64 protein-coding genes (1 of these 64 running past the window's edge) are annotated in these 57,017 nt (G+C 40.3%); 47 read left to right on the top strand and 17 right to left on the bottom strand.

Annotated features, from left to right (window positions below):
• Window positions 1-359, top strand: partial view of a chemotaxis protein gene (locus ACTJKA_RS12575; RefSeq protein WP_008348035.1) — the 3' end only. Its footprint begins 550 nt before the window's first position; 359 of the gene's 909 nt are visible here — the last part of the coding sequence; its start codon lies off the left edge, out of view; its stop codon occupies window positions 357-359.
• A gap of 237 nt (window positions 360-596) precedes the next feature.
• Here the strand turns inward: ACTJKA_RS12575 and ACTJKA_RS12570 are convergent, their stop codons facing one another.
• Entirely contained in the window at window positions 597-1,058 is a 462-nt protein-coding gene (locus ACTJKA_RS12570) for a YkyB family protein (RefSeq protein WP_007498684.1), read from the bottom strand.
• Between the two features lie 219 nt (window positions 1,059-1,277).
• On the bottom strand, window positions 1,278-2,174 hold the full coding sequence (locus ACTJKA_RS12565) for a helix-turn-helix domain-containing protein (protein WP_035392220.1): 897 nt from the start codon (window positions 2,172-2,174) through the stop codon (window positions 1,278-1,280).
• A 113-nt stretch (window positions 2,175-2,287) separates the two neighbouring features.
• Between ACTJKA_RS12565 and ACTJKA_RS12560 the strand changes: the two genes are divergently transcribed.
• Window positions 2,288-3,220, top strand: coding sequence for a DMT family transporter (locus ACTJKA_RS12560; protein WP_008348018.1), 933 nt, complete (start codon window positions 2,288-2,290; stop codon window positions 3,218-3,220).
• A 169-nt stretch (window positions 3,221-3,389) separates the two neighbouring features.
• Here the strand turns inward: ACTJKA_RS12560 and ACTJKA_RS12555 are convergent, their stop codons facing one another.
• A complete protein-coding gene (locus tag ACTJKA_RS12555; protein WP_048001613.1) occupies window positions 3,390-3,605 on the bottom strand; it encodes a hypothetical protein in 216 nt (71 codons plus the stop codon).
• Window positions 3,606-3,772: 167 nt separating this feature from the next.
• Between ACTJKA_RS12555 and ACTJKA_RS12550 the strand changes: the two genes are divergently transcribed.
• On the top strand, window positions 3,773-3,949 hold the full coding sequence (locus tag ACTJKA_RS12550; protein ID WP_268373176.1) for a hypothetical protein: 177 nt from the start codon (window positions 3,773-3,775) through the stop codon (window positions 3,947-3,949).
• A 225-nt stretch (window positions 3,950-4,174) separates the two neighbouring features.
• Here the strand turns inward: ACTJKA_RS12550 and ACTJKA_RS12545 are convergent, their stop codons facing one another.
• The 3 genes from ACTJKA_RS12545 to ACTJKA_RS12535 form a co-directional block, all read right to left on the bottom strand.
• A complete protein-coding gene (locus ACTJKA_RS12545) occupies window positions 4,175-5,452 on the bottom strand; it encodes an MFS transporter (RefSeq protein WP_008348012.1) in 1,278 nt (425 codons plus the stop codon).
• A 73-nt stretch (window positions 5,453-5,525) separates the two neighbouring features.
• Complete coding sequence (locus ACTJKA_RS12540; RefSeq protein WP_035700576.1) at window positions 5,526-6,023, bottom strand: L,D-transpeptidase family protein; 498 nt, start codon at window positions 6,021-6,023, stop codon at window positions 5,526-5,528.
• A 156-nt stretch (window positions 6,024-6,179) separates the two neighbouring features.
• Window positions 6,180-7,037: a metallophosphoesterase gene (locus tag ACTJKA_RS12535; protein ID WP_440607788.1), complete on the bottom strand. Its 858-nt coding sequence runs from the start codon at window positions 7,035-7,037 to the stop codon at window positions 6,180-6,182.
• Between the two features lie 139 nt (window positions 7,038-7,176).
• Between ACTJKA_RS12535 and fadH the strand changes: the two genes are divergently transcribed.
• From fadH to ACTJKA_RS12460, 15 genes are all read left to right on the top strand, one after another.
• Entirely contained in the window at window positions 7,177-7,941 is a 765-nt protein-coding gene (fadH, locus tag ACTJKA_RS12530; protein WP_061418951.1) for a 2,4-dienoyl-CoA reductase, read from the top strand.
• A gap of 64 nt (window positions 7,942-8,005) precedes the next feature.
• Complete coding sequence (locus ACTJKA_RS12525) at window positions 8,006-9,226, top strand: EAL domain-containing protein (protein ID WP_265154676.1); 1,221 nt, start codon at window positions 8,006-8,008, stop codon at window positions 9,224-9,226.
• A 261-nt stretch (window positions 9,227-9,487) separates the two neighbouring features.
• On the top strand, window positions 9,488-10,384 hold the full coding sequence (locus ACTJKA_RS12520; RefSeq protein WP_019743902.1) for a manganese catalase family protein: 897 nt from the start codon (window positions 9,488-9,490) through the stop codon (window positions 10,382-10,384).
• A 184-nt stretch (window positions 10,385-10,568) separates the two neighbouring features.
• Window positions 10,569-10,811, top strand: coding sequence for a YkuJ family protein (locus tag ACTJKA_RS12515; protein ID WP_003212254.1), 243 nt, complete (start codon window positions 10,569-10,571; stop codon window positions 10,809-10,811).
• Between the two features lie 139 nt (window positions 10,812-10,950).
• Entirely contained in the window at window positions 10,951-11,466 is a 516-nt protein-coding gene (locus ACTJKA_RS12510; RefSeq protein WP_008348001.1) for a ribonuclease H-like YkuK family protein, read from the top strand.
• Window positions 11,467-11,615: 149 nt separating this feature from the next.
• Window positions 11,616-11,807, top strand: coding sequence for an antirepressor AbbA (gene abbA, locus ACTJKA_RS12505; protein WP_008347999.1), 192 nt, complete (start codon window positions 11,616-11,618; stop codon window positions 11,805-11,807).
• A gap of 146 nt (window positions 11,808-11,953) precedes the next feature.
• On the top strand, window positions 11,954-12,397 hold the full coding sequence (gene cbpB / locus ACTJKA_RS12500; RefSeq protein WP_007498671.1) for a cyclic-di-AMP-binding protein CbpB: 444 nt from the start codon (window positions 11,954-11,956) through the stop codon (window positions 12,395-12,397).
• A gap of 96 nt (window positions 12,398-12,493) precedes the next feature.
• On the top strand, window positions 12,494-13,375 hold the full coding sequence (locus ACTJKA_RS12495) for a LysR family transcriptional regulator (RefSeq protein ID WP_007498669.1): 882 nt from the start codon (window positions 12,494-12,496) through the stop codon (window positions 13,373-13,375).
• Between the two features lie 103 nt (window positions 13,376-13,478).
• A complete protein-coding gene (locus ACTJKA_RS12490) occupies window positions 13,479-13,886 on the top strand; it encodes a DUF4275 family protein (RefSeq protein WP_017367152.1) in 408 nt (135 codons plus the stop codon).
• A gap of 190 nt (window positions 13,887-14,076) precedes the next feature.
• Window positions 14,077-14,553, top strand: coding sequence for a flavodoxin (locus ACTJKA_RS12485; RefSeq protein WP_008347992.1), 477 nt, complete (start codon window positions 14,077-14,079; stop codon window positions 14,551-14,553).
• Window positions 14,543-15,436, top strand: coding sequence for a WD40/YVTN/BNR-like repeat-containing protein (locus ACTJKA_RS12480; protein ID WP_440607787.1), 894 nt, complete (start codon window positions 14,543-14,545; stop codon window positions 15,434-15,436). Before ACTJKA_RS12485 ends, ACTJKA_RS12480 begins: the two co-directional genes overlap by 11 nt.
• 16 nt (window positions 15,437-15,452) lie before the next feature.
• Complete coding sequence (locus ACTJKA_RS12475) at window positions 15,453-15,911, top strand: flavodoxin (RefSeq protein ID WP_008347989.1); 459 nt, start codon at window positions 15,453-15,455, stop codon at window positions 15,909-15,911.
• A gap of 109 nt (window positions 15,912-16,020) precedes the next feature.
• Window positions 16,021-16,731 (top strand): 2,3,4,5-tetrahydropyridine-2,6-dicarboxylate N-acetyltransferase, encoded by a 711-nt coding sequence (gene dapD / locus ACTJKA_RS12470; RefSeq protein WP_008347987.1) that lies wholly within the window; start codon window positions 16,021-16,023, stop codon window positions 16,729-16,731.
• A gap of 34 nt (window positions 16,732-16,765) precedes the next feature.
• Window positions 16,766-17,944, top strand: coding sequence for an N-acetyldiaminopimelate deacetylase (locus tag ACTJKA_RS12465; RefSeq protein WP_350385124.1), 1,179 nt, complete (start codon window positions 16,766-16,768; stop codon window positions 17,942-17,944).
• Window positions 17,945-17,994: 50 nt separating this feature from the next.
• Complete coding sequence (locus ACTJKA_RS12460) at window positions 17,995-18,237, top strand: YkuS family protein (RefSeq protein WP_003211408.1); 243 nt, start codon at window positions 17,995-17,997, stop codon at window positions 18,235-18,237.
• A gap of 22 nt (window positions 18,238-18,259) precedes the next feature.
• Here the strand turns inward: ACTJKA_RS12460 and ACTJKA_RS12455 are convergent, their stop codons facing one another.
• On the bottom strand, window positions 18,260-19,069 hold the full coding sequence (locus tag ACTJKA_RS12455; RefSeq protein WP_058337402.1) for a mechanosensitive ion channel family protein: 810 nt from the start codon (window positions 19,067-19,069) through the stop codon (window positions 18,260-18,262).
• 271 nt (window positions 19,070-19,340) lie between these two features.
• On the opposite strand from ACTJKA_RS12455, the gene ahpA reads away from it, so the two are divergent.
• From ahpA to ACTJKA_RS12440, 3 genes are all read left to right on the top strand, one after another.
• Entirely contained in the window at window positions 19,341-19,883 is a 543-nt protein-coding gene (gene ahpA / locus ACTJKA_RS12450) for a biofilm-specific peroxidase AhpA (protein WP_007498654.1), read from the top strand.
• 277 nt (window positions 19,884-20,160) lie between these two features.
• Window positions 20,161-20,619 (top strand): TlpA disulfide reductase family protein, encoded by a 459-nt coding sequence (locus tag ACTJKA_RS12445; RefSeq protein ID WP_008345174.1) that lies wholly within the window; start codon window positions 20,161-20,163, stop codon window positions 20,617-20,619.
• Window positions 20,620-21,101: 482 nt separating this feature from the next.
• Window positions 21,102-21,683, top strand: coding sequence for a Rok-like winged helix domain-containing protein (locus tag ACTJKA_RS12440; RefSeq protein ID WP_007498648.1), 582 nt, complete (start codon window positions 21,102-21,104; stop codon window positions 21,681-21,683).
• A gap of 62 nt (window positions 21,684-21,745) precedes the next feature.
• Here the strand turns inward: ACTJKA_RS12440 and ACTJKA_RS12435 are convergent, their stop codons facing one another.
• Window positions 21,746-22,663, bottom strand: a complete 918-nt coding sequence (locus tag ACTJKA_RS12435; RefSeq protein WP_048003190.1) for a hypothetical protein — start codon at window positions 22,661-22,663, stop codon at window positions 21,746-21,748.
• Window positions 22,664-22,746: 83 nt separating this feature from the next.
• Between ACTJKA_RS12435 and ACTJKA_RS12430 the strand changes: the two genes are divergently transcribed.
• From ACTJKA_RS12430 to moaD, 6 genes are read left to right on the top strand one after another with little or no spacing between them, the layout of a single operon-like run.
• Window positions 22,747-23,328, top strand: coding sequence for a molybdenum cofactor guanylyltransferase (locus ACTJKA_RS12430; RefSeq protein ID WP_072367702.1), 582 nt, complete (start codon window positions 22,747-22,749; stop codon window positions 23,326-23,328).
• A 29-nt stretch (window positions 23,329-23,357) separates the two neighbouring features.
• Window positions 23,358-24,374, top strand: a complete 1,017-nt coding sequence (locus ACTJKA_RS12425) for a MoeB/ThiF family adenylyltransferase (protein ID WP_039963321.1) — start codon at window positions 23,358-23,360, stop codon at window positions 24,372-24,374.
• A gap of 9 nt (window positions 24,375-24,383) precedes the next feature.
• A complete protein-coding gene (locus tag ACTJKA_RS12420) occupies window positions 24,384-25,658 on the top strand; it encodes a molybdopterin molybdotransferase MoeA (RefSeq protein ID WP_029575455.1) in 1,275 nt (424 codons plus the stop codon).
• Window positions 25,640-26,167: a molybdopterin-guanine dinucleotide biosynthesis protein B gene (gene mobB / locus ACTJKA_RS12415; protein ID WP_046527034.1), complete on the top strand. Its 528-nt coding sequence runs from the start codon at window positions 25,640-25,642 to the stop codon at window positions 26,165-26,167. Before ACTJKA_RS12420 ends, mobB begins: the two co-directional genes overlap by 19 nt.
• Entirely contained in the window at window positions 26,160-26,651 is a 492-nt protein-coding gene (locus tag ACTJKA_RS12410) for a molybdenum cofactor biosynthesis protein MoaE (RefSeq protein WP_008345161.1), read from the top strand. The genes mobB and ACTJKA_RS12410 overlap by 8 nt, the downstream gene beginning before the upstream one ends.
• Window positions 26,644-26,877 carry a molybdopterin converting factor subunit 1 gene (gene moaD / locus ACTJKA_RS12405; protein ID WP_008345159.1) on the top strand — a complete coding sequence of 78 codons (234 nt, stop codon included), beginning with the start codon at window positions 26,644-26,646 and terminating at the stop codon, window positions 26,875-26,877. Before ACTJKA_RS12410 ends, moaD begins: the two co-directional genes overlap by 8 nt.
• Before the next feature lie 47 nt (window positions 26,878-26,924).
• On the opposite strand, the gene ACTJKA_RS12400 is transcribed toward moaD, so the two are convergent.
• Window positions 26,925-27,302 (bottom strand): Rok-like winged helix domain-containing protein, encoded by a 378-nt coding sequence (locus ACTJKA_RS12400; protein ID WP_017359410.1) that lies wholly within the window; start codon window positions 27,300-27,302, stop codon window positions 26,925-26,927.
• Between the two features lie 519 nt (window positions 27,303-27,821).
• Between ACTJKA_RS12400 and ACTJKA_RS12395 the strand changes: the two genes are divergently transcribed.
• From ACTJKA_RS12395 to lepB, 8 genes are all read left to right on the top strand, one after another.
• A complete protein-coding gene (locus ACTJKA_RS12395) occupies window positions 27,822-28,442 on the top strand; it encodes a YIP1 family protein (protein WP_008345152.1) in 621 nt (206 codons plus the stop codon).
• A gap of 20 nt (window positions 28,443-28,462) precedes the next feature.
• Window positions 28,463-29,569, top strand: a complete 1,107-nt coding sequence (locus tag ACTJKA_RS12390; protein ID WP_440607786.1) for an efflux RND transporter periplasmic adaptor subunit — start codon at window positions 28,463-28,465, stop codon at window positions 29,567-29,569.
• Window positions 29,566-30,267, top strand: coding sequence for an ABC transporter ATP-binding protein (locus ACTJKA_RS12385; RefSeq protein ID WP_041507366.1), 702 nt, complete (start codon window positions 29,566-29,568; stop codon window positions 30,265-30,267). The genes ACTJKA_RS12390 and ACTJKA_RS12385 overlap by 4 nt, the downstream gene beginning before the upstream one ends.
• On the top strand, window positions 30,254-31,447 hold the full coding sequence (locus ACTJKA_RS12380; RefSeq protein WP_019743799.1) for an ABC transporter permease: 1,194 nt from the start codon (window positions 30,254-30,256) through the stop codon (window positions 31,445-31,447). Before ACTJKA_RS12385 ends, ACTJKA_RS12380 begins: the two co-directional genes overlap by 14 nt.
• A 335-nt stretch (window positions 31,448-31,782) precedes the next feature.
• Entirely contained in the window at window positions 31,783-32,538 is a 756-nt protein-coding gene (locus tag ACTJKA_RS12375) for a DeoR/GlpR family DNA-binding transcription regulator (protein ID WP_019743798.1), read from the top strand.
• Window positions 32,535-33,446: a 1-phosphofructokinase gene (pfkB, locus tag ACTJKA_RS12370; protein ID WP_440607785.1), complete on the top strand. Its 912-nt coding sequence runs from the start codon at window positions 32,535-32,537 to the stop codon at window positions 33,444-33,446. Before ACTJKA_RS12375 ends, pfkB begins: the two co-directional genes overlap by 4 nt.
• Window positions 33,447-33,459: 13 nt before the next feature.
• On the top strand, window positions 33,460-35,352 hold the full coding sequence (locus ACTJKA_RS12365) for a PTS fructose transporter subunit IIABC (RefSeq protein ID WP_008345139.1): 1,893 nt from the start codon (window positions 33,460-33,462) through the stop codon (window positions 35,350-35,352).
• A 210-nt stretch (window positions 35,353-35,562) separates the two neighbouring features.
• Window positions 35,563-36,135, top strand: coding sequence for a signal peptidase I (gene lepB, locus ACTJKA_RS12360; RefSeq protein ID WP_026050084.1), 573 nt, complete (start codon window positions 35,563-35,565; stop codon window positions 36,133-36,135).
• A gap of 63 nt (window positions 36,136-36,198) precedes the next feature.
• Here the strand turns inward: lepB and ACTJKA_RS12355 are convergent, their stop codons facing one another.
• The gene (locus ACTJKA_RS12355; RefSeq protein ID WP_008345136.1) at window positions 36,199-36,474 is read right to left on the bottom strand and encodes a hypothetical protein; all 276 of its coding nucleotides are present in this window, start codon (window positions 36,472-36,474) and stop codon (window positions 36,199-36,201) included.
• 144 nt (window positions 36,475-36,618) lie between these two features.
• Between ACTJKA_RS12355 and ACTJKA_RS12350 the strand changes: the two genes are divergently transcribed.
• Window positions 36,619-38,238 (top strand): ABC-F family ATP-binding cassette domain-containing protein, encoded by a 1,620-nt coding sequence (locus tag ACTJKA_RS12350; protein WP_007498620.1) that lies wholly within the window; start codon window positions 36,619-36,621, stop codon window positions 38,236-38,238.
• A gap of 40 nt (window positions 38,239-38,278) precedes the next feature.
• Here ACTJKA_RS12350 and ACTJKA_RS12345 read toward each other — a convergent pair whose 3' ends face one another.
• The 3 genes from ACTJKA_RS12345 to mreBH all read right to left on the bottom strand — a co-directional run bounded on the left by ACTJKA_RS12345 (window position 38,279) and on the right by mreBH (window position 40,829).
• On the bottom strand, window positions 38,279-39,511 hold the full coding sequence (locus tag ACTJKA_RS12345) for an aminopeptidase (RefSeq protein ID WP_008345134.1): 1,233 nt from the start codon (window positions 39,509-39,511) through the stop codon (window positions 38,279-38,281).
• Window positions 39,512-39,615: 104 nt separating this feature from the next.
• Complete coding sequence (locus ACTJKA_RS12340) at window positions 39,616-39,747, bottom strand: protein YkpC (protein WP_003210922.1); 132 nt, start codon at window positions 39,745-39,747, stop codon at window positions 39,616-39,618.
• A 74-nt stretch (window positions 39,748-39,821) separates the two neighbouring features.
• A complete protein-coding gene (mreBH, locus tag ACTJKA_RS12335) occupies window positions 39,822-40,829 on the bottom strand; it encodes a rod-share determining protein MreBH (protein WP_017359401.1) in 1,008 nt (335 codons plus the stop codon).
• A gap of 276 nt (window positions 40,830-41,105) precedes the next feature.
• Here mreBH and ACTJKA_RS12330 point away from each other — a divergent pair, with 276 nt between their 5' ends.
• The 5 genes from ACTJKA_RS12330 to ade all read left to right on the top strand — a co-directional run bounded on the left by ACTJKA_RS12330 (window position 41,106) and on the right by ade (window position 46,387).
• On the top strand, window positions 41,106-41,384 hold the full coding sequence (locus ACTJKA_RS12330; RefSeq protein WP_017359400.1) for an AbrB/MazE/SpoVT family DNA-binding domain-containing protein: 279 nt from the start codon (window positions 41,106-41,108) through the stop codon (window positions 41,382-41,384).
• Between the two features lie 144 nt (window positions 41,385-41,528).
• Window positions 41,529-42,818, top strand: a complete 1,290-nt coding sequence (locus ACTJKA_RS12325; protein WP_171465296.1) for an ATP-binding protein — start codon at window positions 41,529-41,531, stop codon at window positions 42,816-42,818.
• Between the two features lie 27 nt (window positions 42,819-42,845).
• Window positions 42,846-43,688 carry a gamma-glutamylcyclotransferase gene (locus ACTJKA_RS12320; protein ID WP_171465297.1) on the top strand — a complete coding sequence of 281 codons (843 nt, stop codon included), beginning with the start codon at window positions 42,846-42,848 and terminating at the stop codon, window positions 43,686-43,688.
• Window positions 43,689-43,725: 37 nt separating this feature from the next.
• Entirely contained in the window at window positions 43,726-44,394 is a 669-nt protein-coding gene (locus ACTJKA_RS12315) for a potassium channel family protein (protein ID WP_008345123.1), read from the top strand.
• Window positions 44,395-44,656: 262 nt separating this feature from the next.
• Complete coding sequence (gene ade, locus ACTJKA_RS12310) at window positions 44,657-46,387, top strand: adenine deaminase (protein ID WP_272511469.1); 1,731 nt, start codon at window positions 44,657-44,659, stop codon at window positions 46,385-46,387.
• 99 nt (window positions 46,388-46,486) lie between these two features.
• Here ade and rnjA read toward each other — a convergent pair whose 3' ends face one another.
• Together rnjA and ACTJKA_RS12300 are read right to left on the bottom strand one after the other, a co-directional pair.
• Window positions 46,487-48,154 (bottom strand): ribonuclease J1, encoded by a 1,668-nt coding sequence (rnjA, locus tag ACTJKA_RS12305; RefSeq protein WP_008345116.1) that lies wholly within the window; start codon window positions 48,152-48,154, stop codon window positions 46,487-46,489.
• Window positions 48,155-48,159: 5 nt separating this feature from the next.
• Window positions 48,160-48,369 carry a DNA-dependent RNA polymerase subunit epsilon gene (locus ACTJKA_RS12300; protein WP_008345114.1) on the bottom strand — a complete coding sequence of 70 codons (210 nt, stop codon included), beginning with the start codon at window positions 48,367-48,369 and terminating at the stop codon, window positions 48,160-48,162.
• Between the two features lie 394 nt (window positions 48,370-48,763).
• Here ACTJKA_RS12300 and ACTJKA_RS12295 point away from each other — a divergent pair, with 394 nt between their 5' ends.
• Entirely contained in the window at window positions 48,764-49,543 is a 780-nt protein-coding gene (locus ACTJKA_RS12295) for a Cof-type HAD-IIB family hydrolase (RefSeq protein ID WP_008345112.1), read from the top strand.
• Window positions 49,544-49,581: 38 nt separating this feature from the next.
• On the opposite strand, the gene def is transcribed toward ACTJKA_RS12295, so the two are convergent.
• Together def and ACTJKA_RS12285 are read right to left on the bottom strand one after the other, a co-directional pair.
• Window positions 49,582-50,139 (bottom strand): peptide deformylase, encoded by a 558-nt coding sequence (gene def, locus ACTJKA_RS12290; RefSeq protein ID WP_008345111.1) that lies wholly within the window; start codon window positions 50,137-50,139, stop codon window positions 49,582-49,584.
• Between the two features lie 112 nt (window positions 50,140-50,251).
• Window positions 50,252-50,431, bottom strand: coding sequence for a YjcZ family sporulation protein (locus tag ACTJKA_RS12285; protein WP_026050085.1), 180 nt, complete (start codon window positions 50,429-50,431; stop codon window positions 50,252-50,254).
• Window positions 50,432-50,666: 235 nt separating this feature from the next.
• On the opposite strand from ACTJKA_RS12285, the gene ACTJKA_RS12280 reads away from it, so the two are divergent.
• From ACTJKA_RS12280 to lpdA, 5 genes are all read left to right on the top strand, one after another.
• Complete coding sequence (locus ACTJKA_RS12280; protein ID WP_326848825.1) at window positions 50,667-51,335, top strand: YkyA family protein; 669 nt, start codon at window positions 50,667-50,669, stop codon at window positions 51,333-51,335.
• Between the two features lie 570 nt (window positions 51,336-51,905).
• Window positions 51,906-53,021: a pyruvate dehydrogenase (acetyl-transferring) E1 component subunit alpha gene (gene pdhA / locus ACTJKA_RS12275; RefSeq protein ID WP_007498599.1), complete on the top strand. Its 1,116-nt coding sequence runs from the start codon at window positions 51,906-51,908 to the stop codon at window positions 53,019-53,021.
• Between the two features lie 3 nt (window positions 53,022-53,024).
• A complete protein-coding gene (pdhB, locus tag ACTJKA_RS12270; protein WP_007498597.1) occupies window positions 53,025-54,002 on the top strand; it encodes a pyruvate dehydrogenase complex E1 component subunit beta in 978 nt (325 codons plus the stop codon).
• A 108-nt stretch (window positions 54,003-54,110) separates the two neighbouring features.
• Window positions 54,111-55,454: a dihydrolipoamide acetyltransferase family protein gene (locus ACTJKA_RS12265; RefSeq protein WP_440607784.1), complete on the top strand. Its 1,344-nt coding sequence runs from the start codon at window positions 54,111-54,113 to the stop codon at window positions 55,452-55,454.
• Between the two features lie 4 nt (window positions 55,455-55,458).
• Window positions 55,459-56,871, top strand: a complete 1,413-nt coding sequence (lpdA, locus tag ACTJKA_RS12260; RefSeq protein WP_003211097.1) for a dihydrolipoyl dehydrogenase — start codon at window positions 55,459-55,461, stop codon at window positions 56,869-56,871.
• The last annotated feature ends 146 nt before the right edge of the window (window positions 56,872-57,017 follow it).

Here is a 57,017-nt window from a genome sequence, read left to right as displayed (position 1 = left end):
CGCTTCTTATGCGCTTATTAACAAATGAATTAACCGAGGCAGGCTATAAAAACATTGTGACCTTTGAAGATGGAAAACAAGCATATGACCATGTCATGGATCTTGTCAGTAAAGGCATTAGTGTGACAGAAGAAATTGATATGATTATTACAGATATAGAAATGCCAAAAATGGATGGACATCGATTAACAAAGCTGCTGAAGGACAATCCTTTAACACAGTCCATTCCAATTCTCATTTTCTCTTCATTAATTACGGACGATCTGCGTCATAAAGGGGAAACCATCGGTGCAGATGATCAAATTAGTAAACCAGAAATTCATCAGTTGATTGAAAAAGTAGATCATTTTATTATCTAAAGAAAAAACCACTCGCTTTGAGTGGTTTTTCAGCGTGTAGACAAACCCTCGCATTCTTTGTCAGTCCTGCGCTCTGGTGCTCACGAATGCCAAATTCGCTTCGCGCCAGTACTTGTCCTTCCTAGGGCTGCAAAGGTTTTCTTTCACGCTGAAAAGAAGACAAAGAGCTAAAATAAACAACATTTTAGCCCCTTGTCCATAATCTGAAAAACCACTCGCTTTGAGTGGTTTTTCTGTTTAAAAATAACTTTCTCCGAGCCGTTTGAAGACGGGTTTTGTATAATGTGATTTTTGTTTTGTGGCGGCAGGTTTTTCTTTTAAACCGACATACGTTTGAAGTATTTGTTTCGCTCGATTTAATGACATATTCGCTTTTGGATTGCGATATGATTGATTTAAATTTCCTAAGTGTGGCAAAAATTCGAAGTCTTCTTTAGTTGGTGGCAGATGAAAATAATAATCTCCAATTTCAATCAGCACGTCGGACTGTTGTTGACTATATCTGGGATTGTTAGAGAAATGTAGGCCCACTTTTCTTCCTTTACCTTCTTGCAATAGTTTTTGCAGCGCACGTTTTTTCAAAAGATAAAGAAACTTGGGATTTGGTGCGGTTTTAGCATGGCGGTTAACAGTATAAATGGCTTTTGCGATGTTTTCTGCTGTAGGTTCTATGTCTTTAGTATGAGCATAATCGTCCATTTTTTCTCTCCTTTGTCTTTCGTCTTCCTGTGCTTAGTATAAATTATACGTTTTTATTAGTAAATTGCAAATAGACTTATTGTAAAAACCATTAGATTTTCATCACTCTTATTTACAATAGCCATTCATGATGATTCTGAAACGTGAAGAAGAACAATGAATGAATCCTTCTTAGCAAGAGCACCATCATTTATCCGGTATCCTTTCCAACTAGGCGTTTCAGTTGGATGTAAACGATGCCTTTGATTTTCTATATGATAAAGGTGTTGTATTTTTTACTCTTTTAAAAATACTAATAAAATAGCTAGTGCTGCTGAAGCCAACTTGGTAGGCGATTTCTGTTATGTTTAAGTCCGTCTTTTGAAGCAAAATGAGGCTTTGTTGAATTCGATATTCATTCACATAATGTATAGGAGATTTCTTTAAAATATCATTGAAATATCTACAGCATTCAGAGCGGCTTAATTGTCCTTCACGAGCGATATCTTGAAGAAGAACCTTTTCATGATAATGTTCATGAATCCAATTCAGCATATGTTTCATACGTTCATTTCTATCGTGCTTACGAGCATCATATGTCAGTTGAAAACGATTTTGTAAAAGGCATTTCCAAATCGTGATGAGCTGTATATTAAGTTCGAGTTCATAATATGCCGGAGTTTGTTCGATTAATCGTTGAATGATTTGTATACATTGATAGATTCGGTTTGGCCATCCGTCTTTTCGGTTGAATAAAATAAAAGGTGTTTGACTCGCATGCATATATGGATGAACGAACGTGGTGAATAACTCATTGGCTGTGATGAAGTGAGGTGAAACGTTTAAACAAATATAAGTACATGTCGTCCCATTTGCATCCTTTGCCATGTGTAAGCAGCCACTGTTGATGAATACACCATCTCCTTGCTGAATGTTCAATATCTTCTCGTTAATGTGAAACTCAGCCTCTCCCTCTAAAATAAAGACGAATTGAAATTCGTCGTGCCAATGAAGAGGGATATATCCGCTCATATGATCACGAATCTTTGTATGATATAGAGCAATAGGCCATGTGGTGGTTGAATGCTCCGTTAATTCTTTCAGATTGTTGTCAATAAGAAAATGATGATTGTGCATGGTTCTCCTCAATATTCTTTTATTTTTATGTTCAATTGATATATCAATATGTAAAAAATTGAACTACTATCAACTATATTATCATGATTTTTTTAGAATTGAGGAGAATAAAAATGAAGAGGAGAAAGGGAATCTTTCTTGTACTGATAGGAGCTATCTGTTGGGGAGTAGGAGGAACCGTTTCACAAAAATTGTTTCAGCAATATGGAATTGACGTCCATTGGCTGGTCACTGTCAGGCTGCTCATTTCAGGCGGGTTGCTTTTATTTGTTCATTACATGACGAAAGAACGCACGCAATTGATTGGCGTGTTGAAAATGAAGAGTACGGCCATTCAAGTGCTGATATTTGGACTAATGGGCATGTTAGCTGTTCAATATACTTATATGGTGTCCATTCATCATGGGAATGCTGCGGTAGCTACATTGCTACAGTATACAGCACCTGTCATGATTATCGTGTATCTAGTATTTCGCCGGCAATCCACTTTTACAAAAAGAGATATGTTGACGGTCGCATTGGCTTTGGTTGGCATGTTTCTCTTATTGACGAATGGTTCCGTTTCCACATTAACTGTTCCAGCTGTCGCGGTATTTTGGGGAATACTATCAGCCGTGGCATTGTCCTTTTATACGTTATATCCAATCAACCTGTTAAAACAATTCGATTCACTTGTTGTTGTTGGCTGGGCGATGCTTATAGGGGGAGCTGCCCTTAGCTTGGTCCATCCTCCATGGAAGGTGAATCTGTCTCAATTACCTTTTGAAGCGTATATCTATTTATTATTTGTCATTGTATTTGGAACGATGGTCGCTTTTTGGTTTTACATCGAAAGTTTGAAGTATTTATCTCCGAAGGACTCAAGCTTAATTGGAAGTGTCGAACCCCTTGCAGCAGTGATAACCACTGTTTTCTGGTTAAAAGAGCCATTTGGTCTTTTCCAGTGGATAGGGACAGCGTGTATTGTATACATGATATTATTCATGGCATTATACCAGCCTAAAATAAGAGGGGAAAAGAAGAAATTGGGTTCATTGGATAGATGATAAGGTAAATTGTATGTGTGAAATGTATATAAAGTGAACTATTAAACATAGATAACTACCTATTTTAAAATAAATGGGTAGTTAATGACTTATATGAGAACGGGATTGCCGGATAAAATCTACCATATGCAAGACAATCAAAGTCGAACATATGGCTTAAAAACATGGACTATTTTGTATGGCTAGAATAAGCACAGTAAAAACAGCCGTTAAAATCAGTTTCACTCGTCATTTTTTTGGCTTCATCCATGGCGCTTTCACTGTTCATGTGCAGACCAATCAATGTACGGCTTGCTGCATCACCTAAAAATGCGCAGTCTTCTGTATGTACAACATATTGTCCTTGATCATTTTTTGAATGAATAAAATAATAGCTTTTTAGCATACCCCTCACCTCCAACCTGACTATCCTACTATAAAACTTCCAATAATGTAAAGGTTTTTTATTAAAATTGTTGCAATTTTATGCACATTCCTTTTATTTTATAAAAAGGAAAATATATTATAAAATATGAAGATCAAAGTCAATGAGGACAGAAAGGACGGTTTAGATTGAAAGATATTTTAACGCCTTTATTGGTCGCTTTTGTCGTTGGAGGCATTGTGTACGTGATAGATGATCGGCCGATTCATCCTCTTCTTCTTTTTCTCATCTTATTTATTAGCATTTATACAGTCGATAGAATCGTTCATTTTGCTTCAAATCATTTCGATGAGCAGAAAAAATAATCGTCGTTTATGTTACTGCCATGAAAAAAGGACTTTCTATAGAAGAAAGTCCTCAGTGTGTAGACAAACCCTCGCATTCTTTGTCAGTCCTGTGTGCTGGTGCTCACGAATGTGAAATTCGCTCTGCGCCAGTACTCGTCCTTCCTAGACTGCAAAGGTTTTCTATCACGCTAAAAAGAAGAAAAAGGGCTAAAATAAACATTATTTTAGCCCTTTTTGCTTCATCTATTGTACTCCCTGACCTTTTAATTCACGCTGTACATCTAAGTCAGCAGCTTCTCTGCTGAACTTTGGCAGTGTAATGAAGTAAAAAAGGAAGACGAGTAAAATAATAATACCCATTCCGTAATAAATGTAAGAAACATTGGTGATGAGCTTTGGAAATAACACGGCAATTAAACCTAGCGTCATTGATTGTGCAAACATGGTGAGCGGATCAACCCACCCTGATACGCGTCCCATCAGACGAGGGTGAACAATTCTTGGGAGCCAGCCTCCAATGACAATGTTGACTGGACCAATACATGTACCAATGACAAATGATGTGACATAAAATAACCATAATGTATGGGTAGAACCAAGGACAAAAATTAAAATACCTGCAACTAGAATTGGAATCGACATGAGATATTGCATCTTTACCTTTTTTGCAAGAATAGAGCCAAGTAAGCTTCCAACTAGAAGTCCGGCACCGATTGCGATCGTAAAAAAGGATGTATGCAGTTCAAAATGGTCCGGTGAAAGACCGTATTTCATTGTAAACATCGGAAGAACGGCAAATGCGCCATTCACAAGACCAAAAACAAAAAAGCCAAAAATTAAAGAAGCCAATAATTTATTTTTTAAAATATAGAGAATGCCTTCTTTAAAATCTTTTAGAGATGTTTTAACGGTCATGCCTTTCCAGCCTGCTTGTCCATTAGGCTGTCGTGCTTCAATTGGAATATTGCATGATCGAATAAGAATACCGGAAATAATAAAACTGACCAAATCAATGGTAATGGCACCGTGAAGTCCAATCGTTTTATACATAATGGCACCAATTCCAACACCAAATACCATAAACAAACTAAACAGCATCTGATTTAAACCTGCAGCTTTTGCATATTGATCTTTATTTAAAATGGCCTGAACGAGAGAGGCTTCAGCTGGATAGAAGAACTTCGTAATGGCACTTCGTATAAACAAGATCAAGAAAATAAGCGGCAGTGAATTAAAATAAATGACGATAAATAAAACGATCGTCAGCCCAGCTCGTATCCAATCACAATTCTCTGCGACTTTTTTACGATCAAAACGGTCTGCGACCACACCGACCATAAAAAAAACAAAGATCGTAGGCAGTGAATACATTAGCTCTGCTAAAGTGGCGTAAGCGGGCTGATGACTAAAATGATCGAGCAAATAAAAGGCAAACGCCATATTGCCTACTGTTGTCCCCATTTGCGAGGCAAGTGCTGCAAAAAAGAGACGAACAAAATTTCTGTTTTTAAAAATATCCATAAATACGCTCCTTAACCTGAAGATCCCACTTTCTATCATATAAAATTTTAATCATTCGTACAATTAATTTCTCCTACTGGCTAATGGTCACAGGTGTTCCATTTGGAACAATTGAAGCAAGTTCGATGACATTCTGATTGTACATGCGAATGCACCCTCTAGACACAGCTTTACCAATTGAAGACGGGTTATTCGTTCCATGGATGCCGTAATGAACTTTTGAAAGGCTCAGCCAATAGGCGCCAAAGGGACCTCCTGGGTTTGGCTGTCTGTTGACAATATAATAAGAACCTGTCGGTGTCATGTTTAATATTCTGCCGGTTGCAATCGGGTATGAGCGCAAGAGCTGTGATCCAGAAAACAGCACGAGACGTTTCGCTGAAATTGACACAGATATGCGGTAAGGGATCGTGTTAGGATCCGGTAACCCAGGGATGATGATGACTTCATTTTGTTCTGGCTCGCGGGCTTGAAGTGACGGATTTGCAGTCTTTAAATCATCTGTCGTTGTTCGAAAATCAAGTGCTATAGAAGCAAGTGTTTCTCCACTTTTTACCGTGTATCGCAGCACGAAAGCACACTCCTTTTACTCAAATAAAAGAAGCCATGATCCCCGCCTCACATATACTATATGGACGGGATCAGGCCCAGTAAGGTTTCTCCTAACATTTGTTATGAGAAGGATCTTTGTTTATACATATGCAGGAAAAGGTGATTTGGCTTCTCTTTACACGTGAGATGTTAAGGTGAAAAAAGTGATTTCAGGTTTGGCTAAAAACCGAAGCGGCAGTCTAGTTGTCCCAAGCCCGCGGTTGACATAGATACGGTGCTGATAGCTACCGTATAAGCCTTCGACATATGTACGCCCAAAAGGTGCTGTGAGAATCGGTCCATAGAAAGGAAGCTGTATTTGACCACCATGCGTATGCCCAGAAAGCTGCAAGTTAATAGGTGTTGTTTCAAGTTCTAGTGCGGCATCAGGCTCATGCACAAGCAATAACGTAAAGAGATCAGAAGAGACTTCTCGTTTGATGAAATGGTAATCAGGCATACTCATCATGAGATCATCTAGTGTAGCAATCTGTATCCGTCCGCCTTCTTTTTCTAAGTGAAACACTTCATTTTTACATAATGTAAAACCGCAGGCTTTCATCGTTTCCTCATATAGATCAATGCCAAATGGCCCGTAGTCATGATTTCCGCATATGGCAAACTTTCCAAACGGAGCATCAAGCTTAGACAAAGAGGCTTTGGCTTTTTCATGTTCTTTAATCGATGATTCAAAATCAACAAGATCACCTGTAAACACAATGAGATCGGGAGATGCGGCGTTGATCTTTTGGACAACAGTCTCTAAATCTTTTGCCGAAAATGTATCACTTAAATGAACATCACTAAATTGCGCAATTTTAAACTGGTGAAAAGAAGCCGGTAGCTGAGCATCATGAATGGTGAGTGATACGGTGTCGATCATGCGCGGCTCAATGTACCGAGCATAGCCATAACCGGATGTGGTCGCTAAAAGTCCGAGAATACTCGCACCAGCTACTCCTTTTAAAAACTGCCTACGGGAAAGTTGCTTCATATAAGACTCCTTTAAAAATAAAATTAAGTATAGCATGATTTTTGATGAATCTCCCATATGGTGTATGGAGGGGAAATCATGATATGATAGATGGATAATGAATGAATAGTCATTCAAAACACACAAAGGGGGAGAACAAATGACGAAGCAAACAGTGATTGTCACAGGAGGATCAAGCGGAATGGGAAAGGCGATGGCGACTCATTTGGCACTCGGGGGCTGGAATGTTGTGATTACTGGAAGAACAGAAGAGACCCTTGAAACAACGGCAAATGAAATCAAACAGCAAGGTGGTTCGATCGCTTATTTTCCAATGGACGTGCGACATCCAGAAGATGCTGATCAAATGGTGAAGTTTGCGGTAGATACATTTGGTGATGTGGATGCACTTATTAATAACGCGGCAGGCAACTTTTTAGTTCCAGCAGAAAAACTGTCTCCTAACGGCTGGAAAGCGGTCATAGATATTGTGCTAAATGGCACCTTTTTTTGCAGCCATGCAGTGGGCAACTATTGGATTCGTCAAAAGAAAAGCGGAAGTATGATCAACATGGTCGCCACATATGCATGGGGGGCTGGTGTTGGTGTAGCGCATTCAGCAGCCGCAAAAGCAGGCGTACTGTCGCTTACCCGAACGCTTGCAGTCGAATGGGGAAAGCAATATCGGATTCGCGTAAATGCCATTGCGCCGGGGCCAATTGAAAGAACAGGTGGTGCAGATAAACTGTGGGAATCAGAAGAGGCTGCCCAAAGAACATTAGATAGTGTTCCGCTCGGTAGACTTGGCACACCAGAAGAAATTGCAGAACTTGCGAGTTTCTTATTATCTGAGCATGCATCTTATATTAATGGAGATTGTATCACGATGGATGGGGGGCAATGGCTCAACCAATCACCATTTTGAATGACCGTGTAAGACCTGCTTTTGATATGGTATAATCACACAAAGAGAGAAGCAGGTGATGAAAATGGTCGATCCATTGGATATTTTAACGAATATTGAAGATGTTTTCCCGCACTATCAAGCGATCTTCAGTGCGGAGGAACAAAAAGTGATAGGCTATGAGATTCTTGGAAGAATGAAGCTTGAGTCGGGAACAGTTAGTCTAGGCTCCTTCTTTACGGATTCATCTATTCCTGACGAATATAAATTGGAAGTAGATCACAAAGTATTAAGTCAAGCGCTTGATCTCTTCACAACCGCAGATGAAGATTTGCTCATCTTTATTAATCATGATGCGAATGTCCTCATGCTTGATCATGGCGAAAGTTTTTTAGAACTTTTAAAAGAATATGAAGCAAGGGGTATTCAGCTTAACCGGTTTGTCATTGAAATTACTGAACATACGTTTAGCGGCGACATTGAACAGCTTTACCATACGTTAACGTATTATCGTACATATGGGATCAAAATCGCCGTATCTAATATAGGAAAAGAAAGCAGCAATCTTGACCGGATTGCTCTGCTTTCACCTGATCTATTAAAAATAGATCTTCAGGCTTTAAGGGCTTCGTCTCCATCTCCTTCCTATGAATATGTGTTATACAGCATTTCACTTCTTGCAAGAAAAATAGGAGCGGCATTAATCTATGAAGACATTGAAGCGAATTTTCAGCTGCAATATGCATGGAGAAATGGCGGAAGATATTTTCAAGGCTTCTACCTTCACGAGCCTGTGGCACAATTAATTGACCGTAACAAACGAAAAGAGCAGCTTAAAGAAGAATTTCAACAATTCATTGCCCATGAGAAAAAGAAACTCCAAGCTGTCTATGAACATTCTGAAACCTTTTATAAGCGAATTCATCAAGCCGTCAGTACGTTAAAAAAATCATGCAGCACAAATGATGAACTTATACAAAAACTGGCACTTGAACTAACCGATTGCAGCTTTCGCATTTATATGTGTAATGAAGAAGGGTTTCAAATCACTGGAAACGTATTTAAGAAAGAGAAAGAATGGCTGTTTCAGCCAGAGTATATAGAGAAAAACTGGAGCTGGCGCCCTTATTTTCTAGCAAATATTCTTCAAATGAGAATTAGCGGAAAAGGATTTTTCAGCGATATCTACAGTGATTTAGAAACTGGAGAACGAATACGTACGTTTTCTTATCCGCTAGAGGGAGACGTGTATTTGTTTGTAGATCTTCCGTATGCTTATCTATATGAGCAGGAAGGATTAATTTAAAAGCAGCCGTCATGGCTGTTTTTTTTATTAGAAAAAAGATAGAAAAAATGGTTGACAATGAAACTGATAATCATTATCATTTAGTTATAGAGAGAAGCTACTCTCTGTTCCCCAACCCCTCTATCAGATCAAGATCCAAAAAACTTGGCGCTACCCCCGCCAAGTTTTTTTTGTGCGCCAATCATTCCCTTCATGCATAGGACATCCCAATTCATCCATACACCTTAAATGATGATAGTTAGACAGTAGGAGGGAAAAGTCATGATCAAACGTGACAAGCGGCTGCTGATTGATTTACCAATGCCAGATCACCCAGATGCAAATGGTGCAGCGGCTGTGCAAGAATTACTCGGCGGAAAATTTGGTGAAATGTCCACATTAAATAACTACATGTTTCAATCGTTTAACTTTAGAGGGAAACGAAAGCTCAAACCATTTTATGATCTTGTATCAAGTATTACAGCTGAAGAATTCGGTCATGTAGAGCTTGTGACAACTGCAGTCAATCTCATGATTACGGGAACCACCCATGGGGGCGATCCAGATACGACCCCGATGAAAGCGGCTGTTGATAAACGAAATACGCAGCATTTTATCCAAACGGCACAAACAGGCTATCCGTTTGACTCCATGGCAAAGCCGTGGACAGGTGAGAATGTGTTCTCAAGTGGTAATCTGATTCTGGATCTTCTTCATAACTTCTTCCTAGAGTGCGGAGCTCGTACGCATAAAATGCGCGTATATGAAATGACGGATCACCCTACGGCAAGAGAAATGATCGGTTATTTACTTGTCAGAGGCGGCGTACATGTTGTGGCGTATGCAAAAGCCCTTGAGGTAGCGACAGGAGTAGATGTTGGCAAGATGCTGCCGATTCCAAATCTCGACAATAAATACTTTGACTCTGCAAGAAAGTTTGAAGATCAGAATATTCATACAAAACTGTATACATTTAGTGACACGGATTATAAGGATATCAATCAAATTTGGAAAGGAAACCATCCGATTGATGGAAAGCCGCTGACAGTTATTGAGGGCACACCAAAAGGTGCACCCGTGCCAGATTATAGAGATTTGCCGGAAGAGTTTGCTCCAGGTATTTCAAAAGAAGATTTTGACGAAATTGCGAAACGCCTGATGAGATCGGCCGGTTTATAAAAAACAAGATGCATGAGATAAGAAAAAAGACTCAAAATAAAAAAACAGATTCTTTTTCTTTTTTTGAATTCAAGAGGAAAAATATCATCTGAGAACACTTTATGGTATGATGCTTTGTAGGACTTGTGTATAATCAATACGGGTTCATCTTGAGTTGTTTTTTTGAAAGGAGTCTTTTTTTAGAATGTCACAATTAATGGGTATCATTACAAGGCTGCAAAGTCTTCAAGAGACAGCAGAAGCTGCAAACGAGCCGGCACAGCGTTATTTCGAAGTGAACGGTGAGAAAATCTGTAGTGTTAAGTATTTCGAAAAGAATCAAACGTTTGAATTGACTGTTTTTCAACAAGGGGATAAGCCAAACACTTTCCCATTTGACAACATTGATATGATTTCGATTGAGATTTTTGAGCTTCTACAATCCTAAGCTGAATCGTATGAAATGTTTTTTCTAAGAATTCCTTCGTTGATTGCGGAAGCATACACTTCATAGGTGATAAGCAAATGGAAGATGATCATTCAGTGCAATATTCGGATAAGAGACCATTGAAAAGGAGTTCCTTTCTGTGAGTGATTCTTTTTTCTTTAATCTTTCTGAAGAGCATTTAGCGTTTTCTGATGTTGTCATGAGAATGAAAGACTTTATTCAAAAAGACCCGAGATCTGTTTATGTACTATCAATTGGTACGGACTCTCAGGTCAATCAGAATGTCACAACATTTATGACTGCAATTCATCTTCACCGGATCGGCAAAGGAGCTTGGGGCTGTCTCACGCAGCAAGTGTTGAATCGGCCTGTACAAAGTCTTAGAGAAAAAATTTCATTAGAGACAGCGTTTAGCCAAAAGGTATGTGCAGACATCCTTGAGGGACCTTTAACAGAACTGATGGATTTGCTTCTTCCGTTTGCTGAGGAAGGGGCAGACCTTCGTTTTGAAGTCCATCTAGATATTGGCAAAAAAGGAAGTACAAAAGAGCTGATCCAGGAAATGACCGGAATGATCACAGCCATGGGAATTGAAGCAAAAATAAAACCCGACTCATACGCAGCATTTTGCTACGCCAATCGATACACAAAATAAATTCCGTCATTTTTCTCCAAACGTTGTCGAAACGTGCGGTTGACGATTCGATTCTAGTTCCTTATTCTAGCTGTATAGAGAGGAAGCAGACATTCAAACGCCTGCTAATCAATATAAAAGCATATATGAAACAGGGGGCCTGATGTTGAATGAGCGTCATCGAAAATCGTTTTAATGAAGAAGAGAAAAAGCTATTATTAAACGTATTACTGAATCAGGAATATGCTGTCGAATTACTAAGCAGTGAGATCAATGATATAGAATGTGGAACAAAAAATGTCGACGACAATACGTATAAGAAATTGATCACATTGTATGACAGAGTAAGGTTTGAGAATTAATATCGATTGAACATTCTATTAGATACTCTACGCTGAGTATCTTTTTTATGCAGAAAAAAATCTTTCGACAAAATTCGTTTTAGTTTATGCTTAATGTTAAAGGGGAATGTATGATTGATGATTGAGAGAAAAGGGGTCGAAGAAACATGATAGAGATAGAACCGGCTCAATTACTTGAGTCAACAGTAGCTGAGCATATGATTGATGCAGATAAAGTGGCACACGTTCAAATTGGAAATAATCTTGAGCACGCCCTATTGGTCCTGACAAAAACAGGATATACAGCCATACCTGTTCTGGATGCTTCTTATCACCTTCATGGGTTAATTGGAACAAATATGATCATGGATAAAATCTTTGGCTTAGAACGAATTGAATTTGAAAAGCTCGACCAATTGAAGGTAGAAGAGGTCATGCTATCAGATATTCCAAGACTGAAAACGACGGATCCTGTTTTAAAAGGCGTTCACGCTGTGACGAATAATGGATTTGTTTGTGTGGAAAATGAAGAGCAAGTATTCGAAGGGATTTTCACTCGGCGTGTTGTATTAAAGCGCTTAAATGAAGTCATTCATTCCGCAAAAAAATGAGCTGCAGCCCAGCTTATTTTTTTTGCCTTCATAAGCTATTATTTATATAATGACTATATAAAATAAGAAAAACTTATCGAGAGAAGGAGGGCGCCCATGCAGCTTCAAGAGTTACATATGCTTGTTGTACTTAGTGAGGAATTGAATATGAGAAAGGCTTCAGAGCGGCTCTTTGTCTCTCAGCCTGCCTTATCTCAAAGGCTGCAAACGATTGAAAAAGAGTGGGGAACCAAAATCTTTTTTCGTTCACAAAAAGGCTTGACAGTCACTTCAGCTGGCGAACAGATTATTCAATTCGCCAAAGAGGTCACGACTGAGCAGGATCGAGTGCGAGAGAGAATTGACGAGCTTGAAGGAGACATTCACGGTACACTCAAGCTTGCAGTTGCGTCCATTATTGGTCAGCACTGGCTGCCAAAGGTGTTGAAGCGGTATGTCGAGAAATACCCAAATGCCAAAGTATCTCTTGTGACAGGCTGGAGCAGTGAGATGCTTAAAAGTCTGTATGAAGACCATGTCCACATCGGCATCATTCGCGGGAATCCTGATTGGAAGGGCACAAAGGAATACTTAATGACCGATCATTTATATTTAGTCGATTCTGTCATCAAGGACGTGGATGAGTTAATTGAGACAGAACGCCCGTTTATTCAATTTAAAAGTGATAGCACCTATTATCAAGAAATTCAGCACTGGTGGCATCAAAAGTTTAAAGTGTCGCCAAAACAGACGATTCTTGTGGACCAGATTGAGACATGTAAACAAATGGCCTATCACGGTATCGGCTACGCCATTTTGCCTTCGGTCACCCTATATGATCATGAGAAAAGCGTACACAAAACCCCGCTCGTAGACGCAAATGGAGAGCAAATCGGACGTGACACGTGGCTGTTAGGATATGAAGCCTCTTTTCAGTTAAAACAAGTTCAAGCATTTGTTGGTGTGGTGAAAGAAATGCTTGAAAGTGAGGCAGTGTAAGTACTTCTGGAAGAGGAGGTGCTTTTTTAGGATAAGTAGTTTGATTAGGTTTCTAATAGATTTACCTGTTTCATACTGAAAAAACAGAAAGCTGGAAGAAATGATGAGAAATCAACGAAAAAAGAAGACGGATATACCGAAGTGGGGAACTTATTTACGCGAGAGATGGCGTGGACGTTTTGCAAGTCATCTTTCTTTAGAAGAACAAAAAGAGATTGGGATGGATGGCTTCCTATGGCACTTATGTAGCTGGGGAAAAGTTGAATGCCTTGAAAAAGAGGCAGCGATCAACGCCTTTCATCAGCAATCAAAGCATACATGTACTCTTTTTTATCAATTTACTCAAGAAGCGTATCTGTTTGAAAACGCCGCTGACCTGTCAGTGAAGGAATTGCCATATACAGACGGACACATGGACTATAGCGATCTGTATGTCATGGATTGGGAAGAAAATTGGACATTTGTGATGACGCACGAAACCGATTGCGGTCCATATTTTATTCAGAAATAAAAAAACGAGTGACATAGGGTCACGATCAATTAGAGCCGCCTTCCAATTGGAATGAGCGGTTTTTTGATGTACGTCATGTGTATTTTGAACAGCACCTTTTCATAAAACATTTGACAATGAAAATCATTATCATTTAAAGTGTACATATAATAATTGAAAATGATTATCATTTAGATGAGGTGACCAATAGATGAAAGCACTAATTGCATTTGCGAGTATGTCTGGCAATACGGAAGACATGGCAGCGATCTTAAAACAAACGCTTGAAGGAAAAGGGATTGAGACAGAGATGATGGAATTTGACGACACAAGCGCAGAAGATCTTTCTTCATACGATTATGTCATGATCGGCTCTTACACATGGGGTGACGGTGATCTCCCTTATGAAGCTGAAGATTTTTATGAAGAGGTCTCAGCTCTTGAACTTAGTCACATCAAAGCGGCGGTATTTGGATCAGGCGATTACAGTTATCCGAAGTTTTGCGAGGCTGTTCATACCTTTCATGACATGCTGAAATCGACAGGTGCATCCGTATTTCCTGAAACATTGAAAATGGAACTTGCGCCAGATACAGATGAAGATGTGGCGTGCTGTGAGGAGTTTGCAACGAGCTTTTTAACGTGGGCATCATTGTCTGAGAAAAGAGTTGAAAATCATGTTTCATAAAGGTGCGACAGCTGTTGCTGCGTCTAAAAGTGGCGGCTACTTTGTTGCTGTCAAACGAGAAGGTATTTTTCATTACAGTGTGGAGGGCGGATGGCAGCAGCTTTTTAAGCTCAAGCATAAAATCCATGCTATCAGTTATATTGGTCCGTATTTGTTCGGTGTTGGTGAAAATGGAACTGTCATACGATCAGGAGATGAGGGCCATACGTGGGCGCTATCATCTTTTCCGACAAATGCAGTTGTTTGGTCTATTACAGGACGCAAAGATGGGTTTGTATGCGCACATGGAAAGCATAGTATTTATGTGTCAACCGATTTCGGAATTTCCTGGGAAATTATGAAGCCATTTGCTCATGTAAATCAGCCCCCTGTGATTCGCTCATTATGTGTAGCCGGTGATTATCTTTATATTGGAACACAGATTCATGAGGTGCATGGAGGAATATGGGTGTATGACTTGCAAAGTGAACAGATTTTTCTCCTAAACAGAGAAGAGCACCGAATGACTGCTTCTATGTTGCTTTGCGGGGAACACCTCCTTGTCTGTGCGATGGGCTCTAAAAAAGGGAAAAGAGGATCTGTTCAAATTTTAGACTTACATACAAATATGCTGCATGATATTCAATCACAAGCTTTTGCGCGAGAGGAATCATTTTTGGATGTGTCAGAGGATAACGGCATTGTGTACGTGACCACTTCACAGGATGAGCATGGATTTTCTAAAGTGTATCAGCTTGATATAAAGCAAAAAAAGCTCAAATGGTTTGATACGATCAAAGGGCATGGTTTTCGTGTCGCCAATCAAAAGGAGAATTTTTTCTGTGCGGGTTTATATGAAAGTAAGTTTGTCAGGCCTTATGAGGAACCTGCACTGATTCATTAATAAGGAGGAAGAAAAAGTGACGAAAAAAGTTTTATTGGTGTATGCCACAATGTCAGGAAATACAGAAGCAATGGCTGATTTAATCGAAAAAGGATTAAAGGAAGCTGGGGCTAGCGTGGACCGGCATGAAGCGATGGATATTGATGCTGAACTCCTTCATGATTACTCGCACATTCTGTTAGGTGCATATACTTGGGGAGATGGTGATCTTCCAGATGATTTTATTGATCTATATGAGGAAATGGAAGAGCTTGATTTGACGGGTAAAGCATTTGCTGTATTCGGTTCTGGAGATACATCTTATGAACATTTTTGCGGAGCTGTGGATTTAATTGAAGAAAAAGTGAAGGAGCTGGGCGGTGATATCGTCCTACCATCCATCAAAATAGAGCTGAATCCAGAAGGAAACGAGGAAGAGGAATTGATTTCTTTTGGGAGACAATTTGTTCATCTTCACCAGCAAGAAGCGGGATAAAGAGGCCCGCTTGTTTTATTTGCCAAGGCGCAGACAATTCTTTCACTTGTCATTAAAACTCTCCTTTGGTACAGTAATGAAGTATAAATTAAGAGGAGGACATACATACATGAAACAAATGGACGCTAATGAAATTATTTCATTTATTCAAAATAGTACAAAATCAACACCTGTTAAAGTCTACATTAAAGGGGACTTAGAAGGTATTGAATTTGGTGAACATGCAAAAACATTTATCACAGGTAACACTGGTGTTGTCTTCGGTGAGTGGAGCGAAATTCAAGAAGCTCTAGCATCAAACAAAGACAAAATTGAAGATGTTGTCGTGGAAAATGACCGTCGTAACTCTGCGATTCCTATGTTGGATTTGAAAAACATCAAAGCACGTATTGAGCCAGGTGCAATCATTCGTGATCAAGTGGAAATTGGCGATAATGCAGTCATCATGATGGGTGCTTCTATTAATATCGGTTCAGTCATCGGTGAAGGTACGATGATTGATATGAACGTTGTTCTTGGCGGCCGTGCGACAGTAGGTAAGAACTGTCATATCGGTGCGGGATCTGTTCTTGCAGGTGTCATTGAGCCGCCTTCTGCTAAGCCAGTTGTAGTAGAAGATGATGTTGTCATTGGTGCAAACGCTGTTGTTTTAGAAGGTGTGACAATTGGAAAAGGTGCAGTTGTAGCAGCTGGAGCGATCGTTGTGAACGATGTCGAGCCTTACACGGTTGTAGCAGGTACACCTGCAAAGAAAATCAAAGACATTGATGAAAAAACAAAAGGTAAAACTGAAATCAAACAAGAACTGCGTCAGCTTTAATTGACACAATTCGCAGCTGAAGACATAGACGTGGATGATATATCCACGTCTTATTCGTATAGAGGAAAGGAAGCGAGTTCACTTGTTAAATCGTGAGCAATTAATATCCATTCGAAGAGATTTGCACCAAATTCCTGAGCTTGGTTTTAAGGAATTTAAAACACAAGCTTACCTCATCAAGCATCTCGAATCGTACCCAACAGATCGAATCGAGATGGAAACATGGCGGACTGGACTTTTTGTGAAAGTAAAAGGGACAAATCCTACGCGCGTCTTTGCGTATCGTGCAGATATGGACGGATTATCTATCCCTGAAGAAACGGGCTATCCATTTCAATCGGTACATGAAGGCCACATGCATGCATGTGGACATGATCTTCATATGACCATTGCTCTTGGTATCATTGATCATTTCGTGCATCAGCCAATCAAAGAAGATCTGCTATTTATTTTCCAACCGGCAGAAGAAGGGCCAGGCGGAGCTGAACCAATGCTTACAAGTGATGTTCTAAAAAAGTGGACGCCAGACTTTATTACAGCGCTGCATATTGCACCTGAATATCCAGTCGGCACGATTGCAACAAAGCCGGGCCTATTATTTGCTAATACGAGTGAGCTTGTGATCGATCTTGAAGGAAAAGGCGGGCATGCCGCATACCCTCATTTAGCAAATGATATGGTGGTGGCTGCAAGTGCACTAGTAGGGCAGCTGCAATCGGTGATTTCACGAAATGTGGACCCTCTTGATAGTGCCGTTATTACAGTTGGCACGATTACAGGTGGCACTGCTCAAAATATCATTGCGCAGCACGCAAAGCTTGATGGAACCATTCGCACGCTCTCGCCAGAGTCTATGGAAAAGGTGAGAAAACGAATTGAAGCACTGGCAAAGGGAATTGAAATTGGCTACGAATGCAAGGCGACAGTTCGATACCCTTCATCTTATTACGAAGTGGACAATTCAAAGGATTTGACAGAGGAATTTATGTCATATGTAGCCGAAGAAGGTCTTGCGAATGTCATTGAATGCAGAGAAGCGATGACAGGAGAAGATTTCGGCTACATGCTGAAAAAATATCCTGGATTCATGTTTTGGCTAGGGGTAGATTCAGAATATGGTCTGCACCATGCCAAGCTGACTCCTGACGAAAATGCGATTGAAACAGCTGTGAACGTCATGACGGCTTATTTTAAAAAGCAAGCAGGTAAATGAATAATCAAATGGTCTCCTGTACACCTTATGAACAGGAGGTGTTCTTGATTATGACAAGAATTGGTGTAGAACCATCTTTATCCGATGTAGAAGAGCTTTTGAAGCAAAAAGGGTATGATGTCGTACGTATTCAAAATGAACAGCAAATGGATCAGTGTGACTGCTATGTGGTTACAGGGTTAGATTCAAATGTTCTTGGCATTTCAGACACAACGACAAAGGCATCTGTCATTACAGCGTCAGGTATGACGGCTGATGAAATTTGTCAAGAAGTAGAACAGCGTGTTCAATAAAACAAACAAAAGAACCAGGATTTTATGATCCTGGTTCTTTTTGCTCTTTTTCTAGATCAAGTGCTTCTTTCATTTTTTTGCGCAGAATTCGTTCGACACGCCACTGCTCCATCGTTTCAGTTTTTGCAATGATACGAAGGACGAGGGATGAGGAGCCAAATGATTCCACTCCAACGACTTGAGGACCTTCGATGATTTGCGGCATGCTCTCACGAACTTCATCACAGGCTGCTTGCAAAGTGGTGATCATCTGATCCACATTTTCATCTGGGGATAATTCGATATCAACGAGTGCCTGCATCGTCCCTCGTGAATGATTGCTTACATTAAGTATACTTCGGTTCGGAATGAAATGAAGAGTGCCATCAAAGCTTCTAAGCTGTGTTGTTCTCAGTCCAATTTGTTCAACGATCCCATCGAAACCAGCAACCGTTATATACTCGCCGACATCAAATTGTTTTTCCAGCAGTATGAAGAAGCCTGTCACAATATCACTCACTAATCCCTGAGCGCCAAAACCAATGGCAAGTCCTACAACACCTGCCCCAGCCAGCAAGGCGGTTGGGTTATAATGAAATAAGTCGAGGATCATCACAACTAGAATAAAAATCAGCAAGTAGGCGAAAATATTTAAGGTAAGACTTTGCAGCGTTTGAGCTCGTGATAAAGAGACATCGTGCTTCTCAGAGAATGCTGAATAGGCACGCTTAATCATCTTGTTTCCAATCGCTCTGATGATAAAATAAATCACAAAAATAGCGATTAGTTTTAACAAAATTATACTGCTGTTCATGATGATGGAAACCCAATCTACTTGTTCAAGTGCTTTCATGATCTTCAAAACCTTTCTATGTATGTGCGAAATGAGAAGCTAATCATTTGTTCCCTTATGCAAGTCATGTTAAACTTTTAATAGTTGGAGCGAGAGATTGTGACAAATCGTTAATTAAATTTATTATTAATTAATATTGACTAAAAATCGCTTAAGTATTATAATTATATTTGTGAAGTTATTAACTAAATGAGAATTTAACCTATTGATTCTCATTTTATATACAGCTAAGAAGTCTGTATAAAGATATTATTTTTGGAGGGATTTACATATGGCAGAGCGTTTTGTAGGAAAACAAGCTCCACGTTTTGAAATGGAAGCAGTACTTGCTAATAAGGAATTTGGTAAAGTGAGTTTAGAGGAAAACATCAAGAATGACAAATGGACAGTTCTTTTCTTCTATCCAATGGATTTCACTTTTGTTTGTCCAACTGAAATTACAGCAATGAGCGATCGTTATGATGAGTTTGAAGATTTAGATGCAGAAATCATTGGTGTATCTACTGATACAATCCATACGCATCTTGCTTGGATCAACACAGATCGTAAAGACAATGGTCTTGGTGAATTAAAATATCCACTAGCTGCTGACACAAACCACACAGTATCTAGAGAATACGGTGTTTTAATTGAAGAAGAAGGAATTGCACTTCGTGGTCTATTCATCATTAATCCAGAAGGCGAACTTCAATATCAAACAGTATTCCACAACAATATCGGTCGTGATGTAGATGAGACACTACGTGTTCTTCAAGCATTACAAACTGGTGGACTTTGCCCAGCGAACTGGAAACCTGGTCAAAAAACACTTTAATTGATAGTTGAAGAAACAGTCTAACGGGTGTTAGACCTTCAGATTGTTGACAAAGGGCTAAAATGAACTTGATTTTAGCCCTTTGTCTTCTTTTCAGCGTGATAGAAAACCTTTGCAGCCCTAGGAACGACGAGTACTGGCGCGAAGCGAATGTGACATTCCGTGAGCACCAGCACGCAGGACCGAAAAAGAATGCGAGGGTTTGTCTACATGCTGGGGTCTAACTGATGTTAGACTTTTTTGTTTCGAGACATACAATGGATGGAGGCGCTTCAAAATGAAATTACGTCAACCAATGCCAGAACTAACTGGTGCAAAAGAATGGTTAAATGGAGAAGTAACAAGAGAAGAATTAATTGGTGATAAACCAACATTGATCCACTTCTGGTCAGTTAGCTGTCACCTTTGTAAAGAGGCGATGCCGCAAGTGAACCAATTCCGTGATGAATACAAAGATCAACTAAACGTGATCGCAGTTCACATGCCACGTTCAGAGGATGACCTTGATCTAGAAAAAATCAAAGAGGTTGCAAATGAGCATGAAATCACTCAGCCAATCTTTGTAGACAGCGACCATAAATTAACAGAAGCATTTGAGAACGAATATGTACCAGCTTACTATGTATTCGATAAAACAGGTGCTTTACGCCACTTCCAAGCTGGCGGAAGCGGTATGAAAATGCTTGAAAAACGTGTCAATCGAGTTCTTTCTGAGTCTGAAAAGGCTGCAGAATAGGCTTTCCCCCCATAAATGGGGGTTTTTTTCATGGGGAAAAATAGGAGACATATTGCACTGGATGAATATGATTGTAGGTGGAATGCTTAAGAAAAGAGAAAATGAGGGATTTCATTAAAAAAATTTCCTGAAATAAAAAGGTATTATGACCTATTTACATTTTTATTTTGAAATGAAAATGTAAAGATTTTAACTTTTTACTATTCAGAACGTTTTTGCACAAAAGAAATTTCAGTTTGGTAAATAACTATATAAATCAAGTAGTATAAGCATTTATTCAAAATTTTTACAATATTTCAAAGGTGGTCAAAAGCCTATAGTGGCAATGAAATGGGTGCCGATTTTTCTTCTTTGGCAAAATTTTAGTTGGAAATACCTATCTGATAGCAAACTGTAAAATGATAAAAAAATAGTTGATAAAATTAGTTTTCTAATCTAATATTTACTATAGAATATTTTTTATATGATGAGGGGGAAATCCATTGTTTAATGAGAGGGAAGCGTTACGTTTACGATTGGAACAATTAAATGAAGCAGAAGTAAAGGTCATCCGTGAATATCAAATTGAACGAGATGCGATTTACGCAAAACTAAGAGAATTAGACCGTCAAGGTACAGGTCTCGTCACAGATACAAAAAAAGAAGTACGTACAGAGAGAAAAACAGATTCACTGCCTGTATTAGCTGAGCTGGCTGCACAAGAAATGAGAAGCTACAATCAGCCTGCGCAAACGCAGTCAAACGTTACATCATCTTTAGGAACAGGTCAGCTAAATGGTGCACCTGTAGGTATTCCTGAAGGATCTACAAGACGCAGAAGAGGCACAGCTAGACCTGGATCAAAGGCAGCTAAGCTTCGTGAAGCTGCAATCAAAACATTAAAGCGTCATAATGCGGCGATTAAAAGCTCTGAACTTCAAAAAGAGATTGAAAAAGAGAGCGGTCTTGAAATTCCAAATATGACAACGTTTATGCAAAGCTTAATTAAAATGTACCCAGAAGTGAAGAAACCTTATCGCGGACAGTATATTTTAGAAGGCGACATTCAAACAGAAGACGAATAAATAAAAAAGAAACTGCTGGGCGTAAATGCCAGCAGTTTTTTCTTGCGTACGTGATGAATGAATCACTTTTTTTGATCAACTGTATAGACAATCTTTCGTTCTTTGGGCATGTTGTCGCGCTGTTTTTTAAATCCATCGATCTTCACTGTCATGACCTCTCCACTCCGCTGCACCGCATCAACTTTTGCCTGGAGCGTTTCTACTTGTTCGTTTAGTTTCTTCAAAATCGGTCCTATTTCTTCGGTTGTTTGTAAAATAGGGTCTTGTGAGAACGGCTCGGCATTTGTTTGGGCTGACTGGTCGATATCAGCAAAATGAGAAGCGATCCATTCCTCGCTTTCGGCCAACTGTTTTTGGTAGCTCGTGAGCGTTTCATAAAAAATGGCTTCTTTTGCTTTTTCGATTTGCAGTAATTTTTCTTGTGTTTCATAAAAACGCTCCTGTAGATGCCGGACGCCTTCTTGTAATAAATGAAGCTCTGCGTTTTTATCGCCTAGAGTTTGCTGCAGTTTTTCAATCACAGCGGATAAAGTATTTCCTTTTTTCTCCTCTTTTGCAAGCTGTTTATCTTGGTCTATTAATCGCTCCTGTAGTTGCTGAGACATTTCCTTATATTTAACAACCTTCAAATGCAATCGGTGCTTTTCCTCTGTTTCTTTTCGTCTATGATAGGTTTCCTTTTGCAGCATTTCATGAAGAAGGACGATTTTATGTAATAATTCCGATTTGCTATAAGAGAGATCCTGTATTTTAGATGATGCTTCGTCTTGGTCAATGGTCATTTCATCCAATTGTTGTTTTAATTGAGTGAAATCCTTTTTCATCTCATGATATTCTTGAGATAGCTTCTTGTTTTTAGCATAGGTATACGTGGACTGTAAATCTGAAATCATCTGTTGATACTTGGCCGTTTCAGCTTTTAAAAATAGATTTTCTTGAGACAGATCATGGAATAGGGGAGAAGCATGGCGCCGGTTCATAGGTAGACCCTCCTTATTCATGTTATCAATAAAGTATGCGAAATGAGTGCGATTAGAACAACCATATCAAAGGGGATGAGATGATGAGAATAGTGAATGTGATACTAGCCGGAGGTGCTTCTAGGCGTTTTGGAGAGCCAAAGGCAAGTCATGTCTATCAGGGGAAACCACTATATGAACATGTGAAAGAGCAACTTTTGAAAGGGGAAACCATCATCATCAGTCACCCGAAGCTTCTGCCTTTTTTCAAAGCAAGAGGGGAACAAGCTGTTTGGTTAGATGATGAACAGGTGCGTGGGTATGGCCCGCTTGCAGGCATATATACCGCTATGCAAAAGCAAGAAGCAGAGTGGTATTTAGTGACGGCATGTGATATGCCATTCATACGAAAAGAGACAGCCGTCGCTTTATCTTCTTATTGCCATGAAAATGTAGATGCTGTGGTTCCGATGGTGCAGGGAAGATTACAGCCGTTATTTGCGCTTTATCACCGCCGCAGTCTTCCGTTTATTTCTGCGTGTTTAAAAGAGAATCAATTAGCTATCAAAGACTTATTACAAAAACTTCACGTCCAGGTTGTTCCAGCCGACGAACTGAACGTGGCACCAAATGAATTTCATAATATCAATAAAAGAAGCGATTTACCTGAAAACGGTATGATATGATACATAAAAACGAGAAGGAGAGAACAATATTGAACGAGCGATATTCAAGGCAAATCTTGTTCCCTCCGGTAGGCGAAAAAGGGCAGTCTGCGCTTGCCGAAAGTCATGTCCTTATTGTTGGAGCTGGTGCACTTGGAACAGCATCTGCTGAAGGGCTTGTCCGATCTGGAATTGGTACTTTGACGATTGTAGATCGTGATTATGTCGAATTCTCAAATTTACAACGGCAGCAGCTGTACACTGAACACGATGCAAAGATGCATGTGCCAAAAGCGGCAGCGGCGAAAAAACGTCTCCAAGAGATCAACCATGAAGTGACCATACACGCCATTATTGAAGATGCAGGAGTAGAGCTGTTAAGACCTTTATTCCGAAAAGCAAATATCGTCATTGATGCGACTGATAATTTTGAGACAAGAATGGTGATGAATGACTTATCCTTAGAAACAAATACGCCTTGGATTTACGGTGCCTGTGTGAGCAGTCAGGGAATGTATATGACCATTTTGCCGGGCAAAACACCTTGCTTATCATGTGTATTTACCTCAGTGCCTGTTGGGGGTTTGACATGTGATACAGCTGGTATTATTTCTCCTGCTGTCCAAATGGTGTCGGCTTATCAGCAAACAGAGGCATTAAAATATTTAACAGGGCATGAAGAGCAAATGGAGCGAAAGTTTGTCACGTTTGATTTGTGGCAGTCGTCTTCGTTTAAAATGGATGTATCTCGTACGAAGCAGGAGAGCTGTCCATCTTGCGGCATAAATAGAACGTATCCATATTTAGATGAACAGCGAAAAAAAACAGCGATTCTTTGCGGGCGTGACACCATTCAGATCATATCGAAGGATTTAGAAAACCTTTCATTTCAGCATGTAAAAGAGCGTCTGTCCTCTATTTGTGAGGTGGAAGTGAACGATTTTTTAATTCATATACGCTATGAAAGACACCGTATCGTTTGTTTTAAAGGAGGACGTGTATTAATCCATGGGACAAATGATGAAAGAGTAGCCAATTCATTACTAGCAAGACTGCTAGGCATATAGGAGTGAGAAGTGATGGAAAGACGACAGCCAATTCCAGTAGAAGAGGCAGTAAAGAAAGTCCACCAATTTCAAAAACATGGACAAGTCGAATGGGTTCCTTTAAAGAACAGCCTTGGAAGATGGATTGCAGAGGATATTTTAGCAGATCACGATGTTCCTGCCTTTGATCGTTCTCCGTATGATGGTTTTGCACTTCGAGCAGAAGATACAAAGGAAGCATCGAGCGAGCATCCGATTGAATTTGAGGTCATTGATCATATAGGGGCAGGTATTGTTTCTGCAAAAACGATCGGTCCTTTTCAAGCGATTCGCATCATGACAGGAGCGAAGATTCCAAAAGGAGCAAATGTTGTGATCATGCTCGAATTGACGAAAACGTTTGAAAAAGACGGTAAATCAATGATGTCACTTAAAAGACCGCTGAAAAAGGGGGACAATATTTCTCGGCAAGGAGAAGAGACCCTCAAAGGGAACGTCATGATCAAAAAAGGCTCAAAAGTTACCCCAGGCGTGACGGCGATATTGGCAACGTTCGGGTATGCGGTTGTGCCAGTCGTCAAAAAACCGGTGATCGGTATCATCTCAACAGGTACCGAGCTCCTACAAGTAAGTGATGCCATGGTGGACGGTAAAATTAGAAATAGTAACCTAAGCATGGTATACGCTCAGGTTCTTGAAGCTGGAGGAGAACCGCTTGATTTAGGCGGTGTATCCGATGATTTTGATCAAAGCTATGAAGCCGTAAAATCAGCCTTAAGCAAAGTTGATATGCTCATCACAACAGGTGGTGTATCGGTAGGTGATTTTGACTTTTTACCTGCTATTTATGAAAAACTAGGTGCAGAGGTGTTGTTTAATAAAGTCGCCATGAGACCTGGAAGTGTGACGACCGTTGCTGCGTTGTCAAATGGTCAATTGCTTTATGGGCTGTCAGGAAATCCGGCTGCCTGTTTTGTTGGCTTTGAACTATTTGTCAAACCGATCATTTATAAATGGTGTTTGAAAGAAAATCCATTTCCCGTTTTTGCTGAGGCGAAGCTGACACATGATTTTCCAAAAGCCAATCCATTCACACGATTTGTTAGAGCATCACTTGATTTCGCTGGCAGCCAGCTGAGTGTGACGCCAACAGGTCTTGATAAATCTAGTGCTGTGACATCTATTGCTCATGCTGATTGTTTCATTGTTTTGCCCGGAGGAACAAGAGGGTTTAGTGCAGGTGACCAGGTCAGCGTTCTGCTATTTCACCACGAAGGCGGTGCTCCATGTTGGATGACAAATTAAACATTCTACAAGTCGTGGGCTATCAAAATAGTGGTAAAACGACGCTGATCGAAAAATTATGTCAGCTGGCGGATGAAGAAGAAATGCAGCTAGGCTGCTTCAAACATCACGGACATGGTGGAAAGCCAGACCGTCTGTTCAAACAAAAAGATACGGACCGATATGTTCAAGCGGGTGCATTTGCCGCAGGTGTGGAGGGAGAAGGTGAATGTCACTTTTTCATACGGCACATGACATTCACACAACTAATCAACATGTGTCAGCATCTTCCTTTAGACGCCGTCTTGATCGAAGGATACAAACAGGCGCCTTACCGCAAAATCCTGTGTGTCAAAGACGAACAGGAACTCATTGATCTTTCGACACTTTCTCATATACAAGCAGCCATTTATTTCAATAAAGAAATACAATTCACTGAGAAATACCCGTTTCCTGTGTTTTCAGCATTTGACAAGCGCGGGATCACATTTGCTTTTAATTTATTGAAGGGGGAAGCCTCGTATGAATGAACTTTTTAAGATCACAAAAGAGCCGATTGATGTGAATGAATTGATTCAGCATGTCACAAGACGCAAAGCGGGAGCCATTACGACATTCATAGGCACGGTAAGAGAATGGACAAATGGCAAAAAAACGTTGCGTTTAACATATGAAGCATACATACCAATGGCGGAAAATATGTTGAGTCAAATTGGACAAGAAATTAAAAAACGCTGGCCCGATACAGAAGCTGCTATTGTGCATCGTATTGGCACTCTTGAGATATGTGACATTGCAGTGGCAATAGCTGTTTCATCACCTCATCGGAAAGCTGCATACGAAGCCAATGAATATGCGATTGAACGAATAAAGGAAATAGTTCCTATATGGAAAAAGGAATACTGGGAAGATGGAGAGGCTTGGATAGGTGATCAGCTTGAAACCGTTTCATACCCGGAAGGAAAACCTAGTACTCTCCAACTTAACGAGAAAGAAGGGAAGCGGCATGATTAGCGTATTATTGTTCGCCGGCCTTGCTGAGAAGGCCGGTAAACAACAAATCATCATTCAAAAAGATCAAACAACGGTTGATGAGATTAAAATAGAATTACAGGAGGTATATGGTGTTGATACTGCACAAAACGTGATGGTTGCAGTCAACGAAATATATACGAGGGGAAATGCTGAAGTGCGTAGCGGGGACACTGTTGCACTCATTCCTCCTGTAAGTGGTGGATAATAGATATTAGAGGATTTGGTTATGGCCAGCGGCTGTAACCAATTTTTTTATGTGTGAAAAGTTTGGAGAGGTACTTGGGTATGATCTTCGTAAATAAAACATCCCCGGCGTGCTTTAGAAATGTGAGGATCGAGCTGTTGAATGAGATCATACAATTCGCTGATTCGTCTCACATTGAAATCTGTTTGAGCTTGAAGCTGTTCTTTTAGTTCTTTTGTGCTCACGATGCTTCCCTTTTTTTCTTTAATAATATCTACACACCTTGCTGCGTAGTATATTTTGTCATTAGAAGGTCTGCTCTCTTTCATATCAAGTAATTTGAGCTCATGATAAATCAGTTCTCTTTCCTTTCTAAAGTATTGCCATGCTTCTTGTTCCTTTTCATAAAGTAAAATCAATTGCATTTTCAATTTTTCTCTTAACATTCACTTGACTCCATTTCCACTATCATTTAACCTACCTCTATTTTACATTATATGAAAAAATAACATTTGATCAAGTAAAATCCTTTTATTTTTATTTTTTTAATATGAAAGTATTGATACTAAAGGCTCATCTGTTCTATAAAAGGCGCTAAACATAGTCCTATAAAGCCGGGATTCATTGAAATTACTAGGAATATTTTAACAAAAAATTGTTGTGTCTAACTGAGACCATCTGAATCCAAAGGAAAAGGATATTTATTCCGAAAGACATGTTGTTTACTTCATAAACTGTTTTTCAGTCAGTAAAATCATGATTTTTTCATATGAATATGGTCGGATCAAGGTATCATTTGAAGGATGTCGTTCATGAAAATAGAATAATAGATTCAATCCTATCACTATGAAAATAAGAAAATCAAATGATCTATCACTTATTGGCAATCTTTTGATAAAATAGAAACAACAAGAGTATGAAAAAACGTTTCGATACTTACAAGCACATGGAGAGGATGACCTTTGATGAAAGAAACAACGCCAAAACCCACAATGATTGGAGTAAGCACAAGACCATCAGAGCATTTAAAAAGAGTGTGGGAGCAGCCATTCGTTTGGTGGCCTTTATCATGTGTGCTTGTATTAACAGTTGTTGTCACTTATTTGTCTCAGCTAGTGAATGAAGGATTGTGGGCAGATTTAATTTTACCAATCCCTTTCGTTTATGTGATCACGCTCATTGGTCTGGTCATTGGGATTGTCATTAATACTGCCGTATACAAGTTCATCGTCTTTTTAGCAAAAGGTGATGCAACATTTCATCAGCTGTTTTCAGGTGTACTGTATATCACGCCTATTACGATCATTGGTACGATTATTTCTCATTTGGCGATCATTTTTTTTCATGTGCCAAAAGATATCACGGTTACCTCATTAAACGCATTCATTCGAATGTCTGGTCCATGGCATGCCGTGTTAGCCAATATCGATCTTTTTGTGATCTGGAATCTTGTTTTAACAGGCTTTTTATTGATCAAAGTCGGCCGCATTTCGCCAAGAATATCTTGGATTATTGTGAGTGTCTTTTATGTATTATCTTTAATTTTTCAATATGTAGGAACTACGATCACCATCAACATGCAGTAAGCTGGGGGTAGAATGTTTTTATGAGAAAGAAAATCATTATCGGATCCATTATCATTATTGTGATTGGTCTATTCATTGGATTTAATATTGCAAAAAACCAATCAAAGCCTGCCTCTACGGCATCATTTAAAACAGTCCAACTTGCATCAAAAGAAATAACTTCTACGGTGATGACGCCTGGAACACTTTCATTCTCGGAGGAGCAATTCATTTATACAGAAGAAGAGAAGGGAAGCCTGAATCATATCGCTGTGAAAGAAGGAGAAAAGGTGAAAGTTGGAACACCGCTCCTTACATATGAAAATAAGGAACTGGAGCTTGAAGAACAGCAGCAAGCACTTGCGGCTGAATCAAGTACACTAAAGCTTGAACAATTACAAAATAGACTCAATACATTAGATGAAAATCAGGGGAAAAAGGCGGGCTCTGATTCGAAAAACGAGCGAGATCAGCTTGAACTCGAACTCAAAGCCGCTGAATTAGAGCAAAAACAAGCGGAGCTTAACCAAGAAAAAGTAAAGGCACAAATAGAAGATTTAACGATACATAGCAAAATTGAAGGAACAGTCATCTCCATCGAGCAAGATGCTGGCGCAGGGAAGCTAGAAGAGAGGCAGCCGGTGATCCATATTGGCAATGAGAAAAAAATGATCGTACGAGGCTTAATCACTGAGTATGACGCTATGAAAGTCAAAAAGAAACAAAAAGTAAAGGTAACGTCTGATGTCATTCGCGGAAAGAGTTGGCAAGGAGTGGTGAAAAAAGTGGGCGCTGTGCCTGCCCAGTCAACAGCAGAAACAGCTGCTAGTGATCAAACCGTACAATATCCAGTCGAAATTGAAATAAAAGGGAAAAAGCCGGATGCAAAACCAGGCTTTAAAATGATCATGGAAATTGAAACGGACAAGCGTCAAGTGCTCACAATTCCTGAAACAGCTGTGAAAAAAGACAAAGATGGTTCATACGTTTATGTTGTTGAAAAGAATACACTGAAGAAAGTAAAAGTGACATTAGGTGAAACGTCAGGTCAAGATCTTGAAGTGACGAAAGGTTTAACAAAAGAAGATCAAATCATTGCAGAGCCATCAGATGATATGTATGACGGAATGGAAGTGAATGCTGAATGATTCAGCTTTCAAACGTGACAAAAAGCTACGAAGTCGCTGAGGAGACATTTGATGTATTAAGTGAAGTGGACCTCGTCATTGGTAAAGGCGAGTATATGTCCATTATGGGCCCGTCCGGCTCTGGAAAATCAACGTTAATGAATATCATTGGCTGTCTGGACCACCCGACCTCCGGACAGTACCATTTTCAAGGTATGGAGCTGTCGGCAGCAAAGGATCAAGAACTGGCAGTGATTCGAAATCGATCCATTGGTTTTGTTTTTCAACAATTTTATTTACTGCCTAGATTAAATGCGAGGCGAAATGTTGAACTTCCGATGATTTACGCTGGTATCAGTCAAAAGGAAAGAAAAGAACGTGCAGAAATGGCACTTGAAAAGGTTGGTTTGGCAGATCGAATGAAGCATATGCCAAACGAGTTGTCAGGGGGTCAAAAGCAAAGAGTAGCCATCGCACGTGCGATTGTCAATGAGCCGGAGCTCATCTTGGCAGATGAACCAACAGGCGCTCTTGATTCAAAAACGAGCGGCTCGATTATGGAACAGTTTACAAAGCTCAATGAGGAAGGAACAACGGTTGTGCTCGTTACTCATGAAGAAGAAATAGCTGCGTATACAAACCGGATAGTCGTTGTAAGAGATGGACGCCTCGCTCAAGATAGATTGATACAAGGAGACGCAATGAATGAAACTCTTTGAAAATATCAAAATAGCGCTGAATTCTGTCCTAGCTCATAAATTGCGGTCTATTTTAACAATGCTTGGCATTATTATTGGGGTTGGATCAGTGATTGCAGTCGTTGCCATCGGTCAAGGCGGAGAGCAAATGCTGAAAGAATCAATTTCAGGGCCAAACAATACCATTGATATGACCTATACACCCTCTGATGAGGAGTTAAATGCGAATCCTAATGCGTTATTTGAAGCCACATTTACAGAAGAAGACATTCAAAGTGTTCAAGCATTGAATGGGGTTAAACAGGTTGCCTCCTCCACGGCACAAGGCATGCAATTAAGATTCCAAGATACAACAATAGATGCAACGGTCAATGGGATTAATGAAGGGTACACGAATGTACATTCATTACATATAGCAGAAGGACAGGACTTACGTGAAATCGATTTTAGGAGCGGAAGAAGGGCAGCTGTTATTTCAGAAGGGATACAAAAAGAATTATTTAATGGAGAGAAGGCAGTAGGCGAGTTGATTTGGATGAATGGACAGCCGGTTGAGGTGATCGGAGTTTTAGCAAAACAGGAAGGGCTGTTTTCATTTGATATGAATGAAATATATGTCCCTTTTGCAATGCTGACAACTGCATTTGGTGTGAAAGAATATGATAAGTTGTCTATTCAAGTTGCACATGCTGATCAAATGAAAGAAGTAGGAAAGAGTGCGGCTGCACGCTTAAATGAAAATCACCATACAGAAGATGCTTACGAAATGATCAATCTGGAAGAGATTGCAGCAGGCATTGGTCAGATTACGTCTGTCATGACAACAATCATTGGCTCAATTGCTGGTATCTCATTACTTGTCGGCGGCATTGGTGTCATGAATATTATGCTCGTATCTGTCACAGAAAGAACAAGAGAAATCGGAATTCGAAAGGCACTTGGGGCAACTAGGGCTCAAATACTCGTTCAGTTTTTAATTGAGTCTGTCGTCCTTACACTGATCGGTGGGTTACTTGGAATCGCGCTTGGCTTAGGAGGTGCTTCACTTGTGTCACTGTTTGCAGGGTGGCCTTCTCTTGTATCGTGGCAAATCGTATGTGGAGGCGTCCTATTTAGTATGCTCATTGGTATTATTTTTGGACTGATTCCTGCCAATAAAGCAGCGAGGCTCGATCCGATTGAATCACTTAGATATGAATAATCCTAAAGTTAACGTACGAGGTGCTGACAAGAAGGTAGAACGAGATATATTGCCTGCTGCTCCGCACCTGAAGCTTTTATGCAAAACGCATAAAGGCTTTTTTTCGTTCAATTGAATGAAATGAAAAATGATAGAAATGCTAATATCATGACTTTCTTCTCAATGTCACATATTTTTCAGTTTACAAATGGTACATATAAAGGTAAGATGACCATTGTGAAAGATTTTGATAGTTATTGAATGTATTTGATTGTTTTGTATTGATAATGTTGAAAAAAGCGATTACAATAAAGGTGCGCGCAAAATGAATACGTTTTCAAAAGGGGGTGTTTTCAATGCTCACACCAGAAAGACATCAACTCATTATCGACTATTTAGAAGAAAACGATGTCATCAAAATACAGGACTTAACGATTATGACGGATGCGTCTGAATCTACAATTAGAAGAGATTTATCAGCCCTTGAAGAAAAAGGCTTTCTTAAAAGAGTTCACGGAGGAGCTGCTAAAATATCTAGTATTCGTCTTGAACCAGATGTGTTTGAGAAATCTGCCAAAAACCTTCATGAAAAGTCATTGATTGCAGAGGCAGCTGCATCACTTATAAAACAAGGCGATTGTATTTACTTAGATGCTGGTACGACAACACAGCAAATGATTGACTTTATCGATCCAGATCAAGACATCGTTGTGGTGACAAATGGTGTCATGCACATTGAAGCACTCATGAGAAAAGGCATTTCTTTTTACCTGATAGGCGGATCAGTGAAACATCGAACAGGAGCCATGGTGGGAGCCGCAGCTTTGACAGCTATGGAAAATTACCGTTTTGACAAAAGCTTTGTTGGGACGAACGGCATTCATCCCGAGGCAGGGTTTACAACACCTGATCCAGAAGAAGCACTCATTAAAAAAAGAGCCATGAAGCAGGCGAAAAAAACCTACATCTTAACAGATGCCTCAAAGTTTGGCGAAATATCGTTTTCAACCTTTGCTAGTTTACAGGAAGCCACCATTATCACAAACGACGCAAAAGAGGATTCATTCGATAATTACCATGAAAAAACGGTTATAAAGGTAGTGAAAACATGATTTATACAGTTACTTTAAACCCATCAGTTGATTACATCGTACACGTGGAGGATTTTGCGGTCGGCGGTTTAAATCGTTCAACCTATGACAAAAAATATCCAGGTGGTAAAGGAATCAATGTCTCAAGGCTTTTAAAACGGCACGGTGTTGAATCAAAAGCACTTGGATTCATTGGCGGTTTTACAGGCAAATATATTCAAGACTTTTTACAAAACGAACAATTACAAACAGCCTTTCATGAGGTGTCAGAAGATACACGTATCAATGTGAAACTAAAAACAGGCGAAGAAACAGAAATCAACGGGCTCGGTCCAAGTATTACTGAAGCACAGTTCGATTCGTTTTTATCCCAATTCACTTCATTAACAGAAGGCGATGTCGTTGTATTAGCAGGTAGCATTCCTTCTTCACTGCCTCATAACACATATGAGCGCATTGCTGAGGTATGTGCGAAGCAAGGGGTAAGAGTAGTACTTGATATTTCTGGAGAAGCCTTAAAAAAAGCAGCAGATCTGCAACCATTCTTAATGAAACCAAACCATCATGAGTTAGGTGAAATGTTTGAAACCAGTATTTCATCTGCAGAAGAAGCCATTTCTTATGGGAAAAAGCTGTTGGAACAAGGTGCTGAACATGTCATTGTATCTATGGCTGGAGACGGCGCTCTCTTATTCAGTAAGGAAGGGATCTTTCAATCTAATGTTCCAAAAGGCAAGCTGATCAACTCAGTTGGTGCAGGGGATTCAGTCGTTGCAGGATTCTTAGCTGGCGTTTCTAAAGGCCTTTCCATAGAAGAATCATTTAAGCTTGGCGTCACATCAGGAAGTGCTACAGCATTTTCTGAGGAACTTGGAACAAAAGAGCTTGTCGATACATTATTGCCACAAGTAAAAGTCACACGCATTTAAAGGAGGAGTCATCATGAAAATTACAGAACTACTCACGAAGCATACGATTAAGCTTCAATTAGACAGCCAGCAAAAAGAAGCCGTTATTGAAGAACTGGTCACTGTATTAGATACAGCTGGTAAATTAAATGATAAAGAAGGCTACAAAGCAGCTGTTGTTAATCGTGAAAAACAAAGCTCTACGGGAATTGGAGAAGGAATTGCGATTCCTCATGCGAAAACAGCAAGTGTGAAAGAACCTGCCATTGCATTTGGTCGTTCAACAGCTGGTGTAGATTATGAATCATTAGACGGACAGCCAAGTCATCTTGTCTTTATGATTGCAGCAACTGAAGGCGCAAACAACACGCATTTAGAAGCACTTTCTCGTTTATCCACACTTCTCATGCGTGAAGAGATCCGAAAGCAGCTTCTTGAAGCGGCTACTGAAGATGAAATCATTGAAATTATCAATACACATGATAAAGACGATGAAGAAGAAGAGGAAGTCAAAGAGGAACCGGCTGCACCGGGAAAACCTGCTAAAATTTTAGCGGTGACAGCTTGTCCAACAGGCATCGCGCATACATTTATGGCCGCAGATGCTTTGAAAGAAAAAGCAAAAGAAATGGGCGTTGACATTAAAGTTGAGACAAACGGCTCTAGTGGAATTAAACATGCCCTGACAGCAAAAGAAATTGAAGAAGCGCCAGCTATTATTGTGGCAGCTGATAAACAAGTTGAAATGGAACGCTTTAAAGGCAAACATGTCATTGAAGTACCTGTGACAGCTGGAATTCGCCGTCCGCAAGAATTGATCGAAAAAGCCATCAATCAAGATGCGCCGATTTATAAAGGTTCAGGCGGCAGTTCTTCAAAAGATGAAAATGAATCGTCAGGTAAGGGAAGAAGTGGATTCTATAAGCACTTAATGAGCGGTGTAAGCAACATGCTTCCGTTTGTTGTTGGGGGCGGTATCCTCGTTGCGATTTCATTCTTCTGGGGAATTAACTCAGCTGACCCTAAAGATCCTTCTTTCAATTCATTTGCAGCTGTATTAAAAGGAATTGGCGGAGATAATGCACTTGCCTTAATCGTTGCTGTATTAGCTGGATTTATCGCAATGAGTATTGCAGACCGTCCAGGTTTCGCACCAGGTATGGTTGGCGGATTCATGGCCTCAGCAGCAGGTGCTGGATTCTTAGGCGGATTGATTGCTGGTTTCCTTGCTGGTTACATCGTGGTGCTGCTCAAAAAAGTATTCACTTTTGTACCACAGTCGCTCGATGGTATTAAACCAGTTCTGCTCTATCCATTGTTCGGTATTTTCTTTACAGGGATTATCATGCATTACATCGTCAACACGCCTGTTAAAATGGTCATGGACGGATTAACACACTGGCTTGAATCACTTGGTACTGGAAACCTTGTATTAATGGGGATTATTTTAGCTGGTATGATGGCCATTGATATGGGTGGTCCGATTAACAAAGCTGCCTACACATTTGGTCTTGCGATGATTGCTGCTGGCAACTATGCACCGCATGCTGCGATTATGGCAGGTGGAATGGTGCCGCCGCTAGGAATTGCCCTAGCGACAACGATCTTTAGAAACAAATTCTCTAAACGTGACCGCGAAGCAGGTATTACATGTTACTTCATGGGAGCTGCGTTCATTACGGAAGGGGCGATCCCGTTTGCAGCGGCAGATCCTCTGCGCGTCATTCCTTCGGCTGTGATTGGTGCAGCAGTTGCAGGTGGATTAACAGAATTCTTTAGAGTGACGCTTCCTGCACCGCACGGCGGACTATTCGTTTTCTGGGTAACAAATCATCCAGTTCTTTACATCATCAGCATCTTAATCGGTGCCATTGTTACAGCGCTACTTCTCGGAATTCTAAAAAAACCAGTCCGACAAGAAGCTTAATTTGAAAAGAAGCATCGTGAAGAGCGGTGCTTCTTTTTGTTTAATCATCAGCAAATTAGGAAAAAATATCTAATTGAATGGTTGTCTTGTGAATTTTTAAATGACATGTGATAAAGTAAAGTTATTCAATTCGCGTTTCAAGTCTTTTAGCAGAAAGTCTTAGGAGGAAGCAGTATTTTGAACGAAGAAAACAAACAAAACGAAAATGACATTCAATCTGATGCGAAACAAGCCAAAAAAGAGAAGAAAAGTTCTCTGTTTGAATGGATCAAAGCCATTTTAATTGCACTTGCCCTCGTCCTCATCATCCGTACGTTTATTTTTGAGCCGTATGTGGTGGAAGGAGAGTCAATGGAACCAACCCTTCATGATGGAGAAAAGCTGTTTGTTAACAAAACCATCAACTATCTCGGTGGAGTCAAACGTGGTGACATCGTGATTATTAATGGAAAAGACGGTCAGAAAATTCATTATGTCAAACGATTGATCGGCCTTCCAGGCGACACGATTGAAATGAAGGATGATACGCTTTACATTAATGGTAAAAAAGTAGATGAGCCTTATTTAAAAGAGAACAAGGCGCATGCCAAAGAGTATGAGGTACATTTAACAGGAGATTTTGGTCCAGTGAAAGTACCGAAAAACGATTACTTTGTTATGGGTGACAACAGACTGAATTCTATGGACAGTCGAAATGGACTCGGACTCATTGAAAAGGATCGGATTGTCGGCACATCAGAATTTGTTTTCTTCCCATTTGGCGATATTAGACAAACACAATAAATACACCTTTCTCAATGCGTAAGAAAGGTGCTTGAATGGACGACCCTTCATGTAGGGTCGTTTTTAATTTGGTGTGAGCATCGTGACAATGATGACAATGGCCAAAACAGAAGCGAAAACGGACCCAGTAATCGCCAAAACAGAACGGAATAATCCAATTTTCACATTGTCTTTTCCGCGCTTTTGTAAAAAGCGTTTTGAAAAGATATGGACCAGTGTGTAAATGAGGACAAGCCCAATATAAAGGCCAAAGTCTCTTGCATTAAAGCCAGTCGCCGATAAATAAATGCCCATAAAGAAAATCAATAAACAGTATTCCATGAGTGTGAGTAATCTCAAATCGCCCGAACTCCTTCAACAAAAACATTCCCACTTATTATACCATATTGGACAAAAAGCCTTTGTTCTTAGCGAGAGACGTTTCTATCAATCGTTATTCATGTTATACTTCATATTGATGAATGAGTGATGGAGGATTAATAAATGATTGCAGTGAATAATGTTAGTTTGCGATTTGCTGATCGTAAATTATTTGAAGAAGTAAATATTAAGTTCACTCCTGGCAACTGCTACGGACTAATTGGTGCCAATGGAGCTGGTAAATCAACGTTCTTAAAGATTCTTTCTGGAGAAATTGAGGCTCAAACGGGCGATGTTCATATGAGTCCTGGTGAACGTTTAGCGATTTTAAAACAGAACCACTTTGAATACGAAGAGTTTGAAGTGTTAAAAGTCGTCATCATGGGTCACAAACGTCTATATGATGTGATGCAGGAAAAAGATGCGATTTATATGAAACCTGATTTCTCAGATGAAGACGGGATTCGTGCAGCAGAGCTTGAAGGTGAGTTTGCTGAGTTAAACGGGTGGGAAGCAGAAAGTGAAGCTGCGATCCTATTAAAAGGTCTTGGTATTCCAGAGAGCCTGCAATCGAAGAAAATGTCTGAGCTTGGCGGATCTGAAAAGGTAAAAGTGCTTTTAGCACAAGCTTTATTCGGTAAGCCTGACGTTCTACTTCTCGATGAGCCAACGAACCACTTGGACTTACAAGCCATTCAGTGGTTAGAAGAGTTCCTCATTAACTTTGAAAATACCGTCATCGTCGTATCGCATGATCGTCATTTCTTAAACAAAGTATGTACGCATATTGCAGACCTTGACTTTGGAAAAATTCAAGTGTATGTCGGAAACTATGATTTCTGGTATGAATCAAGCCAGCTGGCATTAAAACTCAGCCAGGATGCCAACAAGAAAAAAGAAGAACAAATTAAGCAGCTTCAAGAATTCGTTGCTCGGTTCAGTGCGAACGCATCTAAATCGAAGCAAGCGACATCAAGAAAGAAATTGCTTGATAAGATTTCGCTAGATGACATTAAACCATCTTCTCGTAAATATCCTTATGTTCATTTTGCGCCAGAGCGTGAAATCGGAAATGATGTCCTTCAAGTAGAAGGTCTATCAAAAACGATTGACGGTGTAAAAGTACTGGATAACGTCAGCTTTATTATGAATCGTGAGGATAAAATTGCGTTCTTAAGCCGTAATGAACTTGCTGTCTCTACTTTATTTAAAATCCTTGCTGGTGAAATGGAGCCAGACAGCGGGACATTTAAATGGGGCGTGACAACATCTCAAGCATTCTTCCCTAAAGACAACAGTGAATATTTTGAAGGAAGCGATTTAGATCTTGTTGATTGGCTTCGTCAATATTCTCCTAATGATCAAAGTGAAAGCTTCCTGCGTGGTTTCTTAGGCCGTATGCTTTTCTCTGGGGAAGAAGTGAAGAAAAAAGCAAGCGTCTTATCAGGTGGAGAAAAGGTTCGTTGTATGTTATCAAAAATGATGCTGTCTGGAGCGAATATTTTGCTGTTAGACGAGCCGACGAACCATTTAGACCTAGAGTCCATCACAGCGCTGAATAACGGTCTAATGAGCTTTAAAGGGGCTATGCTCTTCTCATCTCATGACCATCAGTTTGTTGAAACAGTTGCAAACCGGATTATCGAAGTGACGCCAAATGGAATCGTTGATAAACAAACAACTTATGATGAGTTCTTATCAGATCAAGAGATTCAAAAAAGACTACAAGAGCTGTATGCATAAACATAAAGAAAAGACATCCGCATGAGGATGTCTTTTTTCTTTAAAAAGCCCAATTTCCATTACGGAAAATCGGTTCACGTTTACCATCTTTTGTGATCCCATCAATATTCATTTCCTTTGAACCAATCATGAAATCGACGTGTGTAATACTGCTGTTCACACCCGCTGCGTCTAATTCCTCTCGTTTCATCTCTTTACCGCCTTCGATATTAAATGCATAACCGCTGCCGATGGCAAGGTGGTTGGATGCATTTTCATCGTAAAGTGTATTGTAATAGAGGATATTTGAGTTAGAAATTGGTGAATCATCTGGTACAAGAGCAACCTCACCTAGATAATGTGAGCCTTCATCTGTTTCAACGAGAGAGGTTAAAATGTCTTCGCCCTCTTTTGCTTTCACATCTACAATACGCCCATTTTCAAAGGTTAACGTAAATTCATCGATAATGTTTCCTGCATAACTAAGTGGTTTTGTGCTTGAGACAGTCCCGTTTACACCATCTTTTTTAGGTACGGTAAAGACCTCTTCTGTCGGCATATTGGCCATGAATGATACGCCGCGTTCACTCACGCTGCCAGCACCTACCCAAATATGCTGTTCTGGAAGTTCAATCGTTAAATCTGTACCTGGTGCTTCATAGTGCAGCTTGTGGTAGTGACGTTCATTTAATACTTTTACTTTTTCATTTAGTGATTCATCATGCTTTTTCCACGCTTCAACAGGATCTGGCTGATCAGCGCGGGCGACTTTAAAGATTTGGTCCCATAATAATGCAACAGCTTCTTCATCTGCATGCTCAGGGAAAATCTTTTTCGCCCAATCTTTTGATGCAGCACCGACGACTGTCCATGCAACTTTGTCAGATTGAACGTATTGACGATATGTATGAAGTGCTGAACCTGCAGCTTTTTGCTGTGAAGCAATTTTTTTCGAGTCAATGCCACTTAGAAGATCAGGGCTTTCTGACAAGATCGTAATAAAAGCACCGCCACGTTTTGCGATGGTTTCCATCATCTGTGCTTCCCATTCTGGAAATTGCTCAAACACATCTTGTGGGGCATGTTCATATTTTAAACGGGTAAGAACACCATCACTCCAGCGGATATGTACGTTTTTCGCTCCGCGCTCATATGCGTGTTTTGCCACAAGGCGGACAAGGTCTACAGATTCAGTGAACGCAGATACGACCACTTCTTGACCACTTTGAACATTTACACCTACTTCAACGATGGTTTTAGCATATTGATCTAGTTGTTTTTCGAATGAACTCATAAAAACCCTCCTTTAGTCATGTTCATCATATCAGATTTAAGACCGAAAAGGAAAATGGGGAGCCGTCCCGAAGCAAAATAAAAAAGCCGCTTTCGTGCGGCTTTTTAGCGGTTCAGTTGTTTCACAGGCTGTGCATTAGAAGGGGGCATATGTGAAAACGACAGGCTCATTCCTCCTAAAATAATACCGGTTAAAATGACTGTGACAACGACCCGTTTACCTAAATCAAGCAACATGTTCTTCCTCCTTCACGTTTATCCATTCATCACGATATGATCGAAATGATGAAAAAAGAAGTAGATCATGAAGATTATTTTAATGTTTTTTGCAATTTGTCGATTACTTCTAATGAACGACCCGTTCCAATTGCGACAGATTCAAGTGGATTTGCTGCGATATGAACTGGGACGACAATTTCTTGAGAGAGCCATTCTTGAATGCCGTTTAATAGTGCACCACCCCCAGTTAGAATGACGCCGCGGTCTACGATATCACCACTCAGTTCTGGAGGGCTGTCTTCTAATGTAGCCCGAATCGCCTCTAAAATATGAAGAAGTGATTCTCGCATAGCACCTTGAATTTCTGTTGATTCAAGTGTAATTGTTTTTGGAAGACCTGTGACAAGGTCGCGTCCACGTACTTCTAATGACTCAGGTTCGTGTTCAATGAGTCCATAACCAATTTCCATTTTTACCTGCTCAGCTGTCCGTTCACCGATCAGTAAATTGTATTTCTTTCTCACAAAAGTAATGATATCTTCATCCAGTTGATCTCCGCCAATTCGGATCGAGTGGCAAGAGACAACCCCGCCAAATGAAATGATCGCTACCTCTGTCGTTCCTCCGCCAATATCTACAACGACGTTGGCAACAGGCTCGTCCACCGGGAGATCAGCACCGATTGCAGCTGCGACGGGTTCTTCAATTAAATGCACATGCTTGGCCCCGCAATTTTTGACAGCATCGCTGATCGCGCGGCGTTCGACAGCTGTTGAACCTGATGGTGTACAAACAACCACAGTCGGCTTTCTAAAGGTAAACCCAATATTTTTTCCTGCTTTTTTCATAATTTGTTTAAGTAAATCGGTTGTCATATCATAATCAGCGATGACACCATCTTTCATCGGACGGATCGCTACAATTTTTCCAGGTGTTTTCCCAATCATCTCTTTTGCTTCTGACCCCACTGCAAGGACAGTTTTTGTTTCCGTATCTACTGCCACAACGGATGGTTCATTGAGAATAATTCCTTTATTTTTACTGTAAACCAATATGTTAGCTGTTCCTAAATCAATTCCAATTTCGGCATTTTGAAACATGTTTTCACCCAATCTCTATTTTTGCTGTTTTAAACAATTTTACATTTAAAAGTTCAGAGGGTTGAGGTCATTTGTGGGGGTTTGTGATCAGCTTGAAATGAATCTGTAAAATTCAAGTCTCATTTTTACAATCACAATAAATTTTCCCTTTGGTTTTTCGATTTTGAAAAAAAATTTTATGCAGGAGAAACCTTTTAAGAATCTCTTACGTCTACGATATATCAATTGGTGAAAAACAGATTGATCTTGAGCTAATGAAAGAAAGAGGGAACGAAATTGAAATCTATCGGAGTTGTAAGAAAAGTAGATGAACTAGGGCGTATTGTGATGCCAATCGAATTGAGAAGAGCACTTGATATCGCTATTAAAGACAGTATGGAATTTTTTATAGATGGAGATAAAATCGTCTTGAAAAAATATCAGCCAGAGGGCGTCTGCCTGATGACTGGTGAGATTACTTCTGAGAACCACGAGTATGGAAATGGTCAAATTACATTAAGCGCTGAAGGCGCAGAACTACTGCTAAAAGAGCTTCAAGAAGCCCTTCAGCAGTAAATAAAAATAGCCTGTTCTCTCCCATTGTGCTGAGAGCAGGCTATTTTTTCTAAAAAAGTTCCTTAAAAATGCCGCATCTCCCTCAAAAAATAAGTGGAAAATGGTACAATTGACAAAGAATCTCAGGGCGGCAGGTGGAATTATTTGAACAAAACATATCAAGTACGGATCCTGTTATCCGTTCTTGCATTTATATTAATTTTGAGCTGGGATTTCTTTTATTATCTTAGCGGCTATCACATTAATTGGCCGCTCGATCTAGCCTTTACAGTCGTTGTTTTGGCCGGTATTTGGACCATCTCAGGCTATGTGGACCGGTTGAATTTGCTTGTATCAGATTTGAATAAACGAGAAAAAGAAGCACACGAACTGACAGAGCGGCTGAATCGAATAACAGATAACTTGCAAGAAATCGTTTTTGAAACCAATGAAAAAGGTGAAATCATTTTTTTAAATCAAGCATGGAAACAAATGACGGGTTACGACATAGAGGAGTGTCTAGGTACGATGTACAATCAGTACTTTGATCAAGAAGAGCATGTCGTTCAGCATTTGTTGTCTGTGATCAAAGAGCATAAGGATGAGGGGCGGGTGGAGCTGCAGCTTCTCCATAAAGAAGGAAAAAAGGTATGGGGAGATGTGCATTATAAGCTTTATTTCGATAAACAGCACCAGTTTACTGGAGGTATTGGAACGGTTGCAGATATCACGAAACAAAAGCAGGCAAAGCTTGAACTTGAAAGATCAAATCAGCAATTGCAAATGCAGGCACAAAAGCTGGCTGTTGCAGGACAAATAGCCGCTGGCATTGCCCATGAAGTCAGAAATCCGCTCACCTCAGTCAATGGATTTTTGCAGCTGATGAAAACGCAATATCCTGAAAGAACCGATTATTTTGATATCATCTTTTCTGAAATTAAACGCATTGATTTTGTTTTAAGTGAGCTGCTTGTCTTAGCAAAACCTCAATCGGTTCAATTTCAAGAAGTACAGCTCCATGATTTGCTAGAGCAGGTGATTACGTTATTAAAGACAAATGCCGTTCTTTCAAATATTGATCTCAAACAGCCATTTAAAAAGCAGGATGCTGGCACGATATTAGCAGACGCCAATCAAATGAAGCAGCTGTTCATTAACTTAATCAAAAATGCGATCGAGGCGATGCCTGAAGGCGGCAGTATATACATATCAACAGAAAAAGTGATGAATGAATGGAAAATCACGATTCAAGATGAAGGAAAAGGAATGTCCGAAGAGGACATTCTGAAAATATATGATCCTTTCTTTTCGACTAAAAAAGAAGGTACAGGACTTGGTTTAACGATCTGTGCGACGATCTTAAAAGATCACCATGGAAGAATGGATGTAAAGAGCGAGCTCAGCAAAGGGACGGCTTTTGATATTTACTTACCTGTGTATCAAAAAAGCAGATAGTAGCAAGGTGAGAGGATGTGATGTGTGATGACGAAAGAGACAAAGACGTTATTTGTGTATGGGACACTTTTAAAGCACGAAAAGTATCACGAGACATTGATGAAAGAAAGCAGTCCATTAGCAGCATCTGCTTGGATAAAAGGGAGACTGTACGATACAGGTGAGGGTTACCCTGTGTGTGTTGTCTCGGAACAAAGCACAGTATATGGAGAATTGTATGAGGTCAGTGATGAAACGCTGCATAAGATAGATGAGCTAGAGGAAGGGTATGACCAGCAGGAAATAGAGGTTATGACAGACCAGGGGCCAAGGTCAGCCGTTGCTTATACAATATGTAAGCAGAATGCATCGAGCCTGAAGGAGATTGAAAGCGGCTGCTGGAAGTCATATCAACTATGGGAGCGCAAACCGTCTTCCTTCTATTATTTTGCCTATGGGTCCTGTATGGATGATGCAAGGTTTAAGCTTGCGAAAGTGGAACATTATTTCAAACAAATCATCGGCGGCGGCACACTTGATCGTTTTACCACAAGGTTTACATTGGTGCGCCTTGATGGATCAAGAGCAGATATGGTAGAAGACGGCGGAGAAACAGAGGGTGTTCTATATGAAGTACCTTTTGATGCCATTCGTTATTTGTACAAACGAGAAGGTGTAAATGAAGGGACTTATCGCCCAGCATTTGTCGATGTCACAGTAGGTGATCAAGTGTATGAGGACTGCTTAACGTTTCTCGTTTTAAAAAAGAGCGAAGAAATTGCGCCTCCTGGTCATTATCGCAGTGAAATCGAAAAAGGAGCAGACCTTTACTTAAGTGAAGCGTTCCGTAAAAAAATACGGTCGCATATGGATTCATTAATGAAACCGTAGTAAAATGCATGGTAAGTGATATAAAAGGAGTTTGAACATGAAAAAGGAATATGCAGTCATTGGTCTTGGACGCTTCGGCGGAAGTATCTGCAAGGCGCTAAGCGAAGAAGGACTTGAAGTCATGGCCATGGATATGAATGAAGATCGTGTGAACGAATATGCTAAAATTGCATCACATGCCGTGATTGGTGATTCGACGGACGAATCTGTCCTAAAAAACCTAGGCATCCGCAATTTTGATCATGTGATCGTGGCGATAGGTGAAAACATTCAGGCGAGTATTTTAACAACGATTATGCTGAAAGAGCTTGGTGTCAAAATGGTCACAGTGAAAGCTCAAAATGACTACCATGAAAAGGTTTTGAATAAAATTGGTGCGGACCGTATTGTCCATCCTGAACGAGACATGGGCAGACGGATTGCACATAAAATTATTTCTAACAACGTGCTTGATTATTTAGAGCTGTCAGATGAGTACAGCCTTATTGAAATCGTAGCCAACAGCAGACTTGCTGGGCACTCTTTGTTAGATCTCGACATTCGTGCAAGGTACGGGATCAATATCGTGGCAATTAAGCGCGGGAAAGAAGTGATCGTTTCACCGCTCGCAGATGAAATGATTCAAAAAGAAGATATTCTCATTGTCATTGGGGCAGTAGCAGATATCGGGCGCTTTGAAAAACGGGAAATGCAGAACGACTATTAAACACTCCGAGAAGGGGTGTTTTTTTGCTTTAGAAGTGTACATATGGGGCGGACATTGAGGAAGAGAAAAAAGTGGAAATGAGCCGTTTCCTTTCTGAAAAACAGCAAAATAGATCACGATTATTTTTCAGCAAATTACCACTATTCAGAAATAAAAATCAATCTTTTGATATGGTTGATTTTCTCTAAATGTCATTGACTGGGCAAACAGATTCGTTTACGATAAGAAACATTATATTGTTTACTCGGAGGAGGCAGTGTCGTTGGATAAGGAGCTTTTCAGACATCAAATTGAGGTAGCTGCAAAGAGAAAAAAAGCAGCCCTAGTGATTAAACATGCGAAGGTTATGGACGTGTTTAACCAGGAATGGATAGACGCTGATGTCGCTGTTGAAAATGGAAAAATAGTAGGAATTGGGGAGTATGAGGGAGAACAGGAGCTGGATGCAACAGGTCAAATGCTTGTTCCCGGTTTCATTGACGGCCACGTTCATATCGAATCCTCAATGGTGACTCCTGCTGAATTTTCCAAAGCTGTCGTTCCTCACGGCGTGACAACTGTTGTAACAGACCCGCATGAAATTGCCAATGTATCCGGTGTTGCAGGTATCCGTTTTATGCTCGAAGAAGCGAGAAAAGCTGCTCTAAATATATATTTCATGCTGCCATCCTGTGTACCGGCAGTCAGCTTTGAACGATCAGGTGCTACACTAAAAGCAAAAGATTTAAAGCCTCTTTATCAGGAGAAAGAAGTGCTTGGTCTTGCCGAAGTGATGGATTATGTCGCGGTGGAACAAGCGGAAGAAGATATGCTTCAAAAACTGCTTGATGCTCAACATGAACATAAACTCATTGATGGCCATCTAGCAGGATTAACGGACCGATTAATTAATGTGTACCGAACAGCTAATGTCCAAACAGATCATGAGGTGACAACAGCTCAAGAGGCCCTTGAACGTGTCAAAAGAGGCATGTATGTCATGCTCAGAGAAGGCTCTGTTGCTAAAAACGTGAAAAACGTATTACCTGCTGTCAATGAGAAGAATGCGAGACGCTTTTTCTTTTGTACGGATGATAAACATTTAGATGATTTAATGGCTCAAGGAAGTATTGATGAACAAGTACGGATGTCGATACAAGCAGGATTGGACCCCTTTTTAGCATATCAAATGGGAAGTTTAAACGCAGCGGAGTGTTTCGGTCTCAAAACAAAGGGAGCAATTGCACCAGGCTTTGACGCGGACTTTATGCTCATTTCTGACTTACATGAGGTAGGAATTACAAGCGTCTTTATCGCAGGAGAATTGGTCTCTGAACATGGAGAATATTTGCCAAGTGTCGACAAGATCACGCCAAGTTCTTCGCTCATGCAATCGGTACATGCAGTGGACGTTCAAGAGAAAGATCTAACGCTGCCTATAACAGATCACCAAAAGATGAATGTCATTCGCATTATACCGAATCAGCTTGAAACGAAATTAGAACAAATATCTCCTTCTGGTAGCGATGGACAATTTACGAGTGATATTGATCGAGATGTATTAAAAATAGTGCTTGTCGAACGCCACAAAGGTCTATCTGAAATTGGGATAGGGGTTGTCAGCGGTTTCGGCTTAAAAGAGGGGGCGATTGCAACAACAGTTGCCCATGACTCGCATAACTTAATTGCCGTTGGCACAAATGATGCTGATATGATCAAAGCCATTGAAACGTTAAAAGAAGCAGGGGGTGGTTTGACCGTTGTAAAAGACGGAGAAGTTCTTCATACGCTTCCATTACCGATTTCCGGTTTATTATCAGATCAACCTGCACATACGGTCAATGAAAGCCTTCATGCACTCCATGATGCTTTAAAGGAAACAGGCTTTGTCTTAGACTTTAATCCGTTTTTGACATTATCCTTTTTGGCACTGCCAGTCATTCCTGATGTGAAAATGACAACACAAGGATTGTTTGATGTGAGAAGTTTTCAGCATCTCCCGATTCAATCGTAAAACAATGACTGAACCCGCACGTATCGTACAGATATGCGGGTTTTTTTATTGCGCATAAAAAAGAGACACAGTCAAAAGGCTGTGTCTCCTTGTACGTCATTACACTTCCATAATAATCGGTAAGATCATTGGGCGGCGTCTTGTTTTTTCATAAAGGAAAGGAGCAAGAGTGTCAGTAATCTCGTTCTTAATTTCTGACCATTGAGTCGTCTTGCGTTCCATTACTTTTTCAAGATGCTTTGAAATGAGATCTTGCGCGTCATTAATGAGGTCTCCAGATTCTCTCATGTAGACAAAACCTCTTGAGATTAAATCAGGCCCTGCAGAAATTTTGAATTCTTTCATATCCATGCTGACAACAACAATGACAAGACCTTCTTCTGAAAGAATGCGGCGGTCTCTTAACACGATGTTGCCGATATCACCAATACCGCTACCGTCGATATACACGTTGCCTGATGGAATTTTGCCAGCGACACTTGCTTCGTCACCTTTCAGTGCAAGAACTTCACCGTTATCCATGATAAAGCAGTTTTCCTCAGGAATTCCGCAATCATTCGCAAGTTTAATATGCGTTTTTTGCATGCGGTACTCACCGTGAATCGGCATGAAGAATTTTGGTTTAATTAAACGGAGCATTAGCTTTTGTTCTTCCTGCCCGCCGTGTCCAGAGGTATGAATATTATTGAGTGAGCCATGAATGACTTCAGCACCAGCACGATAAAGCTGGTTAATGGTACGGCTTACGCTAATATTGTTACCTGGGATCGGTGAAGACGAGAAGACAACAGTGTCTCCAGGGTTAATTGAAATCTGGCGGTGCGTACCGTTGGCAATACGTGAAAGAGCGGCCATCGGTTCACCCTGACTACCAGTACAAAGAATGGTTACTTTGTTGGCTGGAAGGCGGTTGATTTCATTGTGTTCAATGAATGTGTTTTTTGGACATTTGATATATCCGAGCTCTTGTCCAATATCAATGGCAGACTCCATGCTGCGCCCAAACACAGCGACTTTTCGGCCGTTGGCAACAGCTGACTCGATGACTTGCTGAAGTCTGTGAATGTTAGATGCAAATGTAGCAAAGATAATACGTCCATCTACTTTTCTGAAGATGTCATCAATGCTTTCACCTACACGTCTTTCGGACATCGTAAATTCTGGAATTTCACTATTTGTACTGTCAGATAGAAGACAAAGAACGCCTTCTTTCCCGATCTCAGCCATTTTCGTTAAATTGGCAGGCTCGCCAACAGGAGTAAAGTCAAACTTGAAATCGCCTGTATGTACGATGTTACCAGGAGGTGTCTTCACGACAATTCCATAAGAATCTGGGATACTGTGCGTCGTTCTAAAGAAAGACACAGCTGTTTTTCTAAATTTGATCGTATCTTCTTCTTCAAAGATGTGAAGTTTGGTCTGTCTTAATAGACCATGCTCTTCCAATTTGTTACGAAGTAGGCCGATTGCGAGTTTGCCTCCGTAAACTGGAATATTCACTTGCTTGAGAAGGTAAGGGATACCGCCGATGTGGTCTTCATGTCCATGAGTAATAAAAAGACCTTTGATTTTATCTTCGTTTTTAACTAAATACGTATAGTCAGGGATGACGTAATCAATTCCAAGAAGTTCATCTTCAGGGAACTTAATACCAGCATCAATCAAAATGATTTCATCTTGAAATTGAACGCCATACGTGTTTTTACCGATCTCGCCTAATCCGCCGAGCGCAAAAACTGCCGCCTGATCGTTTTTTACAAATTTCATTCCTCTCATAGCTCCAATACTTTAAAATTTTCACTTTCTCGTTCATAGTCTAAAAAAGCACCGTCTACAGGCTGAATGAATTCAATATTGTAGTTATGTTTTTTCAACTTATCGCGTACGTCTCTTTCAGAAACCGCTTCAACGTATAGTGAATCTGTGTGTTCTCTCACAGGTACCTCAGTCGTACTTGCCTGAAAAAATACCTTATATATCATCCAAATCTCTCCTTAAATACCGTATGTTACACTCGCTTATTCTATTATATTAAAAAAACGCGCATAAGAAAAGTCTCAGAGAAAAAAGGACCTTCAGCAAATGTGCGGAAGATCCTTTTAAGCAATCGATTTTTTACGAAGCATGTCCTTCCATTGTCTTCGAATTTTCTTGCGCAGACGACGAAGCATCGCGGATCGCCTCCTTTCGGTATGAGTCTCATTCAGCCATTTGTTCCGTTCTCTCTATATACTTGTATTATATGATGTTTCCACTTAATGTTACATGGTTATATGTGGGAAATGGGCGTTTTAAGAGGAAGTGGTTTCGTCAGTGAAGATCTTTCTGTATGATGAAGGGGAGAGGGTATACATAACAAGAGACAGGAGACGAGATATGAATAAAAAAGTCATCTTCTTTGATATCGACGGTACTTTATATGACCATGATAAAAAAATACCTGAATCAACGAAGCGAGCTGTTCGTTTATTAAAAGAAAAAGGGCATCATCTCTTCATTGCATCTGGCCGTTCGCCTTTTCTCATCCAACCTATTTTAGAAGAAATAGGGCTTGACTCATTTATTGCTTATAACGGTCAGTATGTCATGTACGAAGGAGAAGTCATTTACGGCAATCCGCTTAAGCAAGAGCTAATGGATAAAATTTATGAAACAGCGGATCAACATGATCATCCGCTTGTTTTCATGGGAGAGAAGACGATGAAGGCGTCTGTGCCGAACCATCCATTTATCCACGAAGGGATTGGCACTTTAAAAACAGAGCATCCCGAGCATGATTTGTCATTCTTTAAAGAAAACGTCATTTATCAAATGCTGCTATTTTGTAAAGCAGAAGAGGAACACCAATATGAAGCGTTCCGTGAAGAAATTGATCTCGTCAGGTGGCATGAGCTGTCTACTGATGTCCTGCCAAAAGGTGGATCAAAGGCTGAAGGAATTAAACGAGTCATTGAAAGACTTCCGTACGATCAAAAGGACACAATTGCCTTCGGTGACGGGCTGAACGATCGAGAAATGATTTCGTTTGTTGGAACAGGCGTTGCGATGGGGAATGCAGTCAATGAATTAAAAACATTAGCTGACTTTGTCACCAAACCTGTAGATGAGGATGGCATATTCCACGCTGTGACTGAATTAGGCCTTATTGAAGAATAAAAAACAAGACCCGCTGATGGACGGGTCTTGTTTTTATTCTATGATCTGCCGATCGCAACCGCGTTGTCTGGCTCGGCGAATGGATGATCTTTTTGAATATGATCATAAAACATAATGCCATTTAAGTGGTCAATTTCATGCTGAAAAACGATGGCCGGAAACCCTTTGAGGCGAATATCAATGTCTTCACCTTCAAGCGTTGTACCTTTCACCCTGATTTTTTCATAGCGCGGGACGAATCCAGGGATGGCTTCATCAACAGATAAACAGCCTTCTCCAGTAGCTAAATAAGCTCTTTTGACTGAATGGCTAACAATGCGAGGATTGAATAATGCATAGCTATAAAGTTCTCCGCCTTCGTCTTCACAGTGAACAGCAATCATTCGTTTACTGATATTGATTTGCGGAGCTGCTAGGCCAACACCGGGTCTAAGTTCATATTTTTCAGCAATATCTGCATCCTGACTGTTTTTGACAAATTCAATCATGTCAGCTAATTGCTGTTTTTCTTCTTCTGTTGGCGGGAGTTCGACCGCTTCAGCTGTTTGTCTTAAGACGGGATGCCCGTCTCGTACGATATCATCCATGGTAATCACAAAACTTCACTCCTATTTCCTTTGTATGTAAAGTATATAAAATGATACACGACATATGCAATGAAATAAAGAAGACCGGTCGTATGAGACCGGTCAGAGGCTTATTCAGCTATTAGCAGCAGCCACCGCCGCCTAAGAATGCTGCGCCAACAATGATCAATAGAATGAATAGGACGACGATTAAAGCGAATGTACGTCCACCACCGTAACCGCAACCGTATCCACCACCATAACTTGGATAGCAACAACCGCCGCCGTATCCATAACCGTAACCGCCGTATCCACCATACATACTTCCATGACTATAATTAGACATACTTTTGACCTCCTTTGGAAATACACTCGGCCTCTCATAAGTGAAGGCGAAGCGTGTAATATAAACTATGTATGAATGCACTATTTGTATAGTCATGAGCCTAGAGCATGAAAAAAATCTTCTTTCCCCTCAAAAAACCAACCTCTTTCCTTGTCACAACCGCCCTGAAAAATTATAGTGGTATGTGGAGATGTAAAGGGGGACCTTGTAATTGAAACAGATGAAAAGAAGAATAAAAGCAGGTGCAGCTTTAGCGGGGGTATGTACCCTCTTGCTTGCGGGCTGCGGAGGTCAAAATCCGCTTTATGAGATGCAAGATGCCATGACGAAAATGAGCGAAAAAGAAGCATCCTTTGAAAAAGAACAAGGCGCACTGCAAAGCTATGAGAAAAAAGAGCAGCAGTTGTATAAAAAAATGATTCAAACAACAAAAGACCACACAAAAACAGTCTCAAACTTGTCTGATCAAGCATTAGCATCGGCAGAAAAGCGTGAAGAACATTTAAAAACAGAAAAAGACAGCATGGATCAATCGAAAAAAGAATTTCAATCTGTAAAAGAATTCGCTGGACAGATAAAAGATGCGGAAGTAAAAGACAAAGCAGAACAAACAGTCAAATCAATTGAAAAAAGATATGCATCGTATGATCAGCTTTACCGTGAGTATCAAAAGGCGCTGAAACAAGACAAGCACTTGTATGAATCTTTAAAAAGAAAAGACTTAGGATACGCTGAACTGAAATCCAAACTGAAAACAGTCAATCGTTCCTATAGTAAAGTGAGAAAAGAAAGCAAGAAGTTCAATCAATATACAGATCAATTGAACGAATATAAACAAGCTTTATACAAAACAGCTCAGAAAGAATCACAAAACAGTTAAAAACAGTACTTGCATATTTGCTGCTAGTTTTGTTTATCTCTGCTACTCACAAAGTGCCTGCGTGTCGTTACTCGTTTTTCCAAGATATCAAACTGAAAAGAAGAGAAAGGGTTAAAATGAAGTTCATTTTAGCCCTTTGTCCATCACGATCAAAAGAGCTAAAAATAGCTCTTTTTTTATTTTTCGACAAAAACAAACATCTGCTATTGTAGTACAGTGACCCACTCTATACTAGTACAGTTTGTGCTGTTGATTAAACAGATTGATACAGGTCACCATAAAAAGTAAAGCGAATACATTTATTTAAATAAAGCCGTTAAATCAATTGACGGACTATTTTTCTTGTTGTAAACTATTCCTTGTTAACAGAAGTTGTATTAGTTTTTTGTGAACTATCGTTAATACAGTTAGAAAAACTCAAAAGCAAGCGATCATCCAATGTTTCGACAATGATCTTTGTGGCTAATATATACAGGAGTCATATGAGCATTTTGGGTTATCCTATATCTGTATGTATAAATGGATTCACGACAAATTGACTGTTAAAAGAAAGGAAGAGGTGACTTTAGAATGGCTGCAAAAACAAAAAAAGCAATTGTTGATAGCAAAAAGCAATTCGATGCCATCAAAAAGCAGTTTGAAACGTTCCAAATTTTAAACGAAAAAGGCGAAGTCGTAAACGAAGCGGCAATGCCAGATCTTTCAGATGACCAATTAAAAGAATTAATGCGCCGTATGGTGTTTACACGTGTATTAGATCAACGTTCAATTTCATTGAACCGTCAAGGACGTCTTGGCTTCTATGCGCCAACAGCTGGACAAGAAGCTTCTCAGCTTGCAACTCACTTTGCACTTGAGAAAGAAGATTTCATTCTTCCAGGATATCGTGATGTACCACAATTAATCTGGCATGGTCTTCCACTAACAAAAGCATTCTTGTTCTCTCGTGGACACTTTGTTGGAAACCAAATGCCTGAAGATGTGAATGCACTTTCTCCGCAAATCATTATCGGTGCACAAATCATTCAAGCTGCTGGTGTAGCTCTTGGTTTGAAAAAGCGCGGTAAAAATGCTGTTGCAATCACTTACACTGGTGATGGTGGAGCTTCACAAGGTGATTTCTACGAAGGTATTAACTTTGCAGGGGCTTACAAAGCGCCAGCGATTTTTGTTGTCCAAAACAACAGATATGCGATCTCTACACCTGTTGAAAAGCAATCTGCTGCACAAACGATTGCACAAAAAGCAGCTGCAGCTGGTATCGTAGGCGTACAAGTTGACGGTATGGATGCATTAGCTGTATACGCAGCGACTGCTGAAGCTCGTGAGCGTGCTGTAAATGGTGAAGGTCCAACATTAATTGAAACTCTTACATTCCGTTACGGCCCACATACAATGGCTGGTGACGATCCAACAAGATATCGTACAAAAGAAGATGAAAATGAGTGGGAGCAAAAAGATCCATTGGTACGCTACCGCAAATTCTTGGAAAACAAAGGCCTTTGGTCTGAAGAAGAAGAGAATAAAGTCATCGAAGATGCAAAAGAACAAATCAAACAAGCAATCAAAGAAGCTGACGAACAGCCTAAGCAGAAAGTCACTGATTTGATTGAAAACATGTACGATGTGAAACCATTTAACTTGGTTGAACAGCTTGAAATCTACAAACAGAAGGAGTCGAAGTAAGCCATGGCGCAAATGACATTGATTCAAGCGATCACTGATGCGTTACGCACAGAACTGAAAAATGACGAAAACGTTCTTGTTTTCGGAGAAGACGTTGGTAAAAACGGCGGCGTATTCCGTGCGACTGAAGGATTGCAAAAAGAGTTTGGTGAGGATCGTGTATTCGATACTCCACTTGCTGAATCTGGTATTGGCGGTCTTGCAATTGGCCTTGGACTACAAGAATTCCGCCCAGTAATGGAAATTCAATTCTTCGGATTCGTTTACGAAGTATTAGATTCTGTTTCTGGACAAATGGCTCGTATGCGTTACCGTTCTGGTGGACGCTGGCATTCTCCAGTGACAATCCGTTCTCCATTTGGCGGAGGAGTTCACACACCTGAGCTTCACGCTGATAGCTTAGAAGGTCTTATTGCACAACAGCCTGGTATCAAGGTTGTTATTCCTTCAACACCTTACGATGCAAAAGGACTATTAATTTCTGCAATCCGTGACAACGATCCGGTTGTATTCCTTGAGCATATGAAACTTTATCGTTCTTTCCGTCAGGAAGTTCCTGAAGAAGAGTACACAATTGAAATCGGTAAAGCTGACGTGAAACGTGAAGGTTCTGACCTTTCAATCATCACTTACGGTGCAATGGTTCACGAATCACTTAAAGCTGCTGAAGAACTTGAAAAAGAAGGCGTTTCTGCTGAGGTCGTTGACCTTCGTACAGTGAGCCCGCTTGATATTGAAACAATCATCGCTTCTGTTGAAAAAACAGGTCGTGCGATCGTTGTTCAAGAAGCACAAAAACAAGCTGGTATTGCAGCAAACGTAGTAGCTGAAATCAATGATAGAGCAATTCTTAGCCTTGAAGCACCAGTACTTCGTGTAGCTGCACCTGATACTGTATTTGCTTTCTCTCAAGCTGAGAGCGTATGGCTTCCAAACCATAAAGACGTGCTTGAAACAGCTAAGAAAGTTCTTGAATTTTAATTAAATGACAGAGGGGAAAAGAATTTATTTCTCTTCCCCTTTATCAATTACATGACCGTGTAATGTTGACAGAACAAGGGTTTAACATAATCTAGGAGGCGAAAAACAGTGGCATTTGAATTTAAACTTCCGGACATCGGAGAAGGTATCCACGAAGGTGAGATCGTTAAGTGGTTTGTAAAACCAAACGACGAAATCAATGAAGATGACGTTTTAGCAGAGGTACAAAATGATAAAGCAGTTGTAGAAATTCCTTCACCTGTTAAAGGAAAAGTATTAGAATTAAAAGTTGAAGAGGGAACAGTTGCAACTGTAGGACAAACAATCATTACGTTTGATGCACCTGGTTACGAAAATCTTCAATTTAAAGGCAGCGAAGAAGAAGGCGAAGCGAAAACTGAAGCTCAAGTACAAGGTACTGCTGAAGCTGGTAACGAGCCTGAAAAGAAAGAAGTTGCTCAAGAAGAAGCGGCAGCAGCAACTGGTGCTGGCGCACAAGAGCAAGTAGATGCTGATCCTAACAAACGCGTTATTGCTATGCCATCTGTACGTAAATATGCGCGTGAAAAAGGCGTTGAAATTTACAAAGTTGCAGGTACTGGTAAAAATGGCCGCGTGCTAAAAGAAGATATCGACAGCTTCCTTAATGGCGGTTCTGCAGCAACTCAAGAAGCAGCACCTCAAGCAGCTGAAAGTGCGAAAGAAGAAGCAGCTCCAAAAGCGGCAGCAGCTCCAATTCTAGAAGGAGAATTCCCAGAAACTCGCGAGAAAATGAGCGGAATCCGCAAAGCGATCGCGAAAGCAATGGTGAACTCTAAGCACACAGCTCCTCACGTAACATTAATGGATGAAGTTGATGTAACAAACCTTGTTGCACATCGTAAACAATTCAAACAAGTTGCAGCTGATCAAGGAATCAAGTTAACTTACTTGCCTTACGTTGTAAAAGCTCTAACTTCTGCTTTGAAAAAGTACCCAGTACTTAACACTTCTATCGATGATAAAACAGATGAAGTTGTTCAAAAGCATTACTACAACATCGGAATTGCAGCTGATACTGAAAAAGGCTTGCTTGTTCCAGTTGTGAAAAATGCAGATCGCAAAGCGATTTTCGAAGTATCTAACGAAATCAACGAGCTTGCAACAAAAGCACGTGATGGTAAATTGGCTCCAGCTGAAATGAAGGGTGCATCTTGCACAATCACAAACATCGGTTCTGCTGGTGGACAATGGTTTACTCCAGTCATCAACCACCCAGAAGTAGCGATCCTTGGTATTGGCCGTATCGCTGAAAAAGCGGTTGTTCGTGATGGCGAAATCGTTGCAGCTCCAGTCTTAGCTCTTTCCCTAAGCTTTGACCACCGTATGATTGATGGAGCTACTGCGCAAAATGCCCTTAACCACATCAAGCGTTTATTGAATGATCCACAATTAATTTTAATGGAGGCGTAAATTCATGGTAGTAGGAGATTTCCCAATCGAAACAGATACTCTTGTCATCGGTGCAGGTCCTGGTGGATATGTAGCTGCTATTCGTGCTGCACAGCTAGGACAAAAAGTAACAATCGTTGAAAAAGGAACACTTGGCGGCGTATGTCTAAACGTCGGCTGTATCCCTTCAAAAGCATTGATCAATGCTGGACATCGTTTCGAGAATGCAAAGCATTCTGAAGACATGGGTATCAAAGCTGAAAACGTAACAGTTGATTTCACAAAAGTTCAAGAGTGGAAAGCTTCTGTTGTCAACAAATTAACAGGTGGAGTTCAAGGTCTTCTAAAAGGAAATAAAGTAGACATCGTCAAAGGTGAAGCTTATTTCGTAGACAGCAACTCTGTACGTGTCATGGATGAAAATTCAGCGCAGACTTATACATTTAAAAATGCAATTCTTGCAACTGGATCTCGTCCAATCGAATTGCCTACATTTAAATACACAGACCGCGTGATTAACTCAACTGGTGCTTTAGCGCTTAAAGAAGTACCTAAAAAGTTAGTTGTCATCGGTGGTGGATACATCGGTACTGAGCTTGGTACTGCTTATGCGAACTTTGGAACAGAAGTTGTCATCCTTGAAGGTGGAGACGAAATCCTTCCAGGTTTTGAAAAGCAAATGAGCTCTTTAGTGAAACGTAACCTGAAGAAAAAAGGAAACGTTGAAATTCATACAAACGCTCTTGCAAAAGGCGTTGAAGAAAAATCTGACGGTGTCACTGTTACTTTCGAAGTAAAAGGTGAAGAAAAAACTGTCGATGCTGACTACGTACTTGTGACTGTTGGTCGTCGTCCAAACACAGATGAGCTTGGTCTTGAGCAAGTTGGTGTTGAATTGACAGACCGCGGAGTTGTCAAAACTGACAAACAATGCCGTACAAGCGTTTCAAACATCTATGCAATTGGTGACATCGTTGATGGACCACCACTTGCACACAAAGCTTCTTACGAAGGTAAAATTGCTGCTGAAGCAATCGCTGGAGAGCCAGCTGAAATTGATTACCTTGGTATTCCTGCTGTTGTATTCTCTGAGCCAGAACTTGCAACTGTTGGATACACTGAAGCAGAAGCAAAAGAAGAAGGAATCGACATCGTTGCAGCGAAATTCCCATTCGCAGCAAACGGACGTGCACTTTCTCTTGATGCAACTGATGGCTTCATGAAAATGATCACTCGTAAAGAGGATGGTCTAGTGATCGGTGCACAAATCGCAGGTGTTGGCGCTTCTGATATGATTTCAGAGCTTAGCCTTGCAATTGAAGCTGGAGTGACAGCTGAAGATATCGCAATGACAATTCACGCTCACCCAACTTTAGGTGAAATCACAATGGAAACGGCTGAAGTAGCAATCGGAAGCCCAATCCATATCGTAAAATAATGAACGTTGAAACCCTCTCCACACGGAGAGGGTTTCAGATTGTTGACTAAGGGCTAAAATGAACTTGATTTTAGCCCTTTGTCTTCTTTTCAGCGTGATAGAAAACCTTTGCAGCCCTAGGAAGGACGAGTACTGGCGCGGAGCGA

It is taken from the genome of Bacillus sp. 22190 (assembly GCF_052045575.1).
GTDB classification, from domain to species: Bacteria; Bacillota; Bacilli; order Bacillales; family Bacillaceae; genus Bacillus; species Bacillus altitudinis.
Note: the sequence above shows the minus strand (reverse complement) of the source record. Positions and strands in the feature narration are given on the sequence as shown.

Excerpts from the sequence above, each read along its gene's own strand:
- ACTJKA_RS12570 (WP_007498684.1), bottom strand. The coding sequence starts at position 1,058 with ATGGACGATTATGCTCATACTAAAGACATAGAACCTACAGCAGAAAAC.
- ACTJKA_RS12565 (WP_035392220.1), bottom strand. The coding sequence starts at position 2,174 with ATGCACAATCATCATTTTCTTATTGACAACAATCTGAAAGAATTAACG.
- ACTJKA_RS12560 (WP_008348018.1), top strand. The coding sequence starts at position 2,288 with ATGAAGAGGAGAAAGGGAATCTTTCTTGTACTGATAGGAGCTATCTGT.
- ACTJKA_RS12555 (WP_048001613.1), bottom strand. The coding sequence starts at position 3,605 with ATGCTAAAAAGCTATTATTTTATTCATTCAAAAAATGATCAAGGACAA.
- ACTJKA_RS12545 (WP_008348012.1), bottom strand. The coding sequence starts at position 5,452 with ATGGATATTTTTAAAAACAGAAATTTTGTTCGTCTCTTTTTTGCAGCA.
- ACTJKA_RS12535 (WP_440607788.1), bottom strand. The coding sequence starts at position 7,037 with ATGAAGCAACTTTCCCGTAGGCAGTTTTTAAAAGGAGTAGCTGGTGCG.
- fadH (WP_061418951.1), top strand. The coding sequence starts at position 7,177 with ATGACGAAGCAAACAGTGATTGTCACAGGAGGATCAAGCGGAATGGGA.
- ACTJKA_RS12525 (WP_265154676.1), top strand. The coding sequence starts at position 8,006 with ATGGTCGATCCATTGGATATTTTAACGAATATTGAAGATGTTTTCCCG.
- ACTJKA_RS12520 (WP_019743902.1), top strand. The coding sequence starts at position 9,488 with ATGATCAAACGTGACAAGCGGCTGCTGATTGATTTACCAATGCCAGAT.
- ACTJKA_RS12515 (WP_003212254.1), top strand. The coding sequence starts at position 10,569 with ATGTCACAATTAATGGGTATCATTACAAGGCTGCAAAGTCTTCAAGAG.
- abbA (WP_008347999.1), top strand. The coding sequence starts at position 11,616 with ATGAGCGTCATCGAAAATCGTTTTAATGAAGAAGAGAAAAAGCTATTA.
- cbpB (WP_007498671.1), top strand. The coding sequence starts at position 11,954 with ATGATAGAGATAGAACCGGCTCAATTACTTGAGTCAACAGTAGCTGAG.
- ACTJKA_RS12495 (WP_007498669.1), top strand. The coding sequence starts at position 12,494 with ATGCAGCTTCAAGAGTTACATATGCTTGTTGTACTTAGTGAGGAATTG.
- ACTJKA_RS12490 (WP_017367152.1), top strand. The coding sequence starts at position 13,479 with ATGAGAAATCAACGAAAAAAGAAGACGGATATACCGAAGTGGGGAACT.
- ACTJKA_RS12485 (WP_008347992.1), top strand. The coding sequence starts at position 14,077 with ATGAAAGCACTAATTGCATTTGCGAGTATGTCTGGCAATACGGAAGAC.
- ACTJKA_RS12480 (WP_440607787.1), top strand. The coding sequence starts at position 14,543 with ATGTTTCATAAAGGTGCGACAGCTGTTGCTGCGTCTAAAAGTGGCGGC.
- dapD (WP_008347987.1), top strand. The coding sequence starts at position 16,021 with ATGAAACAAATGGACGCTAATGAAATTATTTCATTTATTCAAAATAGT.
- ACTJKA_RS12465 (WP_350385124.1), top strand. The coding sequence starts at position 16,766 with ATGATATATCCACGTCTTATTCGTATAGAGGAAAGGAAGCGAGTTCAC.
- ACTJKA_RS12460 (WP_003211408.1), top strand. The coding sequence starts at position 17,995 with ATGACAAGAATTGGTGTAGAACCATCTTTATCCGATGTAGAAGAGCTT.
- ACTJKA_RS12455 (WP_058337402.1), bottom strand. The coding sequence starts at position 19,069 with ATGAAAGCACTTGAACAAGTAGATTGGGTTTCCATCATCATGAACAGC.
- ahpA (WP_007498654.1), top strand. The coding sequence starts at position 19,341 with ATGGCAGAGCGTTTTGTAGGAAAACAAGCTCCACGTTTTGAAATGGAA.
- ACTJKA_RS12445 (WP_008345174.1), top strand. The coding sequence starts at position 20,161 with ATGAAATTACGTCAACCAATGCCAGAACTAACTGGTGCAAAAGAATGG.
- ACTJKA_RS12435 (WP_048003190.1), bottom strand. The coding sequence starts at position 22,663 with ATGAACCGGCGCCATGCTTCTCCCCTATTCCATGATCTGTCTCAAGAA.
- ACTJKA_RS12430 (WP_072367702.1), top strand. The coding sequence starts at position 22,747 with ATGAGAATAGTGAATGTGATACTAGCCGGAGGTGCTTCTAGGCGTTTT.
- mobB (WP_046527034.1), top strand. The coding sequence starts at position 25,640 with ATGTTGGATGACAAATTAAACATTCTACAAGTCGTGGGCTATCAAAAT.
- ACTJKA_RS12410 (WP_008345161.1), top strand. The coding sequence starts at position 26,160 with ATGAATGAACTTTTTAAGATCACAAAAGAGCCGATTGATGTGAATGAA.
- moaD (WP_008345159.1), top strand. The coding sequence starts at position 26,644 with ATGATTAGCGTATTATTGTTCGCCGGCCTTGCTGAGAAGGCCGGTAAA.
- ACTJKA_RS12400 (WP_017359410.1), bottom strand. The coding sequence starts at position 27,302 with ATGTTAAGAGAAAAATTGAAAATGCAATTGATTTTACTTTATGAAAAG.
- ACTJKA_RS12395 (WP_008345152.1), top strand. The coding sequence starts at position 27,822 with ATGAAAGAAACAACGCCAAAACCCACAATGATTGGAGTAAGCACAAGA.
- ACTJKA_RS12390 (WP_440607786.1), top strand. The coding sequence starts at position 28,463 with ATGAGAAAGAAAATCATTATCGGATCCATTATCATTATTGTGATTGGT.
- ACTJKA_RS12385 (WP_041507366.1), top strand. The coding sequence starts at position 29,566 with ATGATTCAGCTTTCAAACGTGACAAAAAGCTACGAAGTCGCTGAGGAG.
- ACTJKA_RS12380 (WP_019743799.1), top strand. The coding sequence starts at position 30,254 with ATGAAACTCTTTGAAAATATCAAAATAGCGCTGAATTCTGTCCTAGCT.
- ACTJKA_RS12375 (WP_019743798.1), top strand. The coding sequence starts at position 31,783 with ATGCTCACACCAGAAAGACATCAACTCATTATCGACTATTTAGAAGAA.
- pfkB (WP_440607785.1), top strand. The coding sequence starts at position 32,535 with ATGATTTATACAGTTACTTTAAACCCATCAGTTGATTACATCGTACAC.
- ACTJKA_RS12365 (WP_008345139.1), top strand. The coding sequence starts at position 33,460 with ATGAAAATTACAGAACTACTCACGAAGCATACGATTAAGCTTCAATTA.
- ACTJKA_RS12350 (WP_007498620.1), top strand. The coding sequence starts at position 36,619 with ATGATTGCAGTGAATAATGTTAGTTTGCGATTTGCTGATCGTAAATTA.
- ACTJKA_RS12345 (WP_008345134.1), bottom strand. The coding sequence starts at position 39,511 with ATGAGTTCATTCGAAAAACAACTAGATCAATATGCTAAAACCATCGTT.
- ACTJKA_RS12340 (WP_003210922.1), bottom strand. The coding sequence starts at position 39,747 with ATGTTGCTTGATTTAGGTAAACGGGTCGTTGTCACAGTCATTTTAACC.
- mreBH (WP_017359401.1), bottom strand. The coding sequence starts at position 40,829 with ATGTTTCAAAATGCCGAAATTGGAATTGATTTAGGAACAGCTAACATA.
- ACTJKA_RS12320 (WP_171465297.1), top strand. The coding sequence starts at position 42,846 with ATGACGAAAGAGACAAAGACGTTATTTGTGTATGGGACACTTTTAAAG.
- ACTJKA_RS12315 (WP_008345123.1), top strand. The coding sequence starts at position 43,726 with ATGAAAAAGGAATATGCAGTCATTGGTCTTGGACGCTTCGGCGGAAGT.
- rnjA (WP_008345116.1), bottom strand. The coding sequence starts at position 48,154 with ATGAAATTTGTAAAAAACGATCAGGCGGCAGTTTTTGCGCTCGGCGGA.
- ACTJKA_RS12300 (WP_008345114.1), bottom strand. The coding sequence starts at position 48,369 with ATGATATATAAGGTATTTTTTCAGGCAAGTACGACTGAGGTACCTGTG.
- ACTJKA_RS12295 (WP_008345112.1), top strand. The coding sequence starts at position 48,764 with ATGAATAAAAAAGTCATCTTCTTTGATATCGACGGTACTTTATATGAC.
- ACTJKA_RS12285 (WP_026050085.1), bottom strand. The coding sequence starts at position 50,431 with ATGTATGGTGGATACGGCGGTTACGGTTATGGATACGGCGGCGGTTGT.
- pdhA (WP_007498599.1), top strand. The coding sequence starts at position 51,906 with ATGGCTGCAAAAACAAAAAAAGCAATTGTTGATAGCAAAAAGCAATTC.
- pdhB (WP_007498597.1), top strand. The coding sequence starts at position 53,025 with ATGGCGCAAATGACATTGATTCAAGCGATCACTGATGCGTTACGCACA.
- lpdA (WP_003211097.1), top strand. The coding sequence starts at position 55,459 with ATGGTAGTAGGAGATTTCCCAATCGAAACAGATACTCTTGTCATCGGT.